The organism is Exiguobacterium sp. QJM3NY_9, assembly GCF_056173545.1.
In genome coordinates this window covers 15001-72671 of record NZ_CM149679.1, presented here as the reverse complement: position 1 = coordinate 72671, position 57671 = coordinate 15001, and the positions used below count along the sequence as shown (strand labels likewise).

Here is a 57671-nt window from a genome sequence, read left to right as displayed (position 1 = left end):
CGCGGATTGTGGTTTCGCAATCTCAATGCGCGGCAGTTTTGCTGCTTTGTTATAAAGTGCCTCAGTCGACACCATGACACCCGGTGAAATGATTCCACCGTAATAGCGTTTTTGTGAATCGATATAACAATAGGTCGTTGCTGTCCCAAAGTCGACGATGATCAATGGACCATCATATTTGACCGTCGCGGCGACCGCATTGACGATTCGATCCGCCCCGACTTCCCTTGGGTTATCGACTTTTAAGTCGAGTCCGGTTTTAATACCTGGTCCAATCACGAACGGGCGTCGATTGAAATAACGGACGCACATGTTCTCCAGTGGAAACACGACGGGGGGTACGACAGATGATAACACGATTCCCTCGATTTCTTCCACGTTTAACTCTGCATCCCGGAACAAGGCTTTGACGAGCATCCCGTACTCATCGGTCGTCCGTGTCCGATCGGTTGCGATCCGCCAGTGCTCGACCAATGTCTCGCCAGCATAGACACCCAGTACGATATTCGTATTTCCAACATCAATTACTAAGATCATTTGACTGATTCCCCACTTTTCTATACGATACCTGCAATATACGTTGTGATTATACCACGTCGTCTAAGCTTCACCTACCGAAGTGCGCAAGCATCACGGCATATAAAAACAGGACCAGCACCCGCATAGCGGGCACTGATCCTGTCTCGTTGTGTCAGCGATTAAATTTGATCATCACGGCGTGGTTGATCAGGCTTTTCTACATCCACATTTTGACCTTCGTCGATGACTGAACCACGTTGTGTCGGAGATTCTGTCGGTTCATCGATGACAGGAGTCGTCGATTCCGGTTTTTTCTCGTCTTCTGTTTGTTCAGCTACCACTTCTGGCTCGTTCTTTTTGTATTCACCTGTCTCAATGAGGTGGTGAATTTGTTTTTGATCCAGCGTTTCAACTTCAAGTAACGTTGTCGCAATCAAATCAAGCTGATCACGTTTTTCCGTTAAGATCGTTTTCGCTTTTTGGTAACAGCGGTTGATGATCGCTTGGATTTCTGTATCAATCTCATGCGCAATCGCGTCCGAATAGTTTTGTTCATTTTGGAAGTCACGTCCTAAGAAGACATTTCCGCCTTGACCTGAACCGAACTGAAGCGGTCCGAGTTTTTCACTCATCCCGAACTCCATCACCATCTTCCGGGCGAGTCCTGTCGCACGTTGGAAGTCGTTGCTTGCTCCAGTCGATACTTCACCAAAGACGATATCTTCCGCGACACGACCACCAAGCAATCCGGTAATTTTATCTTCAAGTTCTGGTTTTGTCATGAAGTAACGATCTTCTTTCGGAAGCATGACGACGTAACCGCCGGCATTCCCACGAGGAACGATTGTTACTTTATGCACTTCATCCGCATCATCAAGTGTGACACCGATGATCGTATGACCTGCTTCATGCCACGCAACGATTTTTTTCTCTTTCGGCGAAATGATCCGGCTCTTCTTCGCTGGTCCAGCGATAACACGGTCAATCGCTTCTTCTAGATCGACAATGGAAATCTTATCCCGGTCGGTACGCGCTGCAACGAGTGCTGCTTCGTTCAACAGGTTTTCAAGATCAGCACCAGAGAATCCTGGTGTCCGTTGTGCGATTGCTTTCAAATCGACTGTTGAGTCGAGTGGTTTATTTCGTGCATGTACCTTAAGAACTGCTTCACGACCGACGACATCTGGACGCTCAACCGTAATTTGACGGTCAAAACGACCTGGACGAAGCAAGGCTGGGTCCAAGATATCAGCGCGGTTCGTTGCTGCGATCATGATGATGCCTTCATTTTCACTGAATCCGTCCATCTCAACGAGAAGTTGGTTCAATGTTTGTTCACGCTCATCATGTCCGCCACCGAGACCTGCGCCACGTTGACGACCGACTGCATCGATTTCATCGATGAAGATGATACACGGTGCATTTTTCTTTGCATTTTCGAAGAGATCACGTACACGTGACGCCCCGACACCAACGAACATCTCAACGAAGTCAGAACCTGAAATCGAGAAGAATGGAACGCCAGCCTCACCTGCCGCTGCACGTGCAAGTAACGTTTTACCTGTACCTGGAGGACCGACAAGAAGGACCCCTTTAGGGATACGTGCACCGAGACGTGCAAATTTACGTGGGTCTTTCAAGAATTCAACAACTTCGACGAGTTCTTGTTTCTCTTCGTCTGCACCAGCGACATCTTCAAACGTAATTTTCTTTTTCTCCGTATCATAGAGGCGCGCTTTTGATTTACCGAAGTTCATCACGCGGCCACCGCCGCCGCCACCTTGTGCTTGATTAATTAAGAAGAAGAAGAGAATGAATATGATGATGAACGGGACGATCGTCGTCAGTAACGCGATCCAACCGCCATTCGTCTCTGCTGCTTTAAAGTCCATATTGACACCTTGACTGCGCAATTGTGTATAAAGATCCGTTAACTCCGTATCAACAGCTGGAACAACCGTTTCATACGTCGAATCCTTTTCACGTAAATCACCAGTCACATTATACGTCTGTCCTTCGTACTGGAAGGTAGCCGTCTTAATTTCACCTTTTTCAACCGACTCGACAAACTGTGTGTAATTGATTTCTTTGCTTTTGTTCACTGGACTCTGCAAGTATTGCAGAAACAAGATCAAAGCTAGAAAAATGACCCCAAACACGAGGGTATTCTTCACTGCTCGGTTCATCTTATGCCTCCTCTCCGCACCAACTGACATACCTTCATCAACTGATACGAATCCTGACGCGGCAAAGCGCGCTTTGTAATTGGTTTCATCTTATCATGTGACAGTCAAGATTAAAAATAATTAGCCACCGTAGACTGCCGGCTTCAACACACCAACATATGGAAGGTTACGATATTTCTCTTCATAGTCGAGACCGTAACCGACGACAAACTCGTGTGGAATCACAAATCCACTATAATCCGCGTGTAGATCATTTTTGCGACCTGACGGCTTATCGAGCAATGTCACGATTTTGACAGATTTTGCTTTACGGTACTTAAAGAGATCAACCAAGTATCCAAGCGTCAATCCACTGTCAATGATATCTTCGACAATCAGGATGTCACGTCCTTCTACAGATGTGTTCAAATCCTTTTCGATTTTAACTTCGCCTGTCGATGTCGTTCCACCGTGGTATGTCGAAACATCCATGAAATCCATCTCAAGGTGCATGTCCATCTTTTTGACGAGATCAGACATGAACGGCATTGCGCCTTTTAAGACACAGACGAGCAGTGGAAAACGATCACCATAATCTGCTGTCAGTTCACCCGCGAGTTCACCGACTTTATGTTGGATCTCTTCTTCCGAAATCAGTACTTTCTCCATATCATTCATTAAGGTCATGCTAGGTATTCCTCCTCCATTTTAAACACTACATTACCATTCTATCATTAAATAAGACCGTGCGAGGAGTTCAAATGACCCGAATTTTGCAATTCGATGTCCGACGACCGCTAAAACTTGACCCGTGGCGTCGACGACGACCGGAACTTCTGCCCGAAGATAACGTGGTACTTTCGCATCAATTAGAATCCGGCTCACTTTTTTCGTTCCGATTTCTAGCTGTATCCGGTCCCCTGGCAACTGACTTCGTACCGTCAGCGGGAAAGTAACTTCCGCTAACGGAATCCCTGCATCCCCGTATGAAAACGTCACATCTCGTTCACCATAACGGTATGTTCCCAAATCAGCCCCTACTTGAAACGATTCAAGTGCAGAATCTGTCGTATCTTTCTCGATACAGGTCAAGTATCCGTACGCGCGGCGAATCCTCCAGTTTTCATAATACACTTCGCTCGAGGGCATATCTACTCGGAGCCATGCTAAAAAGCGATCGAAATCCTCTGATGTCAACCGGACATCCGGTAAGAGCACTTGTAAAGCGAGTCGTCTCAAATCTGTCGGCAGCTGGTTGATCTCATCGATTACTATCCCATCCTCCGTCGTATGTCGCGCTACTAATGCTTCGACGTACGCTAAGTGCTCGTCCTGTATCGTTTGACGAAGCCGTGCGGCACGTACCGTCGCTTCTTCGAACCCCGGGCGCACTTGAGCGAGCCTTGGTAAAATATCATGCCGGATTTGATTTCTTAAGTACTTCGTTTCCGCATTTGTCGCATCCTCACGCCACTCGATTTGTTGACGCGTCGCATAAGCCGTCAGTTCCTGTTTCGTCCAGTTCACTAGCGGACGATGCAACTGACCGGGACCGAACGGGCGATGAATCGGAATCCCGTCGATCGTCGCTTCACCCCGCAACAACTGAATCAATAACGTCTCGAGTTGATCATCACGATGATGTGCTAAGACTAAGTGACTCCGGTTCGTCTCTTCCATTAAGTTTTCAAAAAACTGATACCGTTTCTCGCGACAACGGGCTTGACTCACCCGTTGTCCACCCCATTCTAAACGGGTCGTCCGGAACGGGATATTACGTTCAAAAGCCCAGTTTTCGACAAACGCGGCTTCTTCATCCGATGCTGCACGAAGACCATGGTGGACATGGGCAATTAAAAGATCAAACTTCGCCTCGTGCAACAGATGCGCGAGCACCATCGAGTCGCAGCCTCCGGATACGCCGACGATGAGCGGTTCATTCGGAACAGGAGCAATCGTTTCCATGATGTACGCATCCCCTTTTCGAATCTACTATACTAAAAAAAGCCACCTCTATATAATAGAGATAGCTTTTAAAGAATGACCCGTACGGGAATCGAACCCGTGTTACCGCCGTGAAAGGGCGGTGTCTTAACCGCTTGACCAACGGGCCAAAAAAATATGGTAGCGGCGGAGGGAGTCGAACCCACGACCTCACGGGTATGAACCGTACGCTCTAGCCAGCTGAGCTACACCGCCATATTTTTAACTCGTGCGTCTTAAGCACATTTTCTATAATACGGTGGAGTCAAATGAAAGTCAACGCTTTTTATAAAAATAATTTCAAAAAAATAAAAGATGGAATGAACAGCGTCATTCCATCTCTATTCTTATAAAGAACAGGTCAGCAAGTTATTGACGTTTAGCACCGCGTCCGCCACGTTTTGAATCCGTTTGGCGTTTGAGTGTCGCAAGACGATCTTCACTGTCTTTGAGGAAACTCGTCATCAACGTATCGAACGTTTGCTCTTTACGTGGAGCAGGTGCTCCGCGACCACCTTTGTTGAATCCTCCACGATTTCCACCACCGCCGCCACTGCGCGGTCCTTTGTTATCAAACGGACGTGGTCCGCGATCTTGACCGGCCGGGCGTGGGCCACGGTCGAATTGACGTGCAGGACGAGGACGTTCGCCTTCAGGGCGGTCAACAGCCTTCTTGATTGAAAGACCGATTTTACCATCGTTTTCTACACTCAAGACTTTAACTGTGATTTCCTGTCCAACCGTCAAGACATCATTGATATCTTTAACGTAAGAATCTGCCACTTCGCTGATGTGAACGAGACCGGTTTTCCCAGTCGGTAATTCTACGAACGCTCCGAAATTAGTGATGCCTGTAACTTTCCCTTGCACTTTGCTGCCTACTTCAATCGACATAAATTGTATTGCTCCTTTTTAGTTGATTCATTTCTTATTATACGAGTGATTACATATTTTTTCAATCAATCGGCAACCATCGGTTAATCTTCAGGTGAGAAATAGAAAATTGTTTCGCCTTTTTTCGAGTACAACAACTCACTTCTCGCTAAGTTCGCAACATATTCTTTATCGTTCAGCCGTTCGATTTCCTCTTTCAGGCGTGCCGACTCTTTTTTCGCTTTTGTTTGCTCTTGTTGAGCGACCTGGAACGATTGATTTTGTTCAGCAATCAATTGTTTCTTTTCGATGTATGACCACCCCATGAGAGAAAGGACGATGAGAAAGATTGACATACAAATCAAGAAACGCTTTTTTAAGCGCGATCGGTTCTCAATCGCATTTTGGCTTAATTGCTTTTTACGATCATTGAGCGGTTTAATCTTTGGTGGTGTTTGACGACCTGATTCTAACGGTGCCGGCATATCATCCCTCCTTATCCGAGTGGTCATCTCTGACACTCTTTAGTATACTTCCTTTTTCAGGTAAATTACATTGATTCTTCAGAATTCACTTTTTCTTCACGAATAATCTTATACATGTCCGTCGCTTCTTCTTTTTTCGCATGCTCTTTAATGCCGTCGATTTGAACGGTGACGATTTTGTTTCCGAATCGAATCGTCATCTCATCGCCGACTGCGACGGTACTGCTTGCTTTTGCGACGAGACCGTTAATCGTAATCCGACCTTGGTCTGCTACCTCTTTTGCGAGTGTCCGTCGTTTAATCAAACGGGATACCTTTAAAAATTTATCGAGTCTCATGACTGTTCCTCCTGCTTCGCTTGATTCCATAACTGATCTTGTTCGTCGAGCGACAACTCTTCAATTGGTCGCTTTGCGAGTTGTTCCACCCGCGTAAAACGGCGAATGAACTTATCGTTCGTCAGCTGCAACGCTTCTTCTCCCGATAATCCCATATATTTTCCGACAAGTGCTAACGAAAATAAGAGATCTCCGAATTCAGCAAGTTGTTCTTTTGGCGCTGCTTCTTGTAGTTCACGTATTTCTTCTTGTACCTTTTCAAGCGCACCACTGACTGTGTCCCACTCAAAGCCGACTTTTGCGACTTTTTTCTGAATCTGTTCAGCACGCATCAAGGCAGGTGCCCCTTTTGTGACACCGTCGAGCAGATATTTCCGCTCTGGTTTCTCCTGCGACTTGATCGTTTGCCAGTTCGCAACGACGTCTGCCGCCGAATCAACCGTCGTCTCTGCAAAGACGTGTGGATGACGGCGAATCATCTTGTCACTGACACTGCCGATGACGTCCCGGATATCAAAGTACCCTTCATCGAGACCGATTTGTGCATGTAACATGACTTGAAGTAAGACATCCCCTAATTCCTCTATCATTAAGTTATCGTCCTGAAGGTCGATTGCTTCCAGTAATTCGTAAGATTCTTCGATTAAATGTTTTTTGAGCGATTCATGCGTCTGTTCTTGATCCCATGGACACCCTCCTTCACCACGTAAACGGGCGATGATGTCTTTTAACGTCGCGAAATCCCGATTCAACGCCTTTTCCTCCGTCACCGGCGGCACATAAACGGTCGTTAAGTTGCTGAGCATCGTCACACGATCCAGTTCATAGAGCGGAACTGCCATGACGTGTTGCTTGCTCGTCCCCGCTGCTGTGACGAGCGTCACCGGGTGTTCATCCGGATAACGTTCCATCAACATGACTTTCAAGTCACCTGCGACAAACGCATCGTACACTTGTCCGATCAGTACGTGTTGACGAATTTGCGCTTCATCAACACGGAAGGCCGTTGCGTCAAGCAATTGAAATCCTTCAATCGGATCTACCCCGACCGCTGCGAACATCGGATCAAGAAAACTTTGTCCACCGACGATGTCGATGTCAGTCGCACGCGCAAGTAGTTGTTGAACGGTACTTTCTGCTACAAGCGGGTGTCCCGGTACCGCATAGATGATTGGCGTTTGTGTCGCCTGATCAAGCAGTGTTTCGACGATGTCCATATAGACCGCTTCAAAGCGGTCGTGCCGCTCATAAATCGAATCAAACGATGTAAATTTCATTCCCTCTGTCGCCAGTTCTGAAACGACGGGATGATCTGCTGTCCGTAAATAAACAGGTTGTGTTGTTTCTTTCAATAACTTATAAACGCCAAACGGCAATTGCTCTAGTTCGCCAACACCTAAGCCGACGACTGTAATACGGTGTGTCATATGATTTTCCTCCGATGATGAATTCGATAAAGTTTGTCTCCGAACGGCAATAAAGACCACTCCCGCTCTGTCAGGACCCGCCTGCGCAGTGCAAATATACAAAAGATCAATGCACCACCGATGACGAGTAGACCCACTTCAAACATCGCTCCAATCCGCGTCTCGAAACCTGCCCATTGAAACAGACGTTCGACCACGTACAAAAACAACGCCATCGGGATGATTGCTTGGAGCAATCGGACGTAGAAAATTCGTCCTGCTGTTACACGTCCGAATTTCCGATTCAATAAGATGAGTTGTGCTGATGCCATCATCGCGAATCCGCCGAATGTCGCCATTCCCGCCCCGATCATACCATAACGGGGCAACAAGTAGATGTTTAATAACAGCTTGACGACCAGTCCGAGCACGACGCCTGCAAAGGCATATTTTTCAGCATCGACGGACTGGAGACAAGAGATGATAATCATCGAGAGCGATGCCGTAAAGGCCGTCGCAGCAAGCCAACTGAGCGCAATCGTCCCTTTATCATCTTGATAGAGCGCGATGTTGAGTGGACGCATGACACTAAACAATCCGACCGTCGCAGCTGCCGCGACCAATAGACCAGAACGAAGGAGTGTTTCAAGGTGCAACCGTGTCGCCGCGTCATTTTGTTTACGATACTCCGTCAGCAACGTCGGAACACTGGCCAGACTGATCGACGTCGCAAATAAAATTGCGAACTGCAACAATGGATAACCACGATCAAAAATCCCCTTCTCGATTTTCGTCTCCATCGTATCCCCGAGCAAGTTGACGAACGTCAATCCATCAATCAACTGCATCAACAGTAAAGCAAGCGACGCGATACTGACCGCCATCCCACTCGTCAATAAGACTTTCCCGACACGTTTTAAATGACGCTTCGAGACGACCGGGCGACCAATCCGCCCTTTCGCGAAGCGAAGGAGCAACAACAATGAAGCGACACTGCCACCGAGCGCCGTCACGTGTGCCGCAGCACCGATTTGATAAGGATTCGCTCCGATCGAGACACCATAATACGTCACGAGTAACAATAAACAGACACGCACGGCGTTTTCCGTAATTTGCGAAAAGGCGGTCGGTCGCATCTCAAGGTCTGCTTGAAACATTCCTCGTAACACGGCAATGACCGGCAATAAATAAAACGTCAACGTCACAGCACGTAACGGAAGGACGAGCTTCGGATCTCCGAACAGTAAAGCAAGTTCTGGTGCGATGATCCAGCCGAGCAGACCGAACACTAACGAAAGACTCGCAAGGACAAAGAAAATCGACCAAAGAACCTCTCGTTTTTCTTCCGGGTGATGCAACGTCAACTTTGCGACGATGACGGGTAGCGCATAAATCCCCAGTGCTGCCGCAATCGCGAATAATGGATAGACCGTCTGATAGACGTACAATCCAAAATCCCCTGCCATGTTTTGATACGGAATCCGGTAAAAAAAGCTCAGCAGCTTTGAGACGTAACTCGAGATCGCCAGGAGCGCTGCCCCTTGCGCAATCGTTCGCCGTTGACTCATCGCATCGAGATCCGGCGGTCAAGTTCAGCGAGCAACCGCTCTGCTTGTTCCGTTGTTTGTTGAACGGTTTGTTTGCCACGGTTCAACGTCAAAACAAGTTTTCCTTCTTGTTGTCCCATGCCGAGTCCGCGACCAATCGGTACCGTCCACTTGACGAAATCCGCAACATCGAGCGTCTGAGTCGTTTGTTCGGATAAGACGATCTCGATTTTCGGGTCCGTTTGTTTGACCCGCTCAATCCGAGCCCGTTCAGCAAAAATCCGCATCCGCGTCAACTGAATCAATCGTGCGACTTCATTCGGGAATTCACCGAAGCGCTCCAGCATCTCTCCTTCGAGTGCATCAAGACTTTCTGTCGTATCAACATACTTTAAGCGTTTATAGAACTCAATTTTCAGTTCAGAATCCGACATATAATGACTCGGAATATACGCATCGAGACTGAACGTAAAGTCTGGTACGAATTTTTGGACACGTTGTTTCCCTTTCATTCGTTCCTTCCGTTCTTCGACGGCTTCCGATAACATTTGTGAATACAAATCGAACCCGACTGAATCGATAAAACCGGATTGTTGGGATCCGAGCAGATTCCCGGCACCGCGAATCGACAAGTCACGCATGGCAATCTTGAAGCCACTTCCAAGCTCCGTAAATTCCTTGATCGCCTGAAGACGACTCTCGGCGACTTCGGTCAACCGTTTTTGCGGACGGTACGTAAAGTAGGAATACGCGACACGACTTGAACGTCCGACACGACCACGCAGTTGGTAGAGCTGTGATAGACCCATTTGATCGGCATCGTTGACGATCAATGTATTGACGTTCGGAATATCGATCCCCGTTTCAATGATTGTCGTACTGACAAGAACATCGGCATCCCCCTCGAAGAAGGCAATCAATTGACTTTCAAGTTCCGTCTCTGTCATCCGACCATGTGCCGTGACGACACGTGCTTCCGGAACGAGCGCCCGGATTTCCTCCGCCTTCCGTTCAATCCCTTCAACGCGATTGTAGAGGAAAAAGGCTTGCCCCCCTCGACCAAGTTCACGTTCAAGTGCTTCACGCATGATGATTCCGTCGTACTCCATCACGTACGTTTGGACAGGATAGCGGTTTTCAGGCGGTGTCTCGAGGACCGACAAATCACGAATCCCAATCATCGACATGTGTAAGGTCCGTGGAATCGGTGTCGCCGTCAACGTCAAGACATCGACATTCGTTTTGAGTTGTTTCAATCGTTCTTTATGTTTAACACCGAAGCGTTGCTCTTCATCGATGATCAACAGACCGATGTCAGCGAACTGAACATCTTTTGATAAGACACGGTGTGTTCCGACAACGACGTCGATCGTTCCTTCTTTCAAGCCTTTTTTTGTTGCTTTCAGTTCTGACGCCGATCGGAACCGACTCATGACTGAAACATTGATTGGCCATTCGCTGAATCGCTCGAGCATCGTTTCATAGTGTTGTTGGGCAAGAACAGTCGTCGGCACAAGGAGAGCAACTTGTTTCCCTGCCATAACTGCTTTAAATGCCGCCCGAATCGCGACTTCCGTTTTCCCGTATCCGACGTCTCCACATAACAGACGATCCATCGGACGCGGCCGTTCCATATCTTTCTTAATCTCTTCAATCGACCGGACTTGATCGACCGTTTCCTCGTACGGGAACGAGGCTTCGAATGCCTGCATGCTGTCATCATCTTCTGGGAAAGCAAATCCAACTGCCGCTTCTCGTGTCGCATACAATTTGATTAGTTCATCTGCGATGTCCTCAACTGATTTTTGGACTTTCGCTTTGACTTTCTTCCAGTCCGTTCCGCCGAGTTTATAGATTTTCGGTTCTTTTCCTTCTGCCCCGACGTATTTTTGAATCAAGTCGATTTGGTCAACCGGAACATACAAGGAGTCGTCACCGGCATAGACGAGGTGCAAGTAATCTTTATGGTTCCCTGCGACATCAATCGTTTTGATGCCGTGGTAACGACCAATTCCATGGTGGATATGGACGATATAATCACCCGTCTTCAACTCTTGGTAACTTTTGATCCGTTCCGCGTTCGTCAATTTCGTCGTCTGTTTCCGGCGACGGGTCGGTTGCTTAAAGACTTCTTCTTCCGTCACGACGACGAGTCGTGCATTCGTCATTTCGAAACCACCATGAATGCCACCGATTAAAATCGACGGATGTCCCCGACGCATATCTTCTTCTGCCGTATGCAAGGACGCTTCGACACCGTAGTCGGAAAGTGTCTGCCGCATCCGCTCCGCCCGCTCTTTGTTACTCGCAAGGAAGACCATCCACATGTCTGCCCGGGCATACCGATCGATTTCCTGTTTCAGACGTTCCATTTGGCCATGAAACGGAGCGATCGGTTTGATGTTGAAGTGAATCGCTGCACTTTCAGGGACGCCGCTTCTGCGTGTCGGAAGGAGCGACAAATAGAGTAGCTGACGTTGTTCGAAGACTTTGAGCATCGGAACCGAGAGAATGTAATCACTAACGCTTTGCCCCCGTTCAATCAACGAAGCCATCCATTCCGCTTCTTCCGCATCCTGAACTTCCGCCGCTTCTTCGATCCGTGCGATTTCATCGACGATCAAGACGGCATCTGTGATATCAGCCAGTAATGTCTTCTGATACAGTAACGGCGCGTATTTCGCGAGTTGTTTCGGTCGCTCCCCACTTTCGAGCAATTCGACGTCATAGGCGATCCCTTCTTCAAGTGCTGCAAGGACTTCCGTACTTTGGACACGTTCTTTCGTCGCTTCATAGAGTGCACGCAACCGTTCACCCGCGGCACGGAGATTTTCCGTCGTCGCAAAGTGTTCAGCTGCCGGTGGAAGCAACGCTTCTGCGACCACACCGAGTGATCGTTGCGTTTCTGCATCGAATGTATAAATCGAGTCGACTTCTTCATCAAATAAATCCAATCGATAGGGACGGTCGACCGTCAACGGATAAATATCGATGATACTCCCGCGGACTGAAAATTCTCCCGGTGTCGTCACGGTCGCCGTCCGCTCATATCCGGCGTCGACTAATTCTTGAATGAAGTCCGGAATCGCCAAGATATCGCCTGGCTTAATCCGTTTCGTATGTGCTAAGAAATCACTTGCAGGTGGAGCATACCGTCTGAGACCGACGAGTGGGATGATTAAAATACCATCATCGGTCGTCAGGAGCCGGTGCCGCGTTTCAATCCGTGTCGCCCGTAATTCCGGGCTCGCCCCGTACGATAATTCAGCAGCCAGTGTCTCGTCGACCGGGTAGAGCATCACTTCCTGTTCAGGCACCAGTTCAATCAAATCATCATACAGTTTTTGCGCTTGAAACATATTGTGGGTGACGATGACGAACCGTTTTTTTGTTTCTTGATAAATGCCTGCGACGAACAACGCTTTCCCGCTATTCATCAAGCCTGTGATGAGTTGGGCATCGACCCCTTGTCGAAAGCGCTCACGGACCGTTTTTATTTCTGGTATTCCGAGCAACAGATTTTGTAGTTGTTTCATAGTTTCCCCTCCTAAGACGACAGCAAAAACGCTTTGGAATTCCAAAGCGTTTCGTTCAGTTATAGCGATTCATCAACGCCAAAAATGGTGTATCGGTAAAGTCTGTCGCGATTTTCACAGCGTCCGCCAATACTTCCCGCAAGACAGGTTGTTCTGCTTTTGAGAACGGCATCAAGACCCAATCGATGACTTGAATCGGAGCAGGCGGACGACCGACACCGAGTTTTAAGCGTTTAATTTCTTGTGTGCCTAAATGCTGAATAAGCGACTTGACACCATTATGCCCACCGGCGCTTCCTTTTGAGCGAAGACGCATCTTTTCAAGCGGCAAATCGAGATCATCATAGATGACGAGGACGTCTTCGACCGCGATTTTATAAAAATCCAGAAGCGGACGAACTGCTTCCCCGGATAGATTCATGTAAGTCAATGGTTTGACGAGCACAACACGTTCCCCATTTATCATTCCCGTTCCGAAGACTGCTTTAAACTTCGACTCGGATAATTTTATTCCGTGTTCCTCCGCCAACGCGTCAATCGCGAGGAAACCGATGTTGTGACGGGTGTTCGTATATTTAGCTCCAGGGTTTCCTAGACCGACGATACATTTCATATCGCTACCTCCTTTTGTTTATTTCCTTTGATGAAAAAAAAGCACGAACAAGGGTCCGATTTCAAAAAACCGGACCTCATCGTTCGTATCTGTTTGTTGATCAGCTAAAGAGCGGGCTGATTGATTTTTGTTCATGGACACGGATGATTGCTTCTGCAAGTAACCGCGCGACAGAAATTTGTTTGATTTTGCTTGCGCATTCACGTTGCGTCAAGTCGATCGTGTTCAAGACGACGAGCTCTTCAATCGCTGAGTTCTCAATCCGTTCCATCGCTGGACCAGAAAGAACAGGGTGTGTACAACAAGCATAAACTTGTTTCGCCCCATTTTCGATTAAAGCGTTCGCAGCAAGTGTAATCGTTCCTGCCGTATCGATGATGTCATCGATGATGATGGCGATTTTGCCATCGACTTGACCGACGATGTTCATGACTTCCGCGACGTTCGGTTTCGGACGACGCTTATCGATGATTGCGATCGGTGCTTTTAATTGTTCTGCTAATTTACGTGCCCGTGTAACACCGCCATGGTCTGGAGAAACGATGACGAGTTCATTTGGGTCGATGTTTTTCTTCTCGAAGTAAGTAGCAAGAAGTGGAACACCCATTAACTGATCTACTGGAATATCGAAGAAACCTTGGATTTGAGCAGCATGGAGATCCATCGTGACGACACGTGTCGCTCCTGCGACTTCAAGTAAGTTCGCAACAAGTTTTGCTGTGATCGGCTCACGCGAACGTGCTTTACGGTCTTGACGTGCATAACCATAATACGGCATGACGACGTTGATCGTCCGTGCAGAAGCACGTTTTAATGCGTCAATCATGATGAGGAGCTCCATCAAGTTCTCGTTGACCGGCTGACTTGTCGATTGGATGATGTAGATATCATCTCCGCGAACGCTTTCTTCGATGTTCATCGAGATTTCGCCATCACTGAAGTGTTTGACTGAACTTTCGCTAACGGGAATTCCGATGACCTTAGCGATTTCCTCTGCCAGTGGTTTGTTCGAGTTGAGTGCGAAAATACGAATTTCATGTTCTAAGACAGTAGACATGTTTAGGTGGCCTCCATTTGTTTGGTTTAGACGAGTAGAGCGACAAGTAATGAATAAGGTGTAGCTGAATTAACGATAATCAGGTTTTGTCGTTTGACGCTCACGGGCGATCGCAAGACCGTTTTCCGGAACATCATCTGTCACTGTCGAACCTGCTGCGACGAGTGCATTTTTACCGACTGTGACGGGGGCGATCAAGTTGACGTTACAACCGATGAACGCATCATCCTCGATGACCGTTTCGAACTTGTTTGTTCCATCATAGTTGACAGTGATTGATCCACATCCTAAATTGACGTTTTTACCAATCGTTGCGTCTCCGACGTAACTCAAGTGTGCCGATTTGCTTCCTTCACCGAACGTCGATTTCTTGACTTCAACGAAGTTACCGACACGCGTGTTCGCTCCGAGCACCGCTTGCTGACGCAAGTGCGCGAATGGACCGACTTGTGCTGCTTGCCCGATCCGGCTATCGGTTACGACCGACTGACGGACGACAGCAGCATCTGCCACTTCACTGTTACGGATGTCACTATTCGGTCCGATGATACATTCAGACCCGATGATCGTCTTCCCAAGCAATTGTGTCCCTGGGTAGAGCGTCGTATCCGAACCAATCGTAACATCTGGTCCGATATAGGTCGATGCCGGGTCGATGAATGTGACACCTTGACGCATCCAATACTCGTTCGTCCGCTTACGCATCGACGTCTCAGCTTGCGCGAGTGCGACACGGTCATTGACACCGATTGTCTCTTCAAACGTCGGCGCCGCATAGGCAGCAATCGTTTCGCCATCGGCTTTCGCGATTTCGATGACATCCGGCAAGTAATACTCTCCTTGGACATTATCGTTCTTGACTTGTTTTAACGCAGCGAACAACAACTCATTATCAAACACGTACGTTCCTGTGTTGATTTCTTTAATCGCGAGTTCTTGTTCTGTCGCATCTTTATGTTCAACGATTTTTGAAACATGTCCCTCTTCACCACGAATAATCCGACCATATCCAGTCGCATCATCCGCATGAGCTGTCAACACGGTCACTTTTGCACCCGTTTCTGCATGGTGGTCGAGTAACGCGGCTAACGTCTCACTCGTTAAGAGTGGTGTATCCCCACAGACGACAAGCGTCGATCCTTTTTCGTTTCCAAGTACCGGTTCTGCCATTTGAACAGCATGACCCGTGCCAAGCTGCTCACTTTGAAGCGCATATTCCACCGATGTGCCAAGCACTTCTTTTACAGACTCCGCACCATGCCCAACGATTACGACTTGACGCTTGACGCCAAGTGTCGCGAGTTGGTCCACGACGTGTTGTACCATAGGTTTCCCAGCTACTGGGTGGAGTACTTTGTAGAGTTTTGATTTCATGCGTGTTCCTTTACCAGCTGCTAGAATTACCGCGAAATGATTCATCCTTGTCGCTCCTCCACGTAAATTAGTGTTGATTTCGTTCAGAAATAGTACACTCGTACCAACTATAACGAAAATGAGGCCACTATTCAATCACAGGACCGAGTCAAATTGATGAAACATCCATTAAAAACAGACTGTAGACAACGTGAGGAGGCTGACTCATAAGTCGTTTTAAAATCAACCTTTGTGATGGACGGGCTTTTCTTTTCATTGCTTTCATCGGAAGAGGCACAACCCGTTGTTGTTTTGTAAGAAGATTGCAGCAAACCTTTTTAACAGCAAAAAAAAAAGACCGGTCCGCCGCAATACGGGAAACCGGTCTCCTCTATTAAGGGCGATCTGTCAATTCGACTGATGTCAGCTCTAAATCGAGCGCCTCTTCATTTTCTTCACGCAACACATATGCTTCTAGTACTGAATCTTCGACCTTTTTTCGCATTAATGCATTGATTGGATGAGCGACATCACGAAAGATGCCTTCTTGCGTCCGTTTGCTCGGCATCGCGACGAAGAGACCACTGTTCCCTTCAATCACACGTAAATCGTGTACTACGAATTCGTGATCGAGCGTAATCGAGGCGAGTGCTTTCATGCGCCCCTCTGCCACGACGCGACGAATTTTAACGTCCGTAACGTTCATTTTGTCCGCACCCCTTTTAGTAACCGATGTCACAACTCTTCGTTGTCTACTTCTACTTACGGTTCAAAACAAATAAAGGTTTAGCTTTTTCCAATCTTTTTAGGCATAATTTCCAAAAGTTTGATAATTACAGTATAGTTTCAAAGAAATCACGTGTCAAATTCAGGTATTCCCATCGCTTGTGAAATACTGGTCGACGTTCCCACGCTTCACTTGAATCTGTCCGAGATCGACATCGACGTCGGCAAGTTTCATTAAGCTGACGTATTCACTGACCATCTTTTTCTCGGCACCTTCTGCTTCAATCAAGACCCCGACACCGGCTACTTTCGCTTCGAACTCGCTCAGTAAACTCATCATTCCACGAATCGTTCCCCCAGCTTTCATGAAGTCATCAATCAACAAGACGTTCGCTCCGCGCGGAAGACTTCGTCGCGCCAGTGCCATCGTCCGAATCGCTTTTGATGAGCCTGATACGTAGTTGATGCTGACGGTCGATCCTTCCGTAACACGACTGTCCGAACGAACGATCACGAACGGTACACCGAGTTGTTCAGCGACGGCGTAAGCAAGCGGGATTCCTTTTGTCGCAATCGTCATGACGACATCCACTTTTTTCTGACTGAAGACAGATGCAAAAACTTGTCCCATCTGCTTGACCATCCGTGGATTACCAAGTAAATCTGTCAGATACAAATATCCACCCGGCAACAGACGATCTGGCCGTGCGACGCGTTCACATAAATCATCGATGAACGGCAATGCTTTTTCGCTACTCCATGTCGGAATGAACATGACACCGCCCGCAGCCCCCGGGACTGTGACGAGTCGTCCTGTTCCTTCATGCTCTAACATTTCACTCACGATATCTAAATCTTCACTGATTGACGATTTTGCAGATTTATAGCGTTCTGCGAAAATTGTCAATGAGATCAGATGATGCGGATGGTCGAGTAGATAACGTGTCATATCGACTAACCGACCACTTCTCCGAATTTTCATCTAAATTGTTCCACCTCTCCGTAATTCCGAATATTCACTAGTGAATATATCATTTTCATACGGATATTATCAATGGTTTTCGCCTAAAAGACGAACGACGTAGACTTCGTTACAAAAACCTCTTAAGCCATTATAGAGACGTTGGGCCCGGTTTTCGTGTTCCGTCAACGCGAAGACCGTCGGACCACTCCCGCTCATCAAGACACCTTCAGCCCCGCAACTCGTCATGAAATCCTTGATTTGCTCGACTTCCGGGTGCATCGGTAACGTGACCGACTCAAGAACATTTCCGAGTGATTGACAAATCGCCGTAAAATCCTGCTCTTTAACAGCTGTAATCATCGCTTCGACATCCGGTCGTTCGGCCGTCGTCAAATCGAGTGCGCCATAAACGTCTGCCGTCGACACACCGATCGTTGGTTTCGCAAGCACGACCCAGCACGGAGGCGGAGCGATCAATTTTTCAAGCTTTTCACCACGTCCTGTCGCGATCGCCGTCCCGCCCATGACACAAAACGGGACATCCGAACCGACTTCCGCGCCAATTTCTGCGAGTTGTTCGAGCGTCAATCCGAGCTGCCATAAATCATTTAAACCGCGTAATGTCGCTGCAGCGTCACTCGATCCACCCGCGAGACCCGCTGCGACCGGAATTTGTTTCTCAAGGTAAATCTCTACTCCAGCCTGGATGTTAAATTTTTTCTTCAAGACGGCTGCCGCCTTGTAAGCCAAGTTCCGCTCATCGTTCGGAACATAGGCGTGCTGCGCATTCATTCGAATCTCGCCTGACGGAAGTTCCGTCAACTCTAAGCGGTCTGCCAAGTCCACTGTCGTCATCACCATATGTACATCATGGTAACCATCTGTCCGCTTCGCCGTCGCATCCAACACTAAATTGATTTTCGCTGGTGCCTTTACAATAATCGTCATCGTGCCGTTCCTCCTCTAGTACGTATCCTGTACGAATTGTATCAACCTTTCCACAAAAAAAGAAGCGAACATTTCTGTCCGCTTCGGAAGGTAAGTTTACGAATTCGCAAATTCGATTTGTACGGAGTCGGTTAACACGTCAGCGTAGCTATAAGAAACTCGCTCGACATTGTGGCGCTCTGCGTCTAGCTTGACTACAAACACCGAAGGATACGTCTCAACGAGCGTTCCGATTCGGGTTACGACCTTTTTACGACCGCCGCTTGCTTTTAGCGTCAGTCTTTCACCAACATGTGTTTCGAAAACATGTCTGATTTCGTTCAACGTCTTTGGCATACGCTTCACCTCACTAATATTTATTATAGCATATTAATTAAATATTTGAAAGGTCGAATATTATATCTTTTCTTCCCGCTACCGTCAACGTTTTTTAATCGGCAAAAGTGCGTCCGCGAGCTGTGCGAATTCCTGCAAGCTGAGCGTTTCACCACGACGTCTTGGGTCGATACCTGCTTCATGCAACGCGGCTTCGACAGCTTCTTTTTCTGCTTTTCCGAAGTGGCTCGACAAATTATTTAAAATCGTTTTCCGGCGCTGGGCAAAACTTGCACGCGCAACTTCGAAGAATAATTTTTCATCTTTCGTTTGGACGGCCGGCTCTTTTCGGATGTTCAAGCGGATGACAGCCGAATCGACGTTCGGAGCGGGAATGAAGACTTGCTTTGGCACCGTGAAACAGACTTCGGCTTCCGCATAGTATTGAATCGCAATCGATAATGAACCATACGCTTTTGTACCTGGTTTCGCACCGATCCGTTCCGCGACTTCCTTTTGAATCATCATGATGAGTGTCCGGAATGGTGCTTTCGCCTCCAATATCCGCATGATGATAGGTGTTGTAACATAGTACGGTAAGTTTGCGACGACCGCAAGATCCGTAATTCCTTCTTGTGTGAACTCCTCGTTGACAATCGTTTCGAGATCCAGTTCAAGTGCATCTCCATGGATGATTTTGACGTTCGGATAAGGTGAGAGCGAATCATCTAAAATCGGTAACAGCCGTTGGTCGATTTCAAGGGCGACGACTTTTTTCGCCTGTTTAGCGGACTGTTCCGTCAACGACCCGATTCCCGGTCCGATCTCAAGAACACCACTCTCCTTTGTTAACGAAGCAGCGCCGACAATGTTCGCGAGTACGTTCAAATCGATTAAAAAGTTTTGTCCTAAGGACTTCTTAAATGAAAATCCGTGTCGCGCGAGGATTTCCTTCGTCCGGTGTAGTGTTGCGATGTCTTTCAATCTTGTTCCTCCTCTAACTGTCTCAGTGCAGCTTCCCATTCCTCTTTTGTGATCCGAATCGAAGCGACGCGTTTGACGAGTTGTTTCGCATTCGGTTCACCGATTGCGAGCAACTGTCCGAGCCGGCGTCTGCGTGACGATGCTGATGGACCACCGATTAAGTCTGCTGCAAGTATCATATCCCGTGTCACTTCTGCGACATGGACTTCTTCTGTTTCATAAACGGCTGCGAGTGCACGTTCGATTGCCTGCGGCGAAGCATGCTCGACACCGATTTTACCGCGTTTATCTTTTGCGTCCGCACGTGGCAGATAGGCTTGTTTGCATCCCGGAACACGTTCATTGATACGTGCGCGAATCCGGTCACCCGGAAAGTCTGGATCCGTGAAGACGATGACGCCTCGGCGTTCGAGTGCTTTTTCAATTCGTTGTAACGTTTGCTCATTGACGGCAGAGCCGTTCGTTTCAATTGTATCGACATTGAATACTTCCTGTAGTCGTGTCGTATCGTCACGTCCTTCGACGACGATGACTTCTTTTAAGCGTTTTTGCATCAATTCTTCTCCACCTTCTTCAAACACTTCCGTAATTGTACCTGTTTCCACGAAAAAAACAAGGAAGCGTCAACTGCCCGCTTCCGTGCCCGACTCATTCGGAATGACCCAAAGCTTGACGGTCTTCCGCCCGAACGTCTTCGCCGTCTGTTCATCACTGACGAGGACATCAATTTTATTGCCTTTAATGGCACCGCCCGTATCGAGCGCGACCGCCAGTCCGACCCCCTCGACATACACTTTCGTCCCGAGCGGAATTACTTTCGGGTCGACGGCGACGATCGGTAACCCTTGATAGGTGATTGTATCCGTGACATCGTACCCCGTCGCTGTCAATGCGCGCCCATCATACAATTGACTCCCGTTCGATGCTGGGTCATTCGTATAGGCCGTCGCCTCGACCATCAGCGTCTTCGCATTCTTGAAGTCTAAGTCTGCCGTGACTTCCGGTGCGACCGTCAATGGCGTCGTTGCCTCCTCTTCATTGAAGACAGGTGCCGGTGTTTCTACTCGTTCAATCGGTTTTGTTCCGACTTTAATGATTTGTTTCACCGGTTCACTCGTTACTTCATCGGTCAGTAACTTCTTCTCTTTACTGAGCCCGTCAGCGAGCGTCAATTCGTACTTTTGGGTCCGGATTCCAGGACGCCCCGTCGTCGTTACAAGTTGTTGTCCTTTCGGTAATGTCGGATCTTCTACTTGCTCGACATCGAACGGAAGCAACTGTTCTTCCGTTAAGGTCGCCCGTCGCGTCGTATTGACGGTGACGAGCGTATCTTCCGAGACAACGGTATCAAGGCTCGGCGCAACACGGTCTGTCGCTTGTAACGTCACTCCTTGTTTCGCAAGGAGCTCACGGACGGTCGTTTGGTACGTATAGACTTGACTGGCTCGTCCTCCGATGACGATGTCAACCGGAAATGCTTCACGGAATCGGACTGTCATCCCGGTCGTCAAGACGGCATGAATCGAAGGGTATACATCATCGGTATCGGCTTGGACGATGCCACGTTCCTTTAATAAATCCGATACAAGACGAGCATGTGTCCGAACCGTCTGTGCTTGCCCGTATCCGACAATCATCGTAATTTCTTTTGCACGTTGGATGACAATCAAACCATTCTTTGGTAAATCCGCACTGCGCGAAGGTTCGATGTTATCCTCCGCTCGCACTTCGATTCCATTTTCGCGTAAGACACCATAGACTGATGTTTCTATCGTCTTGACGTGTTGTTCTTGTCCGTCAATCATGATAGTGACGTCGCGCGGATGATCCATCGCCAAGTAGATTAGAATCGCAATTAACAATAAGGCACACCCTGTCGCGATATAAGAGAACGAACGCATCATGGGAGACGGAAGACCCGCTTCGCGTTTTCTGTTGTCGCTTGTTCGATATCGGCATACATCATGCCACGCAGTTGCGCGATTTCTTCCGCCACGAACCGGACGTACGCTGGTTCATTCCGTTTGCCGCGGTATGGTGTCGGTGTCAGGTAAGGACAATCTGTCTCGACGAGTAACCGATCAAGCGGAACTTCTTGAGCGACACGTTTCGGCATCTTCGCATTTTTAAACGTTACCGGTCCACCGAGCGAAATATAAAAGTTCATCGCGAGGCAACGGGGTAACAGTTCGGCACTCATGCTGTAGCTATGGAGAATCCCACCGACTTCTTTCGCGTCTTCTTCGAGAATACGTAACGTATCTTCCGTTGCTTCCCGGTTGTGAATGACGATTGGCTTATTCTTTTTCTTCGCAAGTTGAATCTGTTTACGAAACGCAGCTTCCTGGACATCTTTTGGTGACGTATCCCAGTGATAATCAAGACCGATCTCACCGAGGGCGACGACTTTCTCATGGTCCATGAGGCGCTCGACTTTCGCGTACGCCACATCATCGAAATCGATTGAATCGACGGGATGCCAACCGATGACGGCATACAGATCATCATACTGTTCAACGAGTTCCATCGCCCGGTCGATCGTCTTATGATCGAATCCGACGACGATCATCGGTGAGACTCCGTTCGCGCGTGCGCGTTCAATCGTTTCTTCGACGTCTCCGTCGAACTGATCCGAATTTAAATGTGTGTGTGTATCGATTAACAATATCCTCGACTCCTTTTTCAAAAAAATGCCTGTGACGTGAAGTCCACAGGCATCCGAATTATTTTACACTGGCACCGTTCGCCATCGTTGACGGGACGGTCGCTAGTTCAAGTTTACCTGATTTTTCAGCCGCAAGCACCATACCTTGCGATAATTCACCACGGAGAGTGACCGGCTTCAAGTTCGCGACGACGATGACCTTCCGACCGACCAGGTCTTCCGGCTCGTACCATTCAGCGATGCCTGAAACGATTTGGCGTGTTTCTTTCCCCATGTCGACCGTTAACTTTAACAGTTTTTTTGCTTTTTTGATTTTTTCTGCTGTGACGACTTCGCCGACACGCAGCTCAATTTGATCAAAAACATCAATTGTCGTTTCCGGACGAACATCCTCATCTGCTTCTTCGACTTCTTCTTCCTCAACTCGGGCAGCAGATGCCTGTTGCATCATTTCGACGATTGCTTCGACTTCTTCTTTCATGTCGCGGCGTGGGAAAATCGGTTCAGCAATCCCGACTTTTGTTCCTTCTTCAATCGACGCGAACTGTTCGAGTGCTTCCCAGTTCATCGGCTGACCAGCAAGACCAAGCTGACGGAACATCTCTGTCGGAGATTGTGTCATGAACGGTTGCAACATGATCGCGACGTGACGCAGCGTTCCGACGAGGTGGACCATGACCGAGCCGAGTTCATCCGTCTTCGTTTCGTCTTTCGCGAGTACCCACGGTTGTGTCTCGTCGATATATTTATTCGCGCGACTGATTAATTGCCAGACGTGCGCTAAGGCAACCGAGAATTCCATATGCTCCATCGAAGCCTCGACCTTCTCGACTGTTTCTTTCGCAAGCGTCGACAATGTCGCATCGAACGGCGTGACATTTCCCGCATAGGTCGGGATGACCCCATCAAAGTATTTCGTGACCATCGCAATCGTCCGGTTGAGTAAGTTCCCGAGATCATTCGCGAGATCGAAGTTCATCCGCTCAACGAACGCTTCCGGTGTGAACATCCCATCTGAGCCGAAAGGAACTTCGCGTAAGAGATAATAACGAAGAGCATCAAGACCATAACGGTCAATCATCGGAATCGGGTCAACAACATTGCCTTTTGATTTCGACATCTTCCCATCTTTCATCAACAACCAGCCGTGCGCGAAAACTTGTTTCGGCAATGGGAGATCGAGTGCCATCAAGAGTGCCGGCCAAACGATCGTATGGAAACGAACGATTTCTTTTCCGACGAGATGAACGTCTGCTGGCCAGTACTTGTCGAAGTTCCCTTGATCATCCGTTCCGTAACCGAGTGACGAGATGTAGTTCGTCAAGGCATCAACCCAAACGTAGACGACGTGTTTCGGATTCGACGGGACTTTGACGCCCCAGTCAAATGTCGTCCGTGAGACGGCGAGATCTTGGAGACCTGGTTTAATGAAGTTATTGATCATTTCATTCTTCCGTGATTCCGGTAAGATGAATGATGGGTTCGCTTCAAAGTATTCGACTAAACGATCGGCATACTTACTAATTCGGAAGAAATAACATTCCTCACGAACAAGTTCGACGGGATGGCCGCTATCTGGGCTTTTTCCATCCACTAACTGCGATTCCGTGTAATACGTCTCGTCCGGAATCGAATACCAGCCTTCATATTCACCAAGATAGATGTCACCTTTTTCGAGTAATGTCTCAAAAACGTGTTCGACGACTTTCTTGTGGCGTGGTTCTGTCGTTCGAATGTAATCGTCATACGAGATGTCGAGACGATCCCACAGGACTTTAATCTGCTCGACGACACCGTCGACGAATGCTTGTTCAGAAATACCTGCTTCAGCTGCTTTTTCCTGAATTTTTTGTCCGTGTTCATCCGTTCCTGTTAAGTAACGCACATCGAATCCTTGAAGACGTTTATAACGGGCCATCGCGTCTCCTGCGACCGTCGTGTACGCATGACCGATATGTAGCTTCGCGCTAGGATAATAAATCGGTGTCGTGATATAAAATGTTTTTGACATGTTATTCCTCCGTTCTATTGTTCATTCCATTATTATACGCTGTTCTATCGCCGCTGTCGAAACTCGTTTTTTGTCGAATCAAAACATTTTTTGACATCAGACATCAAATTACAAAAAAACACACTCAATAGTTTGAATTCCTTTAAAAAGGGAAAATCTATTAATAAATCGTTTCAATTATGGCTTTTTTGAGAAATAAATGACATTTTGATTTCAAACTATTCGGATTGGTTGACTACTTTTGGAAAGTTTAGTATTCTACATTCTATAGAAGTGATGTCGAATTTTGACGATTTTTTAAAAAATACAGAGACTTAGACATCCAGAGGAGGAACAACAAAATGAAATCAACAGGTATTGTACGTAAAGTAGACGAGCTCGGCCGGGTAGTCATTCCAATTGAACTTCGCCGCACACTCCAAATCGCAGAGAAAGATGCACTCGAAATCTACGTCGATAACGAGCAAATCATTCTTAAAAAATACAAACCAAACATGACTTGCCAAGTTACTGGTGAAGTATCAGAAGATAACTTCAAATTGGCAGACGGAAAATTAATTCTCTCTCCAGACGGCGCACAACGTGTCCTCGTTGAATTAAAAGATTTCCTCGATCGTCATTACGCAGGAAACGAATAAAACCAAGAAGGAAGCGCGCCGATTCGGTACGCTTCCTTTTTTCATTTCGATTCGTGATAAGACAGGTATAAGGCTTGTCGGTCAAGTCCCCGTTCCTTCGCAACACGCTTTAACGCCGCATTCGGCTTTTCACCGTCTGCGATATACCGTTCGATTTGATCGAGTGGATCCGCTTCTTGCTGGATTTCACTCGGACGTTCTTCCGTCGTTCCTTCGACGATGACGACAAATTCGCCCCGGACCTCTTCTGACGCCCAGTCTAACGCTTCCGTCACCGATCCACGAATGTATTCTTCATAACGTTTCGTCAATTCACGGGCGAGCGTGAGTTGGCGATCACCGAGTATTTCGAGGACACCTCCAAGCATTTCCTTTAGCCGATGGGGTGCTTCATAAAATATCAATGTTCCTTGCTCATAACGTAACGTCTCGAGTGCTTCACGCCGCTCTTTTTTCTTGCGTGGTAAAAAGCCGTAATACAAAAAATGTTCCGTCGGTAGACCTGACGCGACGAGGGCCGTCAATGCCGCATTCGCACCCGGTAAGACGACGACCGGAATGTCTGCTGCAATCGCGAGTCGGATTAAGTCGCTCCCCGGATCGGAAATCCCGGGCATTCCAGCGTCGGAGACGAGGGCGACCTGTTTCCCCGACAATAAGTCTTCGAGCAGCCGTTCACCGCTAACTTGCTTATTGTGTTCGTGATAACTGACGAGTTTCGTGTCGATTTCAAAGTGATTGCACAATTTCATCGTCTGGCGTGTGTCTTCTGCCGCGATGATATCGGCCTCTTGTAAGATGCGGACGGCTCGATACGTCATATCCTCTAAGTTCCCGATTGGTGTCGGTACGATATATAAGCCATTCGTTTGATCCTTAAAACTACTCGTTGCCTTCATGACGTCCCTCCTTGAATAAGCTGTTCTTTTTTCGCACGTGTCAATTGCTTGATCGCATACTCGCGTTTCAGTGCGTCCGATTTTGTCTCAAACGTCTCTGTGTACGCAAGGACGACCGGTAGCCGTGACCGTGTGTACTTGGCACCCTGCCCCGTATTGTGTGTCGCAACACGCTTCTCGACATCGACAGCGTACCCTGTATACAGACTCCCATCACGGCAACGCACGATATACACCGCATGCTTAGACATTCAGGTGTTCCTGCATTTGCAAGGTATACGTGTCATCTTGCTCGTAGACGATGAACGGGTGTAACACCTTCAAGCCCGGTTTTGCATCCTTGATGCCTTCAATCAACAGCATGTTCGCTTCTTTCCCTGCCTTCGGATAAATCAATTGCATCCGCTTCGGCTCAATCCGGTACTGACGCATCAGCGTCACGATGTCGAGTAAACGTTCCGGACGATGGACGAATGCCGTTTTCCCGCCTTGTTTAAGTAAGTCGGCGGCTGAACGAATGCAATCTTCAAGTGTACATAACACTTCATGCCGGGCAATCGTATAGTGTTCACTCTCATTTCGGTTCGATGATTCATGTGCTAAGAAATACGGCGGATTGCAGGTCACGACATCATAGGCACCGTATCCGAGTTGTTTCCCGGCCGTTTTGACATCCCCCTCAATCATTTGGAGCTGTCCCGCTTTTTCGTTCAACTCGATACTACGGCGTGCCATCTCGACGAGGCGCGGTTGAATTTCGAGTCCCGTGATCGTTCCGTTCGTCCGGTACGATAAAAAGAGCGGAATCGCACCGTTTCCGGCACACAAATCGACCAACTTACCTTGGCGGATCGGGACCCAGACGAATTGCGCGAGTAACGCGGCATCCAGTGAATACGAAAAGACGGTCGGACTTTGAATGATGCGACCGTCTCTTCCGAGGAGATGATCGAGTCGCTCATCTGGTAATAATTCAAGCATAGGTGTCTTCCTTTCTGAAAAAAAGACTGACTCCTAGGAAGTCAGCCTCTCAATGTTTCGTTAACATGGACAAGCAGAACAGGCAATCCCCGTCTTTACGGACTTGACCGTAGTGCAAGTTACAAATGTGGAATCCTTCTTGATAGAGGCGACCGAGGTTATCGTATCCGGCACCTACTAACGCTTCGGCTTCCGCTTCTTCTGTAATCGGTTGTTGTTCGTCTCGCTCCACCTTCTCACGCAGGTGATGATTTTCGAGGTAGAGGTGTTGATTTTCCTCCATCATGTAAGCAAGCTGATCTTTTAATACGCTCAGATGCTCAGTCAGCAAATGAATCTGTTGCTCGATCGCATCGACACGCGTAATGATTTCTTTTTTATCGACTCTCTCCACGCGTATGCACCCCGTCATTCTTTTGGTCGTTTTTGTTTTACGGCACCGACGGATAACAATTCTTCCATCGAATAAGTCAGAACGCGGGAACGGTCTTTCAGTTCAATTTGAACCACTTGATCGAGGATGTTCAATCCGACGACACGACCTTCGCCTTCTGGTACAGTCAGACGTTTTCCGTAATCCGGTAGATCACGTCGCATTTCTTCATACGTATCGTTCTCGTATTTCAAACAGCACATTAAACGGCCACAGACCCCGGAAATCTTCGTTGGGTTCAGTGATAAGTTTTGATCTTTCGCCATCTTGATTGAGACCGGCTCAAATTCACCTAAGAACGATGAACAACAAAGGACACGGCCGCACGGACCGATTCCACCGAGCAATTTCGCTTCATCACGAACTCCGATTTGGCGCAACTCAATCCGTGTCCGGAAGACTGCTGCTAAATCTTTAACGAGTTCCCGGAAGTCGACGCGACCTTCCGCTGTGAAGTAAAAGATGACTTTATTACGATCAAACGTATATTCGACGTCCACGAGTTTCATATCAAGCTTATGTTCGCGAATCTTTTCGACACACACTGCATGTGCATCAAGTGCTGCTACTTTATTTTCACGGACGATCATTGCATCTTTATCATCAGCAATCCGAAGAATTGATTTTAATGGTAAGACCACATCTTCCTCGTCCATTTGTTTATCAGCGATTACCACTTCGCCATATTCAATGCCCCGTACTGTCTCCACGATGACGGCTTGTCCTCGTGATAATGACTCTTGTCCAGGTGCAAAATAATAAATTTTGCCCGCTTCTTTAAAGCGAACGCCTACTACTTCTAGCATATCGCTCTACCCTTTCTGTAAGTCAAACATGAGACGCTCAACTGTTAATTGAGGATTAACATTCGCTTCGACCCGTTTGACGGCTGCAAGTACTGCCTGCAACCAGCGGGTGATCGTCGCCTGACTCTTTCCACCCATCTGCTCAAGTAATGGTCGGCTATTCGTATACGTAATGATCTCCCATGATGGATTCAACTTCAGATGCAAGGCATCTTCGAAGAAACATGTCACGAGTTCTAGACCAATCCGGACGTCTTGCCGATTCTTAAATTGATTAATCCACTTCTCTTGAACGAACAAAGGCAAATCTGCCGGACGATTCGCTAATTCCTCCATCAATTGTAACACTGACGCTCGCGCATTTACAAACCAGTCTTCGATTAAGGCTTGCTCCGCATCATCAATTTTTGAATAGACGCGAGCTGCAAGTTGGGTTAACTCCGCATCTCGGGACGTTTTATCCGATAAAACTTGTCCAATCATCACACGATCGGCCGGTCGAAAACTTAACAGTTGTCCACGAGAACGAATCGTCGGTAATAACAGTTGCGGTTGATTCGTTAGTAGAATCGCTACTTTTCCTTCGCCCGGTTCTTCGAAGAACTTCAATAAACTATTCGCTGCTTGCGGAGTCATCCGGTGCGCTTGCGTCACGACATAGATTTGCCGATCCCCTTCTAACCCCCGAAGTGACAAGTCATGCATCAATTGCTGGATTTGTTCTTTTTTGATGGTTGCCCCATCTGGCTCAATCTGGTAGTAATCGACAAGGTTTCCGCTATCCATCCGTCGACAGCTTCGGCATTCATTACACGGCTCTACTTGATCTTTCCGCTCACAAAATAAACTCTTGGCGAACAATTGAGCCGCTTCCAAAAGAAGCGGCTCATAGTCTCCCGTAAAGATATAAGCATGATTGATTCGATTTGCTCGTAAAGAATTTTGAAGAATCGTCGAGATGACAGATTGTGTTTGTTCGAGCTCATGAAATGTCCGCATCAGAACTGATGAAACCCTTCAATCGGCAAGACAAAGACTGTCGCGCCTCCGACTTGAACTTCAACCGGATAGGGAATATACGAGTCGGCGTGTCCTCCCATTGGTGAGATCGGCGAGACCATTTGATCGCGGCTCGAACAATTTTTCTTGATCAAACGCATCAAATCGTCAACACGTTCACTTTGAACCCCAATCATGAATGTCGTGTTACCTTCTTTTAAAAAGCCGCCCGTCGTCGCAAGTTTGGTTGCCCGAAAATCATTTTCAACAAGCGCTTCTGCTAAACGTAAGCTATCTTTATCTTGAACAATCGTAATGACCATTTTCATGATAATCTCTCCCTTTTCTTCAAATAGGCTAACACATCTTCTAACAATAGCGACTGGACCGCTTCAATCGATTGATTGGCGTCAATCAATCGAATGCGTTCCGGTTCTGACGCGGCTAATGATAAAAAGCCATGATAGACACGCTCTCTGAATGCATCATCACGTTGCTCGATCCGGTCAAGCGCCCCTCGTTCAATCATTCGTCTTTTCGAGTCCATGACCGTCAAGTCAAACAAGTACGTTCGATCAGGGGTTAATCCTCCTGTTGCTTGCTGATTGACGTTACGGATCTGTTCAATTGAATACCCGAGTCCATATCCTTGATACGCAATCGAGGCATCAACGAAACGATCACATAAAACGACAGCCCCAGCCGTAAGTGACGGACGAATCAATTCATTGACGTGCTGCGCCCGTGACGCCGCATACAATAAAATTTCTGTCATTTCATCCATCTCCGTGAAATCTGGATTCAGAATCAACGAACGGATTTCATTCCCAATGCGTGTGCCGCCTGGCTCTCGTGTCATGATGACCTGATAACCCTCTTTTTTTAATGCTTCTGCCATCAATTGAAGCTGTGTCGTTTTTCCTGCGCCATCTGGTCCTTCGACTGTAATAAACGTTCCCTTCATTCAACAAACCCTTCCTCTATGACACGCAACGTACCTTCTTGCAAAGACTCTCCACCCTGAAGATGGACGGATGCGGCTATATGATGCTCAATACATACTATCTGTTCTTTTGTCACACGCTCTCCTCGCAACAAGACTGGAATACCTGGCGGATATGGAATAATCGTTTCAAGTGCAATCTGACCACTCGTTTCACGAAGCGGAAGATTCCGATATTCCCTCTCCTCTAACTGATCCAGTGGGCAAGCGAGTGATGATACTTTTATTTTACCCATAATTGATTGCTCGATATACCTTTTTGAGGGAATTCCTTTCATTTTCAACTTTTCAATCGCATCTTTTACCTGTGTTAACCACTGAGTTCGGACAGTTTCCGATAACTTATGAAGAGGTAAAATGCAGACGACAAATGAAGCTAAAGCAAACTCTGCATCTATTTTTTCATTGGCTAATGCATCGAGTAACTGTTCTCCGGAATAGTCCTCATAGGAAAGAATCACGCGTGACCAATCATCAAAAGTAAAAGCATGCATTCCATCTAGTCCGTCGAGTTCGTCTTTGAACAGTTGATGGCTGTTCCGGACCTCTTCCATTTCATCAATCGTCCACTGCTGTCGATAGTATCGAGCATAATCGAGTGAAGCCATGATGAGATACGAAGGGCTTGATGTTTGAAACGACTGGAGTGCATGGTGGAGCTTACGACGTTGTACATCCGTTAATCGCTCATGAATCCAAGCCCCCATCGTCAATGCCGGTAACGTCTTATGAGCAGATTGGACGACAGCTGTAGCACCCTGTTCAAAGGCTGAACGGATTCCAACTGCTTCTCCAAAATGTGCACCATGTGCCTCATCAACTAATAATGGTATTTTATAACGTGCTGTCACTGCTACGATTTCTTCGATAGCTGCTGTTTCTCCATAGTAACTCGGTGAAGTTAAAAATACCGCGACTCCACCCGGATAAGATGTTAACGCTTCCTTTAATGTTTCACGTGAAACATTGCCGGCGATTTGTGTTTCTTCATCATACTCAGGGCTCATGAAGATTGGAGACAATCCTAACCATTCGAGTGCATTAAAAATCGACTTATGTGAATTTCTCTGAACGTAGACGCGATCTCCTCGTTTAGTCACAGCCGCAAGCATTGCCCAGTTACCACTTGTTGAACCATTGATTAAAAAATGACTATCTTCCGAATCATAGACTTCACGCAACAATGCTTTTGCTTCTAGAATCGCTTCTGTCGGGTGGTGAAAATCATCTAAGCCAGCTAGTTCTGTTTTATCCCATTCCAAAAAACTAGGTAGACCTAATACGATTGATCCATTTTTATGACCAGGAACGTGCCAAGATGTTGCCTTACGTTCGACATGTCGCTTAAGTGCCTCAATGATTGGAAGCTGACTTTTCATGAAATACACCTCTTATTTTTAAAATACAAAAGACCGACCTGCAAGATGCAGATCGGTCTTTTTCAATTGCCTGGCAACGTCCTATCCTCACAGGGGGAAGCCCCCAACTACTTTCGGCGTTCAAGTGCTTAACTTCCGTGTTCGGCATGGGAACGGGTGTGACCACTTGGCTATCGTCACCAGACGACAGGGCTCGCGCCCTCAAAACTGAAGTCATCAACAATCATCTGCTAGAACAAGGCCTCGACCGATTAGTATCACTCAGCTCCGCATGTCACCATGCTTCCACCCGTGACCTATCTACCTCATCGTCTCTGAGGGGTCTTTCTTGATTACTCAAAGGGAAATCTCATCTTGGAGGGGGCTTCATGCTTAGATGCTTTCAGCATTTATCCCGTCCGCACGTAGCTACCCAGCGATGCTCCTGGCGGAACAACTGGTACACCAGCGGTGCGTCCATCCCGGTCCTCTCGTACTAAGGACAGCTCTCCTCAAATTTCCTGCGCCCACGACGGATAGGGACCGAACTGTCTCACGACGTTCTGAACCCAGCTCGCGTACCGCTTTAATGGGCGAACAGCCCAACCCTTGGGACCTACTCCAGCCCCAGGATGCGATGAGCCGACATCGAGGTGCCAAACCTCCCCGTCGATGTGGACTCTTGGGGGAGATCAGCCTGTTATCCCCAGGGTAGCTTTTATCCGTTGAGCGATGGCCCTTCCATGCGGAACCACCGGATCACTAAGCCCGACTTTCGTCCCTGCTCGACTTGTAGGTCTCGCAGTCAAGCTCCCTTCTGCCTTTGCGCTCTACGAATGATTTCCAACCATTCTGAGGGAACCTTTGGGCGCCTCCGTTACTGTTTAGGAGGCGACCGCCCCAGTCAAACTACCCGCCTGACACGGTCCTCCAGCCGGATTACGGCTGCGAGTTAGAGACTCTATGCATGAAGGGCGGTATCCCAAGGGTGACTCCTCCGAAGCTGGCGCTCCGGTCTCGACGTCTCCCGCCTATCCTGTACATCATGCACAAAGCCTCAATATCAGGCTGTAGTAAAGCTCCATGGGGTCTTTCCGTCCTGTCGCGGGTAACCTGCATCTTCACAGGTACTATGATTTCACCGGGTCTCTCGTTGAGACAGTGCCCAAATCGTTACGCCTTTCGTGCGGGTCGGAACTTACCCGACAAGGAATTTCGCTACCTTAGGACCGTTATAGTTACGGCCGCCGTTTACTGGGGCTTCGGTTCAAAGCTTCGCTTGCGCTAACCCATCCCCTTAACCTTCCAGCACCGGGCAGGCGTCAGCCCCTATACGTCATCTTGCGATTTAGCAGAGACCTGTGTTTTTGCTAAACAGTCGTTTGGGCCTATTCACTGCGGCTCTACTCATGTAGAGCGTCCCTTCTCCCGAAGTTACGGGACCATTTTGCCGAGTTCCTTAACGAGAGTTATCCCGCGCGTCTTAGAATTCTCATCCCGCCTACCTGTGTCGGTTTACGGTACTGGCACCTTCCACCTCACTAGAGGCTTTTCTTGGCAGTGTGAAATCGTGACCTTCGTCCCTAGGGGACTCCGCGTCGTTCCTCGATCTTGGTGCCTGACGGATTTGCCAATCAGACAATCTCGAAACTTACACATGCACTTCCATCCGCATGCGTCACTATCCTCCTGCGTCCCCCCATTGTTCAAACGGTGGATCGGTGGTACAGGAATATCAACCTGTTATCCATCGCCTACGCCTTTCGGCCTCGGCTTAGGTCCAGACTAACCCTGAGCGGACGAGCCTTCCTCAGGAAACCTTGGGCTTTCGACGGAGGGGATTCTCACCCCTCTTTTCGCTACTCACACCGGCATTCTCACTTCCAAACGCTCCACTGCTCCTTCCGGTACAGCTTCACAGCGGTTTGGAACGCTCCCCTACCATTCCTTACGGAATCCGCAGCTTCGGTGGTATGTTTAGCCCCGTTACATTTTCGGCGCGGCGCCACTCGACTAGTGAGCTATTACGCACTCTTTGAATGGTGGCTGCTTCTAAGCCAACATCCTAGCTGTCTAGGCAGCGCCACATCCTTTTCCACTTAACATACACTTTGGGACCTTAGCTGGCGGTCTGGGCTGTTTCCCTCTTGACTACGGATCTTATCACTCGCAGTCTGACTCCCGAGTATAAGTTGCCGGCATTCGGAGTTTAACTGAATTCGGTAACCCTGTGGGGGCCCCTAGTCCAATCAGTGCTCTACCTCCGGAACTCTCAACCTCGAGGCTAGCCCTAAAGCTATTTCGGGGAGAACCAGCTATCTCCAGGTTCGATTGGCATTTCACCGCTACCCACACCTCATCCCCGCACTTTTCAACGTGCGTGGGTTCGGACCTCCAGTCAGTGTTACCTGACCTTCATCCTGGACATGGGTAGATCACCTGGTTTCGGGTCTACGACAACGCACTATGGCGCCCTATTCAGACTCGCTTTCGCTACGGCTCCGCCTCATCAGCTTAACCTCGCGCGCTATCGTAACTCGCCGGTTCATTCTACAAAAGGCACGCCATCACCCATTAACGGGCTCTGACTACTTGTAGGCATACGGTTTCAGGATCTATTTCACTCCCCTTCCGGGGTGCTTTTCACCTTTCCCTCACGGTACTGGTTCACTATCGGTCACTAGGGAGTATTTAGCCTTGGGAGATGGTCCTCCCGGATTCCGACGGGGTTTCACGTGTCCCGCCGTACTCAGGATCCACTCTGGAGGGAAAACAGTTTCAGCTACAGGGCTGTCACCTTCTTCGGCCGACCTTTCCAGGTCATTCACCTACTGTCTTCCTTTTTGACTCCGTATAGAGTGTCCTACAACCCCGGAGAGCATGCTCTCCGGTTTGGGCTGTTCCCGTTTCGCTCGCCGCTACTCAGGGAATCGCATTTGCTTTCTCTTCCTCCGGGTACTTAGATGTTTCAGTTCCCCGGGTCTGCCTCACGCTACGCTATGTATTCACGTAACATGTCCCATCCCATTACGGATGGTGGGTTCCCCCATTCGGAAATCCTCGGATCAAAGCATACTTACTGCTCCCCGAAGCATATCGCTGTTCGTCGCGTCCTTCATCGGCTCCTAGTGCCAAGGCATCCACCGTACGCCCTTCATACCTTGATCTAGCATTTTGGTATTCTAAGAACACACGTCTAATGACATGGTTATAAAAATTTGATGTCTTGTTGATGTCTTCAGTTTTCAAGGTGCGAGTGCCTTCTCCATGAAAATGGACAAGACAAATGGAGCCTAGCGGGATCGAACCGCTGACCTCCTGCGTGCAAGGCAGGCGCTCTCCCAGCTGAGCTAAGGCCCCAGGATATGAACTTAAAATTGAATGGTGGGCCTAAGTGGACTCGAACCACCGACCTCACGCTTATCAGGCGTGCGCTCTAACCAGCTGAGCTATAGGCCCATTCAAATATGGGATGATTCAGTTGAGAGATCGGACTCTCAAAACTGAACGATGGGCATGTCCCTTACGGGACGTTTTCCTTAGAAAGGAGGTGATCCAGCCGCACCTTCCGATACGGCTACCTTGTTACGACTTCACCCCAATCATCTACCCCACCTTCGACGGCTGGCTCCTTGCGGTTACCTCACCGGCTTCGGGTGTTGCAAACTCTCGTGGTGTGACGGGCGGTGTGTACAAGACCCGGGAACGTATTCACCGCAGTATGCTGACCTGCGATTACTAGCGATTCCGACTTCATGCAGGCGAGTTGCAGCCTGCAATCCGAACTGGGAACGGCTTTCTGGGATTGGCTCCACCTCGCGGTCTCGCTGCCCTTTGTACCGTCCATTGTAGCACGTGTGTAGCCCAACTCATAAGGGGCATGATGATTTGACGTCATCCCCACCTTCCTCCGGTTTGTCACCGGCAGTCTCCCTAGAGTGCCCAACTAAATGCTGGCAACTAAGGATAGGGGTTGCGCTCGTTGCGGGACTTAACCCAACATCTCACGACACGAGCTGACGACAACCATGCACCACCTGTCACCCTTGTCCCCGAAGGGAAAACTTGATCTCTCAAGCGGTCAAGGGGATGTCAAGAGTTGGTAAGGTTCTTCGCGTTGCTTCGAATTAAACCACATGCTCCACCGCTTGTGCGGGTCCCCGTCAATTCCTTTGAGTTTCAGCCTTGCGGCCGTACTCCCCAGGCGGAGTGCTTAATGCGTTAGCTTCAGCACTGAGGGGCGGAAACCCCCCAACACCTAGCACTCATCGTTTACGGCGTGGACTACCAGGGTATCTAATCCTGTTTGCTCCCCACGCTTTCGCGCCTCAGCGTCAGTTACAGACCAAAGAGTCGCCTTCGCCACTGGTGTTCCTCCACATCTCTACGCATTTCACCGCTACACATGGAATTCCACTCTTCTCTTCTGTACTCAAGCCTTCCAGTTTCCAATGACCCTCCCCGGTTGAGCCGGGGGCTTTCACATCAGACTTAAAAGGCCGCCTGCGCGCGCTTTACGCCCAATAATTCCGGACAACGCTTGCCACCTACGTATTACCGCGGCTGCTGGCACGTAGTTAGCCGTGGCTTTCTCGCAAGGTACCGTCAGGATACGAGCATTACCTCTCGTATCTGTTCTTCCCTTACAACAGAGTTTTACGATCCGAAAACCTTCATCACTCACGCGGCGTTGCTCCATCAGACTTTCGTCCATTGTGGAAGATTCCCTACTGCTGCCTCCCGTAGGAGTCTGGGCCGTGTCTCAGTCCCAGTGTGGCCGATCACCCTCTCAGGTCGGCTATGCATCGTCGCCTTGGTAGGCCATTACCCCACCAACTAGCTAATGCACCGCAAGGCCATCTCAAGGTGACGCCGAAGCGCCTTTCATCATCGGACCATGCGGTCCGAAGAACTATCCGGTATTAGCTCCGATTTCTCGGAGTTATCCCAATCCTTGAGGCAGGTTCCTTACGTGTTACTCACCCGTCCGCCGCTCATTCCACTTGCTTCCCTCCGAAGAGTTCCACGAGCTTCCTGCGCTCGACTTGCATGTATTAGGCACGCCGCCAGCGTTCGTCCTGAGCCAGGATCAAACTCTCCATAAAGTGTTTGACTTGCTCGTTTTTGTGACCAAAGTCACGTTGACGAAGCTTGCGCTTCATTCATTGTTTGTATCCGAAGATACGTTTTTGCCTCATCGTTCAGTTTTCAAAGTCCGATAATAATAATGGTCGGGAAGACAGGATTCGAACCTGCGACCCCTTGGTCCCAAACCAAGTGCTCTACCAAGCTGAGCTACTTCCCGAAAAGTGCACCCTGAGAGATTCGAACTCCCGACCCCTTGATTCGTAGTCAAGTACTCTATCCAGCTGAGCTAAGGGTGCATAATAAGTGCGGTCGAGAGGACTTGAACCTCCACAGTGTTGCCACCACTAGGCCCTCAACCTAGCGCGTCTACCATTCCGCCACGACCGCAAATTATGCTATTTTTTGTTACTTCTATTTAAAAAATGGAGCGGAAGACGGGATTCGAACCCGCGACCCCGACCTTGGCAAGGTCGTATTCTACCACTGAACTACTTCCGCATTATAAATATAAATGGTACGGGTGAAGGGACTTGAACCCCCACGTCAAAGACACTAGATCCTAAATCTAGCGCGTCTACCAATTCCGCCACACCCGCATAAAAATGGTGTGTCATGCAGGATTCGAACCTGCGACCCTCTGATTAAAAGTCAGATGCTCTACCAACTGAGCTAATGACACAAACTAGTATTAAATTAAAAATAAAATGGGGCGACTGATGGGAATTGAACCCACGAATGCCGGAATCACAATCCGGTGCGTTAACCACTTCGCCACAACCGCCATATTAAATGAAAAATGGTGCCGGCAACAGGAGTCGAACCCGCGACCTACTGATTACAAGTCAGTTGCTCTACCAGCTGAGCTACACCGGCAGGTGTAAATGGTGGCTTTGGACGGAATCGAACCGCCGACACGAGGATTTTCAGTCCTCTGCTCTACCGACTGAGCTACAAAGCCATAATGAAAAAGATCGGTAAATAAAAATGGCGGTCCTGACGGGATTCGAACCCGCGATCTCCTGCGTGACAGGCAGGCATGTTAACCGCTACACCACAGGACCGTGGTAACTTGACGACTTCTATAATGTTATATTAGTCAGTCAAAATTGTCAAATACTTTATTAAAAAAGTATGCCTGGCAACGTCCTATCCTCACAGGGGGAAGCCCCCAACTACTTTCGGCGTTCAAGTGCTTAACTTCCGTGTTCGGCATGGGAACGGGTGTGACCACTTGGCTATCGTCACCAGACGACGGGCTCGCGCCCTCAAAACTGAAGTCATCAACAATCATCTGCTAGAACAAGGCCTCGACCGATTAGTATCACTCAGCTCCGCATGTCACCATGCTTCCACCCGTGACCTATCTACCTCATCGTCTCTGAGGGGTCTTTCTTGATTACTCAAAGGGAAATCTCATCTTGGAGGGGGCTTCATGCTTAGATGCTTTCAGCATTTATCCCGTCCGCACGTAGCTACCCAGCGATGCTCCTGGCGGAACAACTGGTACACCAGCGGTGCGTCCATCCCGGTCCTCTCGTACTAAGGACAGCTCTCCTCAAATTTCCTGCGCCCACGACGGATAGGGACCGAACTGTCTCACGACGTTCTGAACCCAGCTCGCGTACCGCTTTAATGGGCGAACAGCCCAACCCTTGGGACCTACTCCAGCCCCAGGATGCGATGAGCCGACATCGAGGTGCCAAACCTCCCCGTCGATGTGGACTCTTGGGGGAGATCAGCCTGTTATCCCCAGGGTAGCTTTTATCCGTTGAGCGATGGCCCTTCCATGCGGAACCACCGGATCACTAAGCCCGACTTTCGTCCCTGCTCGACTTGTAGGTCTCGCAGTCAAGCTCCCTTCTGCCTTTGCGCTCTACGAATGATTTCCAACCATTCTGAGGGAACCTTTGGGCGCCTCCGTTACTGTTTAGGAGGCGACCGCCCCAGTCAAACTACCCGCCTGACACGGTCCTCCAGCCGGATTACGGCTGCGAGTTAGAGACTCTATGCATGAAGGGCGGTATCCCAAGGGTGACTCCTCCGAAGCTGGCGCTCCGGTCTCGACGTCTCCCGCCTATCCTGTACATCATGCACAAAGCCTCAATATCAGGCTGTAGTAAAGCTCCATGGGGTCTTTCCGTCCTGTCGCGGGTAACCTGCATCTTCACAGGTACTATGATTTCACCGGGTCTCTCGTTGAGACAGTGCCCAAATCGTTACGCCTTTCGTGCGGGTCGGAACTTACCCGACAAGGAATTTCGCTACCTTAGGACCGTTATAGTTACGGCCGCCGTTTACTGGGGCTTCGGTTCAAAGCTTCGCTTGCGCTAACCCATCCCCTTAACCTTCCAGCACCGGGCAGGCGTCAGCCCCTATACGTCATCTTGCGATTTAGCAGAGACCTGTGTTTTTGCTAAACAGTCGTTTGGGCCTATTCACTGCGGCTCTACTCATGTAGAGCGTCCCTTCTCCCGAAGTTACGGGACCATTTTGCCGAGTTCCTTAACGAGAGTTATCCCGCGCGTCTTAGAATTCTCATCCCGCCTACCTGTGTCGGTTTACGGTACTGGCACCTTCCACCTCACTAGAGGCTTTTCTTGGCAGTGTGAAATCGTGACCTTCGTCCCTAGGGGACTCCGCGTCGTTCCTCGATCTTGGTGCCTGACGGATTTGCCAATCAGACGATCTCGAAACTTACACATGCACTTCCATCCGCATGCGTCACTATCCTCCTGCGTCCCCCCATTGTTCAAACGGTGGATCGGTGGTACAGGAATATCAACCTGTTATCCATCGCCTACGCCTTTCGGCCTCGGCTTAGGTCCAGACTAACCCTGAGCGGACGAGCCTTCCTCAGGAAACCTTGGGCTTTCGACGGAGGGGATTCTCACCCCTCTTTTCGCTACTCACACCGGCATTCTCACTTCCAAACGCTCCACTGCTCCTTACGGTACAGCTTCACAGCGGTTTGGAACGCTCCCCTACCATTCCTTACGGAATCCGCAGCTTCGGTGGTATGTTTAGCCCCGTTACATTTTCGGCGCGGCGCCACTCGACTAGTGAGCTATTACGCACTCTTTGAATGGTGGCTGCTTCTAAGCCAACATCCTAGCTGTCTAGGCAGCGCCACATCCTTTTCCACTTAACATACACTTTGGGACCTTAGCTGGCGGTCTGGGCTGTTTCCCTCTTGACTACGGATCTTATCACTCGCAGTCTGACTCCCGAGTATAAGTTGCCGGCATTCGGAGTTTAACTGAATTCGGTAACCCTGTGGGGGCCCCTAGTCCAATCAGTGCTCTACCTCCGGAACTCTCAACCTCGAGGCTAGCCCTAAAGCTATTTCGGGGAGAACCAGCTATCTCCAGGTTCGATTGGCATTTCACCGCTACCCACACCTCATCCCCGCACTTTTCAACGTGCGTGGGTTCGGACCTCCAGTCAGTGTTACCTGACCTTCATCCTGGACATGGGTAGATCACCTGGTTTCGGGTCTACGACAACGCACTATGGCGCCCTATTCAGACTCGCTTTCGCTACGGCTCCGCCTCATCAGCTTAACCTCGCGCGCTATCGTAACTCGCCGGTTCATTCTACAAAAGGCACGCCATCACCCATTAACGGGCTCTGACTACTTGTAGGCATACGGTTTCAGGATCTATTTCACTCCCCTTCCGGGGTGCTTTTCACCTTTCCCTCACGGTACTGGTTCACTATCGGTCACTAGGGAGTATTTAGCCTTGGGAGATGGTCCTCCCGGATTCCGACGGGGTTTCACGTGTCCCGCCGTACTCAGGATCCACTCTGGAGGGAAAACAGTTTCAGCTACAGGGCTGTCACCTTCTTCGGCCGACCTTTCCAGGTCATTCACCTACTGTCTTCCTTTTTGACTCCGTATAGAGTGTCCTACAACCCCGGAGAGCATGCTCTCCGGTTTGGGCTGTTCCCGTTTCGCTCGCCGCTACTCAGGGAATCGCATTTGCTTTCTCTTCCTCCGGGTACTTAGATGTTTCAGTTCCCCGGGTCTGCCTCACGCTACGCTATGTATTCACGTAACATGTCCCATCCCATTACGGATGGTGGGTTCCCCCATTCGGAAATCCTCGGATCAAAGCATACTTACTGCTCCCCGAAGCATATCGCTGTTCGTCGCGTCCTTCATCGGCTCCTAGTGCCAAGGCATCCACCGTACGCCCTTCATACCTTGATCTAGCATTTTGGTATTCTAAGAACACACGTCTAATGACATGGTTATAAAAATTTGATGTCTTGTTGATGTCTTCAGTTTTCAAGGTGCGAGTGTCTCTTGCGAGACTGAGAGACGAGCTCTCAAAACTGAACGATGGGCATGTCCCTTACGGGACGTTTTCCTTAGAAAGGAGGTGATCCAGCCGCACCTTCCGATACGGCTACCTTGTTACGACTTCACCCCAATCATCTACCCCACCTTCGACGGCTGGCTCCTTGCGGTTACCTCACCGGCTTCGGGTGTTGCAAACTCTCGTGGTGTGACGGGCGGTGTGTACAAGACCCGGGAACGTATTCACCGCAGTATGCTGACCTGCGATTACTAGCGATTCCGACTTCATGCAGGCGAGTTGCAGCCTGCAATCCGAACTGGGAACGGCTTTCTGGGATTGGCTCCACCTCGCGGTCTCGCTGCCCTTTGTACCGTCCATTGTAGCACGTGTGTAGCCCAACTCATAAGGGGCATGATGATTTGACGTCATCCCCACCTTCCTCCGGTTTGTCACCGGCAGTCTCCCTAGAGTGCCCAACTAAATGCTGGCAACTAAGGATAGGGGTTGCGCTCGTTGCGGGACTTAACCCAACATCTCACGACACGAGCTGACGACAACCATGCACCACCTGTCACCCTTGTCCCCGAAGGGAAAACTTGATCTCTCAAGCGGTCAAGGGGATGTCAAGAGTTGGTAAGGTTCTTCGCGTTGCTTCGAATTAAACCACATGCTCCACCGCTTGTGCGGGTCCCCGTCAATTCCTTTGAGTTTCAGCCTTGCGGCCGTACTCCCCAGGCGGAGTGCTTAATGCGTTAGCTTCAGCACTGAGGGGCGGAAACCCCCCAACACCTAGCACTCATCGTTTACGGCGTGGACTACCAGGGTATCTAATCCTGTTTGCTCCCCACGCTTTCGCGCCTCAGCGTCAGTTACAGACCAAAGAGTCGCCTTCGCCACTGGTGTTCCTCCACATCTCTACGCATTTCACCGCTACACATGGAATTCCACTCTTCTCTTCTGTACTCAAGCCTTCCAGTTTCCAATGACCCTCCCCGGTTGAGCCGGGGGCTTTCACATCAGACTTAAAAGGCCGCCTGCGCGCGCTTTACGCCCAATAATTCCGGACAACGCTTGCCACCTACGTATTACCGCGGCTGCTGGCACGTAGTTAGCCGTGGCTTTCTCGCAAGGTACCGTCAGGATACGAGCATTACCTCTCGTATCTGTTCTTCCCTTACAACAGAGTTTTACGATCCGAAAACCTTCATCACTCACGCGGCGTTGCTCCATCAGACTTTCGTCCATTGTGGAAGATTCCCTACTGCTGCCTCCCGTAGGAGTCTGGGCCGTGTCTCAGTCCCAGTGTGGCCGATCACCCTCTCAGGTCGGCTATGCATCGTCGCCTTGGTAGGCCATTACCCCACCAACTAGCTAATGCACCGCAAGGCCATCTCAAGGTGACGCCGGAGCGCCTTTCATCATCGGACCATGCGGTCCGAAGAACTATCCGGTATTAGCTCCGATTTCTCGGAGTTATCCCAATCCTTGAGGCAGGTTCCTTACGTGTTACTCACCCGTCCGCCGCTCATTCCACTCGCTTCCCTCCGAAGAGTTCCGTGAGCTTCCTGCGCTCGACTTGCATGTATTAGGCACGCCGCCAGCGTTCGTCCTGAGCCAGGATCAAACTCTCCATAAAGTGTTTGACTTGCTCGTTTTTGTGACCGAAGTCACGTTGACGAAGCTTGCGCTTCATTCATTGTTTGTATCCGAAGATACGTTTTTTGCCTCATCGTTCAGTTTTCAAAGTTCGTCCGCGCCTGTTTTGGCGACTCAATTAGAATACCAAGTCTGGAACGATAAGTCAACAACTTTTTAAAAGAAGTTTTTTTCGTTCGTTTCAAGCGTGCGTCCTCTTTAGGACATGAATTAATATACCACGATAGTTAGAACGTGACAACTGTTTTATCAAAATAGTTTCAAGTTTTTTTACTTCTTCTTTTTAGGAACAGATTAAAGGCTGCAAACCACTCGGGCTCACAACCTTCACTCACTTATTTCATCATGATTGAAACGCGTCTTCGTTTTGCTTCGCTTATATAGAAGAAATACAACGACTCTGCTAGTTTCATTTGTGCCTCAAGATCACCATAATCATCATAACTAATTTCAAGTAGATGACGTTTCATCAAGTAGTCTTCTTTTGCTTTAGACAATTCTGTAAGGAGACGCTCATCGTATTCGTTTCGGATTTTTTTTCGAAACCAACTCATAGTTCGCGTCTTCCCTCCATCGCACGAGATAACGTCACTTCATCTGCGTACTCTAAATCTCCCCCAACAGGAAGACCATGTGCAATTCGCGTCACACGAATGCCAGTCGGTTTCAGTAACCGTGACAAATACATTGCAGTTGCCTCTCCTTCAATGTTCGGATTCGTCGCTAAGATGATTTCCGTGATGCCTTCATCTGCTTGGAGACGTGTCAACAGACTCGACACGTTGATGTCTTCAGGTCCGATTCCTTCCATTGGACTAATCGCTCCATGAAGAACATGGTACAAACCTTGATAATCACGCATCTTCTCCATCGCGATGACATCTCGCGAATCCTGAACAACACAGACAACCGTCCGATTACGATGTTTATCTGAACAAACATAACACGGATCTTTGTCCGTTATGTTTCCACACACGCTACAATAAGAAATATCGCGTTTCGCACTGACGAGCGCCTTCCCGAACATCAACACATCATCTTCTTCCATGTCTAAGACATGAAAGGCAAGACGCACAGCCGTTTTCGGTCCGATTCCCGGTAGCTTCGTAAAACTTTCAATCAAACGACTGATTGCTTCAGGATATTGCAATTGATTTCCCCCTACAGTTTAAAACATTCCTGGCATGTTCATACCTTGCGTAAATTTACCCATTTTACTTGAAACGAGTTCATCGACTTTTTTCAAGGCATCGTTCGTCGCAGCGAGAACGAGATCTTGAATCATCTCAACATCGTCAGGATCAACCACTTCTTCTTTGATGATGACATCGATGATATTTTTATGACCGTCAGCGACGACAGATACCATTTCACCGCCGGCTGTTCCCGTTACTGTTAAATCTTTAAGTTCTTCCTGTGCTTTCGCCATATCCTTTTGCATCTTTTGCATTTGTTTCATCATGTTGTTCATGTTTCCCATACCACGCATATTTGTTCCTCCTCAAATAAGATTAGTCTTCAAATTCTACGATATCACCAAAACGACCGAGCGTCTCGGATAATAAACGATCGCTTTCTGATTCTTCAGCGACTTCTTTCTCTTCTATACTACTACTATTTCGCTTTGCAACAAACTCTGCTTTCAATTCATTCCAGTCTTGATCAAGAATTGCGAGAATCTCTCGTTTGACGCCACATACTTCAAACAGGGCTTCTTCGATAACGAAACGCGTTCGTTCATTCGTCATGACTTGTTCGAAATGCCAGCCCTTCCCGTTATCAAACTCAATCAATAACGTATCCCCTGAACATAAGACCGGTTTACTTTCATGGACAAGCGAATAGATCGGACCGTCTTGCTTTAAGATGAGTTTTAGAATAGCATCCCAGCGCTCTTGGATTTCAAGCAATTGTGCTTTTTCTGCTCGCATCAGCATTTGTCGAATCCGCTCTTTCGCGATCCGCACGGTCGGACGACCTTGCTTCCGTTTAGCTGGTTGCGCCGCGACTGTTTCTGCTGCCGGTACACCGTTCGCTTTCAACTGATGCATCTGTTCCTTCATTTCTCTTACTTCCTGTTGCAATGACTGGACGATTTGTCCCGTCGTACGCCCCTGTTCCGTAATTTGGATGAAGGCAATCTCGACTAAGACACGTGGATGATTCGTCAATCGCATCTGTTGTTGACAATCATGCAGTTGTTCGATCACATGGAAACATGTTTCCGCTTCAATCATTTCGACGAACTGTTTGAATTCCTCTGTCGGACGGGCGCGTTCTAACAAATCGACTGCCGTCGGTGAGGCTTTTAGCAGGAGCGTATCCCGATAAAAGAAGACCAGGTCCTCGACGAATCGCTTCAGATCTTTTCCTGCCCGTTGCATCTGCTCAAGTGTCTGCAATAATTGATCGACTTGATGATTATGAAGTGCGTTTGCAATCGCGAGCAACGCTTCGTCTTCTACGGCACCCGTTACTTCGAGTACGGCAGCATCCGTCAAATCCCCATTCGAGAAAGCGACTGCTTGGTCGAGTAAACTTAAGGCATCCCGCATTCCTCCGTCTGCTGCGCGTGCAATCAACCGTAACGCCGTCTCCGAGTAGGCAATTTCTTGATCGGATAAGATGAACTGCATCCGTTCGACTAGTTGGTCGACTTCATGGCGTTTGACATCAAAACGTTGGCAACGCGAAATGATGGTCGCCGGGATTTTATGGGGCTCTGTTGTCGCTAAGATGAAAATCGCATGTGCCGGTGGTTCTTCAAGCGTTTTTAATAATGCATTGAACGCTCCCGTCGATAGCATATGCACTTCATCGATGATATAAACTTTATAGGCTGCTTCTGAAGGCGGGTACTTCACCTTATCGCGGATTTCACGAATTTCGTCGACTCCGTTGTTTGAAGCCGCATCGATTTCGAACACATCCGGACTCGATCCTTCCGTGATCGCGAGACATGTCGGACATTCATTACACGGTTCTTTTACAGGTGCGTGTTCACAGTTGATTGCTTTTGCGATGATTTTCGCAAGACTTGTCTTCCCCGTTCCGCGCGGGCCTGAAAATAGGTAGGCATGTGACATCCGTTCTTCCATCAATGCGTTTTGAATCGTCCGAGTGATATGTGCTTGCCCGACGACTTCATCAAAACGCTGCGGACGATACACGCGGTATAGTGCTTGATAGGCCAAATTTGCGCCTCCTCTTTTTTAAGATCCTTGTTCTATTCTACCTAAAAAAGTCTACAACCGAAACCGGCTGTAGACTTGTTTTATAAAAATTAAACTGCCGCGCACCATATTCTGAAATATGTTCAACATGCGTTACTCACGCAGCCTGCTCAGTTCAAGCACTCCTGCGGCACACAGAGAGCACCACTTAAGGCTGCTTCCTTCCGGACCTGACCTAGTTCATGGGTATCTGTTGCGCAGGACTCAAACGTCAACGCTACTTACGTAAGGCAGACCATACCAATCATATCCCTCGATATGGAATTCAGTCTCGCTATAGCGGATTGCGAGTGACAGGGAACCGCTACATCCCCACCTAGCACGGCAAATGATTTATCGTTTTTTAGTGGCACCCGTTCGAGTGCTTTTTCATTATACTGTTTCGTCTAAATTGTTGCAACCCATTGCACGTTTCTTTGCTTTCTTTTTCGCACGTAGTTCGCGAAAGAACGCCGTTAACAACTCACCACATTCTTTTTCTAATATACCACTCGTCAGACGTGAAACATGGTTAAAGCGCTCATCTTGGATGAGGTTCATCAAAGTTCCGCAACAACCGCCTTTTGGATCAACGGCTCCGAAGATGACATGTTCAATCCGCGATAACATGATGGCTCCGGCACACATCGGACACGGTTCAAGCGTCACATACAGTTCGCACCCTTCCAGTCGCCAGTTCCCGAGCTTTTCACACGCTTGCTCGATGGCGAGTAATTCGGCGTGTGCCGTCGCCTGATGATTCGTTTCCCGGTGATTATACCCGGTCGCAATGACTTGATCGTCTTTGACGATGACACACCCAATCGGCACTTCGCCGATGGCTTCCGCCTTTTTCGCCTCACCAATCGCGAGCTCCATATAATATTCGTGTCGCTCCACTTCTACTCACTCCCTATCTTTACAAAAATTCTCCCTCTGAAACTTCGGCAGGGGTCCCTGCTTTGTGCTAAAATATAAATTGCACTTTGCTGAACGGAGGGTAATTGAATATGTTCATAACGGTTGAAGGACCGATTGGTGTAGGCAAAACTTCACTTGCGAACGCCATCAGTCATCATTTCTCATTTTCTATGTTACGCGAAATTGTCGAAGAAAATCCCTTTCTTGGAAAGTTCTATGAGGACATCGAAGAATGGAGTTTCCAAACAGAGATGTTCTTTTTATGCAATCGCTTTAAACAGCTCGATGATATCGAACGTCACTACCTAAGTAAACAACGCTCTGTCGTCGCTGATTATCATATCTTTAAAAACCTGATTTTTGCTCACCGCTCGCTCAAAGTAGAGCACATCGATAAATATGAACAAATTTATTCGATCTTAACGACGGATATGCCAAAACCGGATGCCGTCATCTACTTGAATGCGAGTATCGATACACTGATGAAACGCGTCGCCTTACGCGGACGTGAAGTTGAAGAACACATGTCACGCGATTATCTCGAGCAACTCGCAGCAGACTACGAAACGTTCGTCACGGAGTATCAAATCAAACACCCGGAAGTCAAAGTCATCCGTTTTAACGGAGATGAACTCGACTTCGTCAAACGCCCAGAAGACTTGGATTATGTCTTAACTAAAATCCGCAATGAATTATATGAAGGAGCGAACCACGCATGAACTCGAAGTTACGTGAAAAATACAATATTCCGGCAGATGCCGTCATTACGATCGGTGGAATGGTCGGAATCGGAAAATCGACGATCACGAATGGTCTAGCAGACGCACTCGGCTTCCGGACATCTCTTGAAAAAGTCGATACGAACCCTTATCTCGATAAATTCTACCATGATTTCGAGCGCTGGAGCTTCCACTTACAAATCTATTTCTTAGCGGAACGGTTTAAAGAACAAAAGAAAATCTTCCAATACGGTGGTGGTTTCATCCAAGATCGCTCCATCTACGAAGATACAGGCATTTTTGCGAAGATGCACTTCGAAAAAGGAACGATGTCACCAACGGACTACGAAACGTACTCCAGTTTGTTCGATGCGATGGTCATGACGCCATTTTTCCCGCATCCGGACTTGTTGATTTATCTGGAAGGATCGTTTGAACAGGTGCTCGACCGGATTCGTCTCCGTGGACGCGAGATGGAACAGCAAACACCAATCGAGTATTGGGAAGAGATGTACGAACGGTATACGAACTGGATCAATAACTTCACGATTTGCCCGGTCCTTCGTTTATCCATCGATGAATATGATCTTCTCAATGAACCGGAGTCGATTGAACGTATCCTCTCGAAAATCGATAAACAACTTGAAGTCGCCCGGATTGCAAAAATACGTTGATTCACACGCAAAAGCCCTTCGACAGTCGTCGAAGGGCTTTTGCGTGTAGACAAACTCTTATAAAGCGTGAACATGCGATAACGAAAGACAATCCGGTCGCGCTTCCCTGTCTCGCCTCGTCTTCAAAGCGGCAATCTTCCGCGCCGCTACAGCAAAGCTGCAGGGTCGCGACCGATTGCTTTTCGCGGTTCTAAGCGATTCGAGACGGATTGCGCCCTAAACCGTCTGCATGACTGGCTTTCCGTCATAGTGTTACCTAAAAAGCGTCACGTTTCGTTGACTCCTGCGGGGAACGCACGTTCAGAGGCAGACAAGACCCTGCTTCTTGTCCGTTAGGACGAAGGAGCAACGGCTTGCGCCTCGCCCGAGGAAAGCAACGAAAAAAGACGCTTGATCTCCCGATGGCACTTTGTCTACAGCCTGAGCCCCTCGACAGTCGTCTAAGGGCTTTTTTTAGCGTGCTGTTACTTGTTTGATTTGGTCGATGTGATGTAAGTCGTGCTGTTTCATCGCGCCAAGCAAGTCGACGATCATCATCGTTTTTCCGTTCGAAGTGAACGTATCCATCAAACGTTCTTCCGGAATCAAATCAACGGCCCGGCTTAATAGGTCACGGCTGACTAAGAATTCATCAATCGTTAAGATTCGTTGCTGCTCGCGACTCATCTTCGCCGCTTCTTCGTTGACTTCCTGACTGTTCGGCTTCACACGGAATGGTTCGTCCGCCAACATGAATGGAAGACGTTCTGCCACCATGAAGCGGTCCCACGGTGACAAGTGACCTACGATTTCAGCAATCGTCCATTTGCCTTCCGCATATGAGCTACGCCACGCGTCTTCCGGGATGTGTTCGAGTTCACGGACGAAGTTCATCGTTTCTTTATAGTGAGTGAGTAAGGTTTCTTTTGTATTGGTCATATCAAGTGCTCCTTCTTCCTTTTTACATGTAGGAAAACATAGCATGCGAACGGATCTTGGTGCAATAAAAAAGCACCTCACACGATGTGAGATGCTCGATATAAGCGGAGTCGGTGGGATTCGAACCCACGCGGGCCTTACGACCCCTAACGGATTTCGAGTCCGTCCCCTTCAGCCGGGCTTGGGTACGACTCCATGTTAAATTTATTTTTGGGTAAAAAAAAAGAAGTGGAGGAGGCGGTGGGATTCGAACCCACGCACGGCTTTCGCCGCCTGACGGTTTTCAAGACCGTTCTCTTAAACCACTTGAGTACGCCTCCAAGTTATATGTAGTTTTCAGGTAAAAAAAAAGAAATGGAGGAGGCGGTGGGATTCGAACCCACGCACGGCTTTCGCCGCCTGACGGTTTTCAAGACCGTTCTCTTAAACCACTTGAGTACGCCTCCGTACTTATAATCGAGCAAATTGTAACGTGCTTGCCTTCCTGACATAAATTATAATAGCATCTTGGTTTTACTCTGTAAAGACCTTTTCTAAAAAAACTTTTTAAAAGTACAAAGGGGGAAGGCTCCCCCTTTTCTACTTATGCTTGAATCACTTTGAGTCCACCCATGTATGGACGAAGTACTTCTGGAATAATAACTGAACCATCTGCTTGTTGATAGTTCTCTAAGATGGCTGCGACCGTCCGGCCAACAGCAAGCGCAGAACCGTTTAATGTATGCACGAATTCCGGTTTTGCATTCGCTTCCCGGCGGAAACGAATTTGTGCCCGGCGCGCCTGGAAATCTTCAAAGTTTGAACAAGAAGAAATCTCGCGGTAAACGCCTTGGCTCGGCATCCAGACTTCGATATCGTATTTCTTCGCTGCTGTGAATCCAAGATCCGCTGTACACATGCTGAGGACTTGATACGGTAATTTCAATCGTTTAAGCACTTCTTCGGCTTGACCAGTCAACAGTTCAAGTTGTTCATAAGACTCTTCCGGCTTAACGAAACGAACGAGCTCCACTTTGTTGAATTGGTGTTGACGAATCAGGCCTCGTGTATCACGGCCGGCAGATCCGGCTTCTGAGCGGAAACACTGGCTGTATGCTGCATAACCGATCGGTAATTGGCTTGCTGCCAAGATTTCATCCCGGTGCATGTTCGTCACCGGCACTTCCGCTGTCGGCACGAGGAAGTAGTTCGTCTCTTCGACTTTGAACGCATCTTCTTCAAATTTCGGAAGTTGACCTGTTCCTGTCATTGATTCGCGGTTGACCATGAGTGGCGGTAAAATTTCCGTATAGCCGTTTTCATCTTGATGCATGTCCATCATGAAGTTGATTAACGCACGTTCGAGACGAGCACCTGCCCCACGATAGAAAACGAAGCGACTTCCTGTGACTTTCCCTGCCCGTTCCACGTCGACGATTTTTAATTGCTCCATCAAATCCCAATGCGGGACGGCGTCGAAGTCAAAGGCCGGTTTATCACCCACTTCACGGATGACGACATTATCATCCTCTGAAGAACCGATCGGGACGCTGTCATGCGGAATATTCGGGATACCAAGCAACAGTTGATTCAACGTCGCTTCGACTTCGCGCAACTCGTCGTCGATTCCTTTAATCTCATCTCCGACAGTTCGCATCGCGGCAATTGCCTCGTCGGCATTTTCTTTATTGCGTTTGAGTTCTGCAATTTTTTTCGTCGCGTCATTTCGTTCCGCTTTTAAGACCTCGGTCCGGGCAATCAGTTCACGACGTTTTTCATCTAACGCGATGAACCGGTTCATGTCCGTTAAACCTTCTCCACGGTGTGCTAGTTTTTCTTGGATTGCGTCAAAATCCTGACGCAGACGTTTAATATCAATCATGTGTATTCCTCCTTTTTTTCAATAAAAAAAGGCAATCCATCCCTCTCCGGTATAAAAACCGAAGAGGGACGAATCACCTGGATCCGCGTTGCCACCCTCATTGCTAGTCGTACTAGCCAACTCAAAGACGCGATAACGGGCGTACCCGCACCTTGTTCGCAAGGTGTGCGATCCGGCTCGATTCAAGGCATCCTTCTGACTAGTTCACACCAACCACTAGCTCTCTTAACAGAATAAATTCCTTTACTTGGTCCGTTCATTGCATCGTTATGAGATTAGCTCTACTTTACACTATCCTGTTTGAGATTGACAAGTCCCGGTTTACGAATCGCATCATCAATTTTATCGGACCAGGCCGCAATCGCCCGGAACAAACGGGTCTTGAAGCTCGCCAAAGCGATTCGCTCCGCACTATAGAGAAGTGATCTCGGCACATCAAACCCCGGCAAGTACATGCCTTCATCCTTCACTTGAACCGTTCCGACACTTGCGCCATTCTTGATTGGAGCATGGGTCAGATTAAACGTAAATACGGGTGGACGGGTTGCTGCGTTCTTCGGCACCGTCACGTAAAGCGATGCATCCGTGATGACGTCATAGTCTGTTTCTTCCGCACCACGAATCGGGAAGACGTCTTTAATTCGCTCGCCTTTTCCGTAATAAGTCAACGGCTCAAACGATGAGAAGCCATAATCGAGTAACTTTTTTGTTTCTGCAAACCGCGCTTGATCGGATGTCGTCCGCATGACGACTGTAATGATCGTCATGTTATCTTTCGTCGCGACACCGGCAAAACAATATCCGGCAAGATCAGTCGTCCCTGTCTTCATCCCACGCATCCCGGGATACGCGTACTTTTGATCTTTCAACATCTTATCGGAGTTTTGGAGCGTGATGCCATCCAGTTTCATCGAAGAACGACTCGTGACATCTAATACATCGGGATAATCTTTAATAAAACGAATGACGAGTAGTGCAATGTCGGTCGCTGTCATCAAGTTCGTCCCCGGTAAGGCTGCATCGACTGCATCGAGTCCCGATGCATTTGCGTATTCTGTATTGTCCATCCCAAATGTATTCGCCGTCTCATTCATCAGCTTGACGAATTTTTGTTCTGTTCCGGCAACGACTTCAGCAAGTAATACAGCCGCATCATTAGCTGACTTGATGAACGCTGCATCATAGAGCTCACGAACGGTATATGTACGATTGCTTAACGGCACCCGTGCCAATCCTGGTGTGCCTGCTAATTTGAGTACTTTTTGGCTTGGTTGAACTTTTTTGTTCCAGCTTAGTTTCTTTTGTTCGATTTGACGTCGGACTAAGTAAAGTGTCATCAATTTCGTCATCGAAGCCGGAGGTAAAGCCAAATCGGCTTGTTCTTCTAACAATACTTTACCGGTCACAGCATCGACCATGATGTAGGATTCTGCCTTGATCGTCGGTACCTCGGCATAACTCGTCACTGAGAGTAGACTCGTCGTCAGTAAAAGGACGCTCAAGAAGAGTATGAAAAGTCGTTTCATCGTTCCTCTCCTTCAATTCATTTATACCCTCAGTGTAGCATAAAAAAAGTATCCGACAGCTTGAACTGAAGGATACTTTTTTTGTCGTTAGATGACGTGAACCGAACGTTGCTGTTTTACTTTTTCAATAAAGTAACGATGCAAACGGGTATCGTTCGTTAATTCCGGATGAAACGAACAGGCGAGATGCATGTCTGTTTCGACGACGACGATTTCGTCGTCTATGCGAGCGAGAACGCGGGTCGCTTGATCGATTCGTTCGACATAAGGGGCTCGAATAAAGACAGCTTCAATGTCCGCCCCGATTCCGTCGACGGCTAGCATCGTTTCAAAACTGTCCACTTGGCGACCGAACGCATTTCGTTTCACTTTCATCGGGATTGCCCCGAGGTGAACATCTCCTTGTTCAAGTTCCGTCGCTAATAAAATCATCCCGGCGCACGTCCCGAACATCGGTAACGTCTTTATTTTTTGTCGAAGGGGCGCAAGCAAGGCGTAGCGATCAATCAACCGGCGCATCGCTGTCGACTCACCACCGGGCAAGACAAGTCCGGCGATTCCTTCTAAATCTTCCGCCGATTTGATGATTCGTGTTTTTACACCGAGCGATGCCAACATCTCAAGGTGTTCCCTGACTGCCCCTTGTAGACCAAGTATCCCGATTACCATCCCCGTGGTGCCATCCGTTCCTCAAACGGCATCGACGTGACATCAATCCCCTTCATTGCTGTTCCGAGACCTTTCGAGAGATACGCAATTCGTTCGAAGTCATCCCGGTACGTCACGGCTTCGACGATCGCTTTCGCAAATTTTTCCGGTTGCTCCGATTTAAAAATGCCTGAACCGACGAAAACACCGTCAGCTCCAAGATGCATCATCAGTGCAGCATCTGCCGGCGTCGCGATTCCACCGGCAGCAAAGTTAACAACGGGTAGACGCCCTTCTTGCTGAATCATCCGTAAGACTTCGTAAGGTGCACCCCACTCCTTCGCCCGTGTCATCAACTCATCCGGATTCGTATGTAAAATCTGGTTGAGTTCAGCTTGAATTTTTCGCATATGCCGGACAGCTTCGACGACGTTACCCGTTCCCGGTTCGCCTTTTGTCCGAATCATCGCCGCACCTTCCGCAATTCGGCGAGCCGCCTCTCCTAAATCGCGCGCCCCACAAACGAACGGTACCGTAAACGTCGACTTCAACAGATGGTACTCTTCATCAGCCGGTGTCAGGACTTCACTCTCATCAATGAAATCGACCCCCATCGACTCAAGAATCCGTGCTTCGACGATATGGCCGATTCGGCATTTCGCCATGACAGGAATCGTGACGGCATTTACGACCTCTTCCGTGATAGTCGGATCTGCCATTCGTGCCACACCTCCATCTCGGCGAATATCAGACGGGACACGTTCGAGTGCCATGACGGCGACGGCACCGGCTGCCTCTGCGATTTTTGCTTGCTCGGCATTGACGACGTCCATGATGACGCCCCCTTTTTGCATCTCAGCCATTCCTCTTTTGACACGATCCGTTCCTTGTTGCCGTTCCATCATTCTAAATTCCCCCTTGAACAATTTGATTGATAGCTCCGTACTTACGTTTTAGTATAGTCTCGATTGACTATTTTAAAAGCATCAGTTTATGATGAAATGAACAGGTCAGTTTTAGGAGGTACTTCAATGGATATGTTATCGTTCGAGTTAATACGAGAGGGCAATAAGCCGTTATACGAGCAATTGTATCAACAGATTCGTCAAGAAATCATCGATGGACGTCTAGAGTATGGTGTCAAATTACCGTCAAAACGAAAACTCGGTCAGTTCTTGAACTTGAGTCAAACGACGATTGAGCTCGCCTATCAACAACTTGTCGCCGAAGGCTATGTCGAGTCAATTTCAAGAAAAGGGTATTTTGTCTTAGCACACGAAGAGCTCGCTTATGTAAAGAAAACACCACTAGCAACAAAGCAACGCCTTTCTCCGTCCACCTATACCCGTCATGATTTCCATCCGAGTAAAATCGATGGATCGTCTTTTCCTTTTTCACGTTGGCGAAAACATGCGAAGGATGTCATCGATGAACATAATCAATCCCTTGTTTCCCTCGGACACCCGCAAGGCGATCTCGCCTTACGTGTTGAAATTGCGACCTACCTATATCACTCAAGAGGTGTCATCTGTTCGCCTGAACAAATCATCATTGGGTCTGGGGTCGAACAACTTTTGCCCCAACTGATTTTCCTGTTAGGACAACACGTCACCTACGGAATCGAAGATCCCGGTTATCATGCGACCCGACTCATTCTTGAGAATCATGGACGAACAGCAATCCCGATTCCGGTCGATCAAAGTGGTGTCAAAGTCTCGACTTTAAGTCAGACCGATGTGGATATCATGTATGTGACACCTGCCCATCAATTTCCGTCCGGAAGCATCTTATCCGTCAATCGGCGCCGGCAATTGGTGAACTGGGCTGCTGAATCCCCGACACGTTACATCATTGAGGATGACTACGACAGTGAGTTTCGTTATAGTGGCAAGTCGATTCCGTCACTCCACAGCATCGATAGTGAACGAGTACTTTATTTGAGCACCTTCTCCAAGTCGCTCATGCCTTCACTGCGGATTGGCTACATGGTCCTTCCGCCTTCTTTGCTTGAGCGCTATCAGACCGAACTCTCCTATTACACATGCAGTGTCTCACGTTTTGATCAAACGATTTTGACACGTTTTATGAAAGAAGGCGACTTCGAGAAACATTTGAATCGGATGCGAAAGATCTATCGGCGTAAGTTAGACATCGTCGTCAATTCGTTACGTGCTATCTCATCCCTGCGCTTGACCGGCGAAAGTGCGGGTTTGCATGTCGTCGTTTCTGTTGCGAACGGGATGACGGAAGAAGAATTAGTCAAGCGAGCACACGACGCTTCAATTCAAGTCTATGGTTTATCCCAGTATGCACAACTTCCGTTAGAAGCAACGCATCCACAAATCGTGTTAGGTTTTGCAAGTCTATCGGAATCAGATCTTGAAGAGGGGCTTGGCGAGTTGTTACAGTCTTGGCAGTTGTAACAGCAGTCTCTCGGACTGTGAACAAAACCAGCTTGAACGTGTCCGTGATTTTCATATAGGCTATGTCGTTAAACACCTTGAGCCGCTTAACATCATTAATCTATAAACAAAAGAAAGCCCCGCATCATCTGCAGGGCTTTCTTTTTATTGGCGTGTATAGTTCGATGCTTCTTTTGTGATTTGAATGTCATGTGGGTGACTTTCTTGTAAGCCAGCACCCGTCATGCGGATGAATTGTGTGTCTTCTCGCAATTCTTCTAATGAAGCTGCTCCACAATATCCCATTCCTGAACGAATCCCACCAACGAGTTGATAGACAGAATCACCGAGTTTTCCACGGTAAGCGACACGACCTTCAATTCCTTCTGGAACGAATTTCTTATCTGCTTCTTGGAAGTAGCGATCTTGACTACCACGTTTCATTGATGCTTCAGAACCCATACCACGGTATGTCTTAAATTGACGACCTTGGTAGATTTCCATTTCGCCCGGGCTTTCTTCAACACCAGCAAGCAGACTACCTAACATGACCGCATGACCGCCAGCTGCAAGTGCTTTGACGATATCGCCCGAGTACTTAATACCGCCGTCGGCAATGATAGAGACACCATGCTTACGGGCCTCTGTCGCACAATCAAAGACTGCAGTGATTTGTGGAACCCCCACTCCCGCAACGACACGTGTCGTACAAATTGAACCAGGTCCAATCCCTACCTTGACGACCGATGCACCAGCTTCAATTAAATCGCGTGTTGCTTCTGCTGTTGCAACGTTCCCTGCGATGATTGGAAGATTTGGATATTCATCACGAAGCTCACGTACTTTTAAGAGTACGCCTTCAGAGTGACCGTGTGCCGTATCGACGACGAGTGCATCGACGCCTGCATCAACAAGGAAACGTGCGCGAAGAGATGCATCTTTCGTGACACCGACAGCTGCAGCGACGAGAAGACGTCCGAATTGATCTTTTGCTGCATGTGGATATTGTTCGACTTTTTCAATATCCTTTGTTGTGATTAAGCCTTTTAATACACCGTTCTCATCAACGAGTGGTAACTTTTCAATGCGATGTTTGTGGAGAATTTGTTCTGCTTCTTCAAGTGACGTACCAACTGTAGCAGTGACGAGTTCTTCTGTCGTCATGACCGTCTCAATTACCGTCGAGTAGTCTTTAACAAAACGAAGATCACGATTTGTTAAAATACCAACAAGCTTCCGTTCTGTTTCGTTGTTAACGATCGGAACACCAGAAATACGATATTTACTCATTAAATATTCAGCATCGTATACTTGGCGTTCAGGTGTAAGGTAAAACGGATTCGTGATGACACCATTTTCAGAACGTTTGACGCGATCGACATGTTCTGCTTGGTCTTCCATCGACATATTTTTGTGGACGACACCTAGACCGCCTTGACGTGCCATGGCAATCGCCATTGGTGCTTCCGTCACAGTATCCATTCCTGCACTGATCAACGGGATGTTCAGTGTAATCCCTTCGCATAAGGATACAGATAGATCGACGTCACGTGGTAAGACACTTGAACGACGTGGTACAAGCAAAACGTCATCAAACGTCAAGCCCTCTTTAGCAAATTTATTCTCCCACATGTTTATCCACTCGCTTTCTCTTTGATAAAAGAATATTGATGTTATGGTAACAAGGAGAAGCAGTCATGTCAATGACTCCACTAATAATCAGAACAGTCTGAAGTTTCACACAACACAAAAAGACCGACCTGCAAGATGCAGATCGGTCCTTTTCAATTGCCTGGCAACGTCCTATCCTCACAGGGGGAAGCCCCCAACTACTTTCGGCGTTCAAGTGCTTAACTTCCGTGTTCGGCATGGGAACGGGTGTGACCACTTGGCTATCGTCACCAGACGACAGGGCTCGCGCCCTCAAAACTGAAGTCATCAACAATCATCTGCTAGAACAAGGCCTCGACCGATTAGTATCACTCAGCTCCGCATGTCACCATGCTTCCACCCGTGACCTATCTACCTCATCGTCTCTGAGGGGTCTTTCTTGATTACTCAAAGGGAAATCTCATCTTGGAGGGGGCTTCATGCTTAGATGCTTTCAGCATTTATCCCGTCCGCACGTAGCTACCCAGCG

Annotated in this window: 46 protein-coding genes, 17 tRNA genes, 8 rRNA genes, 1 other RNA gene and 1 other annotated feature (2 of these 73 only partly in view); of the genes, 4 read left to right on the top strand and 68 right to left on the bottom strand. The window is 48.4% G+C overall.

Features of this window, described 5'->3' with window-relative positions; all coding sequences use genetic code 11:
• The 24 genes from AC0VYQ_RS00400 to metG form a co-directional block, all read right to left on the bottom strand.
• On the bottom strand, positions 1 to 537 hold the 5' portion of the coding sequence (locus AC0VYQ_RS00400; RefSeq protein WP_088835982.1) for a type III pantothenate kinase. It extends 225 nt beyond the left edge of the window; only the first 537 of its 762 coding nucleotides appear in the window; the start codon lies at positions 535 to 537; its stop codon lies beyond the left edge, outside the window.
• A gap of 161 nt (positions 538 to 698) precedes the next feature.
• On the bottom strand, positions 699 to 2705 hold the full coding sequence (gene ftsH, locus AC0VYQ_RS00395) for an ATP-dependent zinc metalloprotease FtsH (RefSeq protein WP_088835981.1): 2007 nt from the start codon (positions 2703 to 2705) through the stop codon (positions 699 to 701).
• Positions 2706 to 2825: 120 nt separating this feature from the next.
• Positions 2826 to 3371: a hypoxanthine phosphoribosyltransferase gene (hpt, locus tag AC0VYQ_RS00390; protein ID WP_012368964.1), complete on the bottom strand. Its 546-nt coding sequence runs from the start codon at positions 3369 to 3371 to the stop codon at positions 2826 to 2828.
• A 33-nt stretch (positions 3372 to 3404) separates the two neighbouring features.
• Entirely contained in the window at positions 3405 to 4649 is a 1245-nt protein-coding gene (gene tilS / locus AC0VYQ_RS00385; RefSeq protein ID WP_475403978.1) for a tRNA lysidine(34) synthetase TilS, read from the bottom strand.
• A 76-nt stretch (positions 4650 to 4725) separates the two neighbouring features.
• Positions 4726 to 4797 (bottom strand) — tRNA-Glu (locus AC0VYQ_RS00380).
• A 9-nt stretch (positions 4798 to 4806) separates the two neighbouring features.
• A tRNA-Met gene (locus AC0VYQ_RS00375) sits at positions 4807 to 4883 on the bottom strand.
• 153 nt (positions 4884 to 5036) lie between these two features.
• Positions 5037 to 5561, bottom strand: a complete 525-nt coding sequence (locus AC0VYQ_RS00370; RefSeq protein WP_088835979.1) for a S1 domain-containing RNA-binding protein — start codon at positions 5559 to 5561, stop codon at positions 5037 to 5039.
• Between the two features lie 83 nt (positions 5562 to 5644).
• The gene (locus AC0VYQ_RS00365) at positions 5645 to 6025 is read right to left on the bottom strand and encodes an FtsB family cell division protein (protein WP_088835978.1); all 381 of its coding nucleotides are present in this window, start codon (positions 6023 to 6025) and stop codon (positions 5645 to 5647) included.
• Between the two features lie 65 nt (positions 6026 to 6090).
• The gene (locus AC0VYQ_RS00360; protein ID WP_088835977.1) at positions 6091 to 6363 is read right to left on the bottom strand and encodes an RNA-binding S4 domain-containing protein; all 273 of its coding nucleotides are present in this window, start codon (positions 6361 to 6363) and stop codon (positions 6091 to 6093) included.
• A complete protein-coding gene (gene yabN, locus AC0VYQ_RS00355) occupies positions 6360 to 7790 on the bottom strand; it encodes a bifunctional methyltransferase/pyrophosphohydrolase YabN (protein ID WP_475403977.1) in 1431 nt (476 codons plus the stop codon). Before yabN ends, AC0VYQ_RS00360 begins: the two co-directional genes overlap by 4 nt.
• Positions 7787 to 9337, bottom strand: coding sequence for a polysaccharide biosynthesis protein (locus AC0VYQ_RS00350; RefSeq protein WP_088835975.1), 1551 nt, complete (start codon positions 9335 to 9337; stop codon positions 7787 to 7789). Before AC0VYQ_RS00350 ends, yabN begins: the two co-directional genes overlap by 4 nt.
• Positions 9334 to 12852 carry a transcription-repair coupling factor gene (gene mfd, locus AC0VYQ_RS00345; RefSeq protein WP_088835974.1) on the bottom strand — a complete coding sequence of 1173 codons (3519 nt, stop codon included), beginning with the start codon at positions 12850 to 12852 and terminating at the stop codon, positions 9334 to 9336. Before mfd ends, AC0VYQ_RS00350 begins: the two co-directional genes overlap by 4 nt.
• Positions 12853 to 12907: 55 nt before the next feature.
• On the bottom strand, positions 12908 to 13465 hold the full coding sequence (gene pth, locus AC0VYQ_RS00340; protein WP_088835973.1) for an aminoacyl-tRNA hydrolase: 558 nt from the start codon (positions 13463 to 13465) through the stop codon (positions 12908 to 12910).
• Positions 13466 to 13565: 100 nt separating this feature from the next.
• Positions 13566 to 14522, bottom strand: a complete 957-nt coding sequence (locus AC0VYQ_RS00335; RefSeq protein ID WP_029332210.1) for a ribose-phosphate diphosphokinase — start codon at positions 14520 to 14522, stop codon at positions 13566 to 13568.
• Positions 14523 to 14591: 69 nt separating this feature from the next.
• Positions 14592 to 15941 (bottom strand): bifunctional UDP-N-acetylglucosamine diphosphorylase/glucosamine-1-phosphate N-acetyltransferase GlmU, encoded by a 1350-nt coding sequence (gene glmU, locus AC0VYQ_RS00330; RefSeq protein WP_475403976.1) that lies wholly within the window; start codon positions 15939 to 15941, stop codon positions 14592 to 14594.
• A 328-nt stretch (positions 15942 to 16269) separates the two neighbouring features.
• The gene (gene spoVG / locus AC0VYQ_RS00325) at positions 16270 to 16581 is read right to left on the bottom strand and encodes a septation regulator SpoVG (RefSeq protein ID WP_088835971.1); all 312 of its coding nucleotides are present in this window, start codon (positions 16579 to 16581) and stop codon (positions 16270 to 16272) included.
• Positions 16582 to 16743: 162 nt separating this feature from the next.
• Positions 16744 to 17583, bottom strand: a complete 840-nt coding sequence (gene purR / locus AC0VYQ_RS00320; RefSeq protein WP_029332207.1) for a pur operon repressor — start codon at positions 17581 to 17583, stop codon at positions 16744 to 16746.
• Positions 17584 to 17652: 69 nt separating this feature from the next.
• Positions 17653 to 18513 (bottom strand): 4-(cytidine 5'-diphospho)-2-C-methyl-D-erythritol kinase, encoded by an 861-nt coding sequence (gene ispE / locus AC0VYQ_RS00315; protein ID WP_475403975.1) that lies wholly within the window; start codon positions 18511 to 18513, stop codon positions 17653 to 17655.
• Between the two features lie 96 nt (positions 18514 to 18609).
• Positions 18610 to 18849: a Veg family protein gene (locus tag AC0VYQ_RS00310; RefSeq protein WP_012368950.1), complete on the bottom strand. Its 240-nt coding sequence runs from the start codon at positions 18847 to 18849 to the stop codon at positions 18610 to 18612.
• A gap of 84 nt (positions 18850 to 18933) precedes the next feature.
• The gene (rsmA, locus tag AC0VYQ_RS00305) at positions 18934 to 19812 is read right to left on the bottom strand and encodes a 16S rRNA (adenine(1518)-N(6)/adenine(1519)-N(6))-dimethyltransferase RsmA (protein ID WP_029332205.1); all 879 of its coding nucleotides are present in this window, start codon (positions 19810 to 19812) and stop codon (positions 18934 to 18936) included.
• Entirely contained in the window at positions 19809 to 20366 is a 558-nt protein-coding gene (rnmV, locus tag AC0VYQ_RS00300) for a ribonuclease M5 (RefSeq protein ID WP_088838386.1), read from the bottom strand. Before rnmV ends, rsmA begins: the two co-directional genes overlap by 4 nt.
• Before the next feature lie 69 nt (positions 20367 to 20435).
• Positions 20436 to 21716: a 3D domain-containing protein gene (locus AC0VYQ_RS00295; protein ID WP_088835969.1), complete on the bottom strand. Its 1281-nt coding sequence runs from the start codon at positions 21714 to 21716 to the stop codon at positions 20436 to 20438.
• Complete coding sequence (locus AC0VYQ_RS00290; RefSeq protein WP_475403974.1) at positions 21713 to 22477, bottom strand: TatD family hydrolase; 765 nt, start codon at positions 22475 to 22477, stop codon at positions 21713 to 21715. Before AC0VYQ_RS00290 ends, AC0VYQ_RS00295 begins: the two co-directional genes overlap by 4 nt.
• A 58-nt stretch (positions 22478 to 22535) precedes the next feature.
• Positions 22536 to 24488 carry a methionine--tRNA ligase gene (metG, locus tag AC0VYQ_RS00285; protein WP_475403973.1) on the bottom strand — a complete coding sequence of 651 codons (1953 nt, stop codon included), beginning with the start codon at positions 24486 to 24488 and terminating at the stop codon, positions 22536 to 22538.
• A 341-nt stretch (positions 24489 to 24829) separates the two neighbouring features.
• Here metG and AC0VYQ_RS00280 point away from each other — a divergent pair, with 341 nt between their 5' ends.
• Positions 24830 to 25126: an AbrB/MazE/SpoVT family DNA-binding domain-containing protein gene (locus AC0VYQ_RS00280; RefSeq protein ID WP_012368944.1), complete on the top strand. Its 297-nt coding sequence runs from the start codon at positions 24830 to 24832 to the stop codon at positions 25124 to 25126.
• 41 nt (positions 25127 to 25167) lie between these two features.
• Here AC0VYQ_RS00280 and rsmI read toward each other — a convergent pair whose 3' ends face one another.
• The 33 genes from rsmI to tadA all read right to left on the bottom strand — a co-directional run bounded on the left by rsmI (position 25168) and on the right by tadA (position 46762).
• Complete coding sequence (gene rsmI, locus AC0VYQ_RS00275; RefSeq protein WP_214771745.1) at positions 25168 to 26025, bottom strand: 16S rRNA (cytidine(1402)-2'-O)-methyltransferase; 858 nt, start codon at positions 26023 to 26025, stop codon at positions 25168 to 25170.
• The gene (locus AC0VYQ_RS00270; RefSeq protein ID WP_214894483.1) at positions 26022 to 26276 is read right to left on the bottom strand and encodes a GIY-YIG nuclease family protein; all 255 of its coding nucleotides are present in this window, start codon (positions 26274 to 26276) and stop codon (positions 26022 to 26024) included. The genes rsmI and AC0VYQ_RS00270 overlap by 4 nt, the downstream gene beginning before the upstream one ends.
• Positions 26269 to 27006, bottom strand: a complete 738-nt coding sequence (locus AC0VYQ_RS00265) for a tRNA1(Val) (adenine(37)-N6)-methyltransferase (protein ID WP_475403972.1) — start codon at positions 27004 to 27006, stop codon at positions 26269 to 26271. Before AC0VYQ_RS00265 ends, AC0VYQ_RS00270 begins: the two co-directional genes overlap by 8 nt.
• Before the next feature lie 49 nt (positions 27007 to 27055).
• Complete coding sequence (gene yabA, locus AC0VYQ_RS00260) at positions 27056 to 27418, bottom strand: DNA replication initiation control protein YabA (RefSeq protein WP_029332197.1); 363 nt, start codon at positions 27416 to 27418, stop codon at positions 27056 to 27058.
• Positions 27415 to 28245: a PSP1 domain-containing protein gene (locus tag AC0VYQ_RS00255; RefSeq protein ID WP_029332196.1), complete on the bottom strand. Its 831-nt coding sequence runs from the start codon at positions 28243 to 28245 to the stop codon at positions 27415 to 27417. Before AC0VYQ_RS00255 ends, yabA begins: the two co-directional genes overlap by 4 nt.
• Before the next feature lie 6 nt (positions 28246 to 28251).
• Positions 28252 to 29244 carry a DNA polymerase III subunit delta' gene (locus AC0VYQ_RS00250; protein WP_088835963.1) on the bottom strand — a complete coding sequence of 331 codons (993 nt, stop codon included), beginning with the start codon at positions 29242 to 29244 and terminating at the stop codon, positions 28252 to 28254.
• Positions 29244 to 29573, bottom strand: a complete 330-nt coding sequence (locus tag AC0VYQ_RS00245) for a cyclic-di-AMP receptor (RefSeq protein ID WP_029332194.1) — start codon at positions 29571 to 29573, stop codon at positions 29244 to 29246. Before AC0VYQ_RS00245 ends, AC0VYQ_RS00250 begins: the two co-directional genes overlap by 1 nt.
• Entirely contained in the window at positions 29570 to 30208 is a 639-nt protein-coding gene (gene tmk, locus AC0VYQ_RS00240) for a dTMP kinase (protein ID WP_475403971.1), read from the bottom strand. Before tmk ends, AC0VYQ_RS00245 begins: the two co-directional genes overlap by 4 nt.
• Entirely contained in the window at positions 30205 to 31626 is a 1422-nt protein-coding gene (locus AC0VYQ_RS00235) for an aminotransferase class I/II-fold pyridoxal phosphate-dependent enzyme (protein WP_475403970.1), read from the bottom strand. The genes tmk and AC0VYQ_RS00235 overlap by 4 nt, the downstream gene beginning before the upstream one ends.
• A 68-nt stretch (positions 31627 to 31694) precedes the next feature.
• Positions 31695 to 31810, bottom strand: a 5S ribosomal RNA gene (gene rrf, locus AC0VYQ_RS00230).
• A 47-nt stretch (positions 31811 to 31857) separates the two neighbouring features.
• A 23S ribosomal RNA gene (locus tag AC0VYQ_RS00225) occupies positions 31858 to 34772 on the bottom strand.
• Positions 34773 to 34892: 120 nt separating this feature from the next.
• Positions 34893 to 34965: transfer RNA gene (locus AC0VYQ_RS00220), tRNA-Ala, on the bottom strand.
• A gap of 22 nt (positions 34966 to 34987) precedes the next feature.
• A tRNA-Ile gene (locus tag AC0VYQ_RS00215) sits at positions 34988 to 35064 on the bottom strand.
• Positions 35065 to 35148: 84 nt separating this feature from the next.
• A 16S ribosomal RNA gene (locus AC0VYQ_RS00210) occupies positions 35149 to 36710 on the bottom strand.
• A gap of 123 nt (positions 36711 to 36833) precedes the next feature.
• Positions 36834 to 36910 (bottom strand) — tRNA-Pro (locus AC0VYQ_RS00205).
• A gap of 5 nt (positions 36911 to 36915) precedes the next feature.
• Positions 36916 to 36989: transfer RNA gene (locus AC0VYQ_RS00200), tRNA-Arg, on the bottom strand.
• Positions 36990 to 36997: 8 nt separating this feature from the next.
• A tRNA-Leu gene (locus AC0VYQ_RS00195) sits at positions 36998 to 37080 on the bottom strand.
• Between the two features lie 36 nt (positions 37081 to 37116).
• Positions 37117 to 37191, bottom strand: a tRNA-Gly gene (locus tag AC0VYQ_RS00190).
• Positions 37192 to 37205: 14 nt separating this feature from the next.
• Positions 37206 to 37289: transfer RNA gene (locus tag AC0VYQ_RS00185), tRNA-Leu, on the bottom strand.
• A gap of 7 nt (positions 37290 to 37296) precedes the next feature.
• Positions 37297 to 37372, bottom strand: a tRNA-Lys gene (locus AC0VYQ_RS00180).
• 26 nt (positions 37373 to 37398) lie between these two features.
• Positions 37399 to 37474, bottom strand: a tRNA-His gene (locus AC0VYQ_RS00175).
• 16 nt (positions 37475 to 37490) lie between these two features.
• Positions 37491 to 37566, bottom strand: a tRNA-Thr gene (locus tag AC0VYQ_RS00170).
• Between the two features lie 9 nt (positions 37567 to 37575).
• A tRNA-Phe gene (locus tag AC0VYQ_RS00165) sits at positions 37576 to 37651 on the bottom strand.
• Between the two features lie 27 nt (positions 37652 to 37678).
• Positions 37679 to 37754 (bottom strand) — tRNA-Asp (locus AC0VYQ_RS00160).
• Positions 37755 to 37826: 72 nt separating this feature from the next.
• Positions 37827 to 37942, bottom strand: a 5S ribosomal RNA gene (rrf, locus tag AC0VYQ_RS00155).
• Positions 37943 to 37988: 46 nt separating this feature from the next.
• Positions 37989 to 40903 (bottom strand): 23S ribosomal RNA (locus tag AC0VYQ_RS00150).
• Between the two features lie 165 nt (positions 40904 to 41068).
• Positions 41069 to 42630: ribosomal RNA gene (locus tag AC0VYQ_RS00145) — 16S ribosomal RNA — on the bottom strand.
• The 16S, 23S and 5S rRNA genes sit together here with 12 tRNA genes alongside, the layout of an rRNA operon.
• A 355-nt stretch (positions 42631 to 42985) precedes the next feature.
• Positions 42986 to 43204 (bottom strand): YaaL family protein, encoded by a 219-nt coding sequence (locus AC0VYQ_RS00140; protein WP_029332191.1) that lies wholly within the window; start codon positions 43202 to 43204, stop codon positions 42986 to 42988.
• Positions 43201 to 43800: a recombination mediator RecR gene (recR, locus tag AC0VYQ_RS00135; protein WP_214851776.1), complete on the bottom strand. Its 600-nt coding sequence runs from the start codon at positions 43798 to 43800 to the stop codon at positions 43201 to 43203. Before recR ends, AC0VYQ_RS00140 begins: the two co-directional genes overlap by 4 nt.
• Positions 43801 to 43818: 18 nt before the next feature.
• A complete protein-coding gene (locus tag AC0VYQ_RS00130; RefSeq protein WP_012368932.1) occupies positions 43819 to 44139 on the bottom strand; it encodes a YbaB/EbfC family nucleoid-associated protein in 321 nt (106 codons plus the stop codon).
• Positions 44140 to 44161: 22 nt separating this feature from the next.
• Positions 44162 to 45844 (bottom strand): DNA polymerase III subunit gamma/tau, encoded by a 1683-nt coding sequence (dnaX, locus tag AC0VYQ_RS00125; protein WP_475403969.1) that lies wholly within the window; start codon positions 45842 to 45844, stop codon positions 44162 to 44164.
• A 97-nt stretch (positions 45845 to 45941) separates the two neighbouring features.
• An RNA gene (ffs, locus tag AC0VYQ_RS00120) (signal recognition particle sRNA large type) lies at positions 45942 to 46208 on the bottom strand.
• 47 nt (positions 46209 to 46255) lie between these two features.
• Positions 46256 to 46762 carry a tRNA adenosine(34) deaminase TadA gene (gene tadA, locus AC0VYQ_RS00115; RefSeq protein WP_088835959.1) on the bottom strand — a complete coding sequence of 169 codons (507 nt, stop codon included), beginning with the start codon at positions 46760 to 46762 and terminating at the stop codon, positions 46256 to 46258.
• A 110-nt stretch (positions 46763 to 46872) separates the two neighbouring features.
• Between tadA and AC0VYQ_RS00110 the strand changes: the two genes are divergently transcribed.
• A complete protein-coding gene (locus tag AC0VYQ_RS00110) occupies positions 46873 to 47502 on the top strand; it encodes a deoxynucleoside kinase (protein ID WP_088835958.1) in 630 nt (209 codons plus the stop codon).
• Positions 47499 to 48176, top strand: coding sequence for a deoxynucleoside kinase (locus AC0VYQ_RS00105; RefSeq protein ID WP_475403968.1), 678 nt, complete (start codon positions 47499 to 47501; stop codon positions 48174 to 48176). Before AC0VYQ_RS00110 ends, AC0VYQ_RS00105 begins: the two co-directional genes overlap by 4 nt.
• A 453-nt stretch (positions 48177 to 48629) precedes the next feature.
• Here the strand turns inward: AC0VYQ_RS00105 and AC0VYQ_RS00100 are convergent, their stop codons facing one another.
• The 8 genes from AC0VYQ_RS00100 to pdxS all read right to left on the bottom strand — a co-directional run bounded on the left by AC0VYQ_RS00100 (position 48630) and on the right by pdxS (position 54031).
• Positions 48630 to 49094, bottom strand: coding sequence for a DinB family protein (locus tag AC0VYQ_RS00100; protein ID WP_157898458.1), 465 nt, complete (start codon positions 49092 to 49094; stop codon positions 48630 to 48632).
• 105 nt (positions 49095 to 49199) lie between these two features.
• Positions 49200 to 49289 (bottom strand) — tRNA-Ser (locus AC0VYQ_RS00095).
• A 34-nt stretch (positions 49290 to 49323) separates the two neighbouring features.
• Positions 49324 to 49414: transfer RNA gene (locus AC0VYQ_RS00090), tRNA-Ser, on the bottom strand.
• 35 nt (positions 49415 to 49449) lie between these two features.
• Positions 49450 to 49540: transfer RNA gene (locus AC0VYQ_RS00085), tRNA-Ser, on the bottom strand.
• A 137-nt stretch (positions 49541 to 49677) separates the two neighbouring features.
• Entirely contained in the window at positions 49678 to 50955 is a 1278-nt protein-coding gene (gene serS, locus AC0VYQ_RS00080) for a serine--tRNA ligase (RefSeq protein WP_475403967.1), read from the bottom strand.
• A 61-nt stretch (positions 50956 to 51016) separates the two neighbouring features.
• Positions 51017 to 51224, bottom strand: a binding site (T-box leader).
• A 12-nt stretch (positions 51225 to 51236) separates the two neighbouring features.
• Complete coding sequence (locus AC0VYQ_RS00075) at positions 51237 to 52481, bottom strand: D-alanyl-D-alanine carboxypeptidase family protein (protein ID WP_475403966.1); 1245 nt, start codon at positions 52479 to 52481, stop codon at positions 51237 to 51239.
• Positions 52482 to 52568: 87 nt separating this feature from the next.
• Positions 52569 to 53150 carry a pyridoxal 5'-phosphate synthase glutaminase subunit PdxT gene (pdxT, locus tag AC0VYQ_RS00070; protein ID WP_475403965.1) on the bottom strand — a complete coding sequence of 194 codons (582 nt, stop codon included), beginning with the start codon at positions 53148 to 53150 and terminating at the stop codon, positions 52569 to 52571.
• Positions 53144 to 54031 carry a pyridoxal 5'-phosphate synthase lyase subunit PdxS gene (gene pdxS, locus AC0VYQ_RS00065; protein WP_369834776.1) on the bottom strand — a complete coding sequence of 296 codons (888 nt, stop codon included), beginning with the start codon at positions 54029 to 54031 and terminating at the stop codon, positions 53144 to 53146. Before pdxS ends, pdxT begins: the two co-directional genes overlap by 7 nt.
• A gap of 129 nt (positions 54032 to 54160) precedes the next feature.
• Here pdxS and pdxR point away from each other — a divergent pair, with 129 nt between their 5' ends.
• Positions 54161 to 55552, top strand: a complete 1392-nt coding sequence (gene pdxR / locus AC0VYQ_RS00060) for a MocR-like pyridoxine biosynthesis transcription factor PdxR (RefSeq protein WP_475403964.1) — start codon at positions 54161 to 54163, stop codon at positions 55550 to 55552.
• Positions 55553 to 55696: 144 nt separating this feature from the next.
• On the opposite strand, the gene guaB is transcribed toward pdxR, so the two are convergent.
• The 3 genes from guaB to AC0VYQ_RS00045 all read right to left on the bottom strand — a co-directional run.
• Positions 55697 to 57163 (bottom strand): IMP dehydrogenase, encoded by a 1467-nt coding sequence (gene guaB, locus AC0VYQ_RS00055; protein WP_029332179.1) that lies wholly within the window; start codon positions 57161 to 57163, stop codon positions 55697 to 55699.
• A gap of 158 nt (positions 57164 to 57321) precedes the next feature.
• Positions 57322 to 57437 (bottom strand): 5S ribosomal RNA (gene rrf / locus AC0VYQ_RS00050).
• Between the two features lie 47 nt (positions 57438 to 57484).
• Positions 57485 to 57671 (bottom strand): 23S ribosomal RNA (locus AC0VYQ_RS00045) (it continues 2728 nt past the right edge of the window).

What these genes read in the sequence shown, in the direction of transcription:
- ftsH (WP_088835981.1), bottom strand. Translation starts at nt 2,705, where the DNA reads ATGAACCGAGCAGTGAAGAATACCCTCGTGTTTGGGGTCATTTTTCTA.
- hpt (WP_012368964.1), bottom strand. Translation starts at nt 3,371, where the DNA reads ATGACCTTAATGAATGATATGGAGAAAGTACTGATTTCGGAAGAAGAG.
- tilS (WP_475403978.1), bottom strand. Translation starts at nt 4,649, where the DNA reads ATGGAAACGATTGCTCCTGTTCCGAATGAACCGCTCATCGTCGGCGTA.
- AC0VYQ_RS00370 (WP_088835979.1), bottom strand. Translation starts at nt 5,561, where the DNA reads ATGTCGATTGAAGTAGGCAGCAAAGTGCAAGGGAAAGTTACAGGCATC.
- AC0VYQ_RS00365 (WP_088835978.1), bottom strand. Translation starts at nt 6,025, where the DNA reads ATGCCGGCACCGTTAGAATCAGGTCGTCAAACACCACCAAAGATTAAA.
- AC0VYQ_RS00360 (WP_088835977.1), bottom strand. Translation starts at nt 6,363, where the DNA reads ATGAGACTCGATAAATTTTTAAAGGTATCCCGTTTGATTAAACGACGG.
- yabN (WP_475403977.1), bottom strand. Translation starts at nt 7,790, where the DNA reads ATGACACACCGTATTACAGTCGTCGGCTTAGGTGTTGGCGAACTAGAG.
- AC0VYQ_RS00350 (WP_088835975.1), bottom strand. Translation starts at nt 9,337, where the DNA reads ATGAGTCAACGGCGAACGATTGCGCAAGGGGCAGCGCTCCTGGCGATC.
- mfd (WP_088835974.1), bottom strand. Translation starts at nt 12,852, where the DNA reads ATGAAACAACTACAAAATCTGTTGCTCGGAATACCAGAAATAAAAACG.
- pth (WP_088835973.1), bottom strand. Translation starts at nt 13,465, where the DNA reads ATGAAATGTATCGTCGGTCTAGGAAACCCTGGAGCTAAATATACGAAC.
- AC0VYQ_RS00335 (WP_029332210.1), bottom strand. Translation starts at nt 14,522, where the DNA reads ATGTCTACTGTCTTAGAACATGAAATTCGTATTTTCGCACTCAACTCG.
- glmU (WP_475403976.1), bottom strand. Translation starts at nt 15,941, where the DNA reads ATGAATCATTTCGCGGTAATTCTAGCAGCTGGTAAAGGAACACGCATG.
- spoVG (WP_088835971.1), bottom strand. Translation starts at nt 16,581, where the DNA reads ATGAACGTTACGGACGTTAAAATTCGTCGCGTCGTGGCAGAGGGGCGC.
- purR (WP_029332207.1), bottom strand. Translation starts at nt 17,583, where the DNA reads ATGAAAATTCGGAGAAGTGGTCGGTTAGTCGATATGACACGTTATCTA.
- ispE (WP_475403975.1), bottom strand. Translation starts at nt 18,513, where the DNA reads ATGACGATTATTGTAAAGGCACCAGCGAAAATCAATTTAGTGTTGGAT.
- AC0VYQ_RS00310 (WP_012368950.1), bottom strand. Translation starts at nt 18,849, where the DNA reads ATGCCAAAGACGTTGAACGAAATCAGACATGTTTTCGAAACACATGTT.
- rnmV (WP_088838386.1), bottom strand. Translation starts at nt 20,366, where the DNA reads ATGCAAAAACGCTTAAAAGAAGTCATCGTCGTCGAAGGACGTGACGAT.
- AC0VYQ_RS00295 (WP_088835969.1), bottom strand. Translation starts at nt 21,716, where the DNA reads ATGATGCGTTCGTTCTCTTATATCGCGACAGGGTGTGCCTTATTGTTA.
- metG (WP_475403973.1), bottom strand. Translation starts at nt 24,488, where the DNA reads ATGTCAAAAACATTTTATATCACGACACCGATTTATTATCCTAGCGCG.
- AC0VYQ_RS00280 (WP_012368944.1), top strand. Translation starts at nt 24,830, where the DNA reads ATGAAATCAACAGGTATTGTACGTAAAGTAGACGAGCTCGGCCGGGTA.
- rsmI (WP_214771745.1), bottom strand. Translation starts at nt 26,025, where the DNA reads ATGAAGGCAACGAGTAGTTTTAAGGATCAAACGAATGGCTTATATATC.
- AC0VYQ_RS00270 (WP_214894483.1), bottom strand. Translation starts at nt 26,276, where the DNA reads ATGTCTAAGCATGCGGTGTATATCGTGCGTTGCCGTGATGGGAGTCTG.
- AC0VYQ_RS00265 (WP_475403972.1), bottom strand. Translation starts at nt 27,006, where the DNA reads ATGCTTGAATTATTACCAGATGAGCGACTCGATCATCTCCTCGGAAGA.
- yabA (WP_029332197.1), bottom strand. Translation starts at nt 27,418, where the DNA reads ATGACGGGGTGCATACGCGTGGAGAGAGTCGATAAAAAAGAAATCATT.
- AC0VYQ_RS00255 (WP_029332196.1), bottom strand. Translation starts at nt 28,245, where the DNA reads ATGCTAGAAGTAGTAGGCGTTCGCTTTAAAGAAGCGGGCAAAATTTAT.
- AC0VYQ_RS00250 (WP_088835963.1), bottom strand. Translation starts at nt 29,244, where the DNA reads ATGCGGACATTTCATGAGCTCGAACAAACACAATCTGTCATCTCGACG.
- AC0VYQ_RS00245 (WP_029332194.1), bottom strand. Translation starts at nt 29,573, where the DNA reads ATGAAAATGGTCATTACGATTGTTCAAGATAAAGATAGCTTACGTTTA.
- tmk (WP_475403971.1), bottom strand. Translation starts at nt 30,208, where the DNA reads ATGAAGGGAACGTTTATTACAGTCGAAGGACCAGATGGCGCAGGAAAA.
- AC0VYQ_RS00235 (WP_475403970.1), bottom strand. Translation starts at nt 31,626, where the DNA reads ATGAAAAGTCAGCTTCCAATCATTGAGGCACTTAAGCGACATGTCGAA.
- AC0VYQ_RS00140 (WP_029332191.1), bottom strand. Translation starts at nt 43,204, where the DNA reads ATGAGTTGGTTTCGAAAAAAAATCCGAAACGAATACGATGAGCGTCTC.
- AC0VYQ_RS00130 (WP_012368932.1), bottom strand. Translation starts at nt 44,139, where the DNA reads ATGCGTGGTATGGGAAACATGAACAACATGATGAAACAAATGCAAAAG.
- AC0VYQ_RS00110 (WP_088835958.1), top strand. Translation starts at nt 46,873, where the DNA reads ATGTTCATAACGGTTGAAGGACCGATTGGTGTAGGCAAAACTTCACTT.
- AC0VYQ_RS00105 (WP_475403968.1), top strand. Translation starts at nt 47,499, where the DNA reads ATGAACTCGAAGTTACGTGAAAAATACAATATTCCGGCAGATGCCGTC.
- AC0VYQ_RS00100 (WP_157898458.1), bottom strand. Translation starts at nt 49,094, where the DNA reads ATGACCAATACAAAAGAAACCTTACTCACTCACTATAAAGAAACGATG.
- serS (WP_475403967.1), bottom strand. Translation starts at nt 50,955, where the DNA reads ATGATTGATATTAAACGTCTGCGTCAGGATTTTGACGCAATCCAAGAA.
- AC0VYQ_RS00075 (WP_475403966.1), bottom strand. Translation starts at nt 52,481, where the DNA reads ATGAAACGACTTTTCATACTCTTCTTGAGCGTCCTTTTACTGACGACG.
- pdxT (WP_475403965.1), bottom strand. Translation starts at nt 53,150, where the DNA reads ATGGTAATCGGGATACTTGGTCTACAAGGGGCAGTCAGGGAACACCTT.
- pdxS (WP_369834776.1), bottom strand. Translation starts at nt 54,031, where the DNA reads ATGGAACGGCAACAAGGAACGGATCGTGTCAAAAGAGGAATGGCTGAG.
- pdxR (WP_475403964.1), top strand. Translation starts at nt 54,161, where the DNA reads ATGGATATGTTATCGTTCGAGTTAATACGAGAGGGCAATAAGCCGTTA.
- guaB (WP_029332179.1), bottom strand. Translation starts at nt 57,163, where the DNA reads ATGTGGGAGAATAAATTTGCTAAAGAGGGCTTGACGTTTGATGACGTT.